Raw genomic sequence first — 56,859 nt, forward strand, 5'->3', positions numbered from 1 at the left:
CGCGACAGAAACCGTCGCCATGCCAAGGCTGAGACTGTCGGACACGCGCTGAAAGCCCTGCACATCGGCTTCCATCGTCTTGGCAATCGCCCAGACGGCGGCATTATCCTGCGAGGTCGCCACCTTCTTGCCGGTCGCGATCTGCATTTGCGTATTCGCCATCGAGGCGTTGATCGCCTTCAGCGTCTGAAGGGCCGCAGTGGCCCCGGGGTTTGAATTGATACTCGACATGAATGTCGCCTTTCGTTCGCAGGTGCGTTTCGCACCAGTGATGCCGGGCAAAAAAATCCGGCACAGTGAACGCCTTCTGACATTGCGGGCAACGCGCACGGCCCGCGCCACGGATTGGTCCGTGCCGGAGTACTCTCGGGCTGCGTTGTTAACTGTCGTTTAAGGATTTGCGGCAATCGCTGGGCCATATTTGGGCATTATTCGGCCGCCACGGTTCCCGCCCGTGTCGCGGGCCTTGCGCTCAGCGCAAGGCGTCGATCAGTCCGACGGCCTCAGCGGCCGGGACAAACCGGTCCGGGCGGTCGATCACGTAGCGGTCGGGATTGCCCTCTGCCACCAGATACCACAGGCCGGCGCTGTCTGTCGGAATGGTGAAATCCGTGCTGGCCACAAGGCCCATGGGCCGCTTGCGGGGCGGCAGGACAATCGTGATCTCGGGGCCGATTGCGGTCCCTTTCAGGACCTCACCGACCTCAAGTATCCCGATTGTCGAGGTGTCATTATCGGACCGTGACCGCAGGGTTGCCACCACGATCAGGTCGGAATGTTCGGCCATTTCGGCCGAAGACAACGTCAGCCAGTCACCCATCGCGATGCGCGGGGCACAGAGCAGGCCAAGGGTGGCCGCCAGAACCCCGCGTCGTGATGTCATGCAAGCGCCGCCGTCCGGCCTTTGCGCGCGCCCAGACGCAATGCGCCCAGACCGAAGGCCAGGAAAACGATGGAGGCCGGCAGCGGGATCGGCGCCGGCGCATCTGCAACCTTGCGCACACCCACCGCACCGATCAACTGGTCGAACTTGGCATAGGTGAATTCCCTCTCCAGCGTTCGCTCGATCGTGGGCATGGCCGTCGCTCCGGACCCCATGACCCCCCATGCAGAAGCGCCCGGATTGCTGTCCTTCGCGCCCGCGTGGAACAGCGACAGCGCATGTCCGATCTCATGCGAGGTGGTACCGGCGATCAAATTGATCAACTGCTGGTCGTTTGTGGCCAGTCCGGCAGCCGTGGCAATGGAATTGGTGAAGATCGATCCAACGATGGACCCGACCGGCAAAGCGAACTTGTTGGCCGCCCCCGAGGCGTCCCGCACACAATCCAGACAGGCTTGCCCGAACAGTGTAGAGGGACCATTCGCGTCCGGCCCGATGCCCATATACCAGAAATCCGTGCCCGCAGGCGGAGAGCCCACCGTTCCAACCGCGAAATCGATATCCAGTTCGTATCCCGGCGCCAGCGGGCTGGACGCATCGACATCCGATGTCACGTATCCCAGAAAGTGGTCTTTTACCGCATTCAGAACGCCTGAAATCACGTCGACTCGCGAAATGCCCGCCGAAAAGCCAAACGCCGTGTGGTCAAAAAAACCAGTAGTTTCACTGAAGATATCTGTCTTTGCCGGCGTGTCGAAATCCAGAATAAATGTCGCAGCCGAGGCAGGTGCCGCGCTGAAACTGAAAAGCCCAAAAGCAAGTGCCGTAGCCGTCGACTTGAAAAAAGACAAAGCAAAGTCCCCCATTCTTTTTGAAATATTAACTCGACAGTAACCTTTCGTTCGATGATCGGGCAACAAGTATTATTGACCTAAGGTCAAGACCGGCCGCCAACGCCCCTTTGGCCCCATGGCGTACAGGCCGAATCTGCCCGATCAGAGGCGCGGGTGGCGTGCCTGTGCAACGCCCTCCAATCCGCATCAATCGTCGCTGTGGGTCAGTTGCGGCACGTCCGAGGCGCCCGCCGATCCGCGCCCGGAAAGGGACGGATTTTCCATGAAAAAGCGGTGGCAGTTGAAGGAGAACTCGCCCTCCGGAACCGGATGCCGGACAAACTGGCCAGAGGGCTCCATGACCCAGCTTTGCGCCGTGTCGGCAAGGTTCGCCGCCATGACCTGGCTGACGATCTGCGCCTTGACCGTGGGGTTCAGGATCTCGACCCCGGTTTCGACGCGGCGGTTCAGATTTCGCCCCATCCAGTCCGCCGATGAAATGAAGACCCGCGCTTTTTTGTGCGGCAACCCGTGGCCATTTCCGAAACAGGCAATGCGCGAATGTTCAAGGAACCGGCCAATGATGCTTTTCACCCGGATATTCTCGGACAGACCCTTAATTCCCGGACGCAATCCACAGATTCCGCGGATCACGCAGTCGACCTTTACCCCGCCTTGCGACGCCCGGTAGAGCGCGTCGATCATGTCCGGTTCGATCAGCGAATTCATCTTGATCCAGATCGACGCCGGGCGGCCCGCCTGCGCGTGCTCGATTTCCTTTTCGATCATCTCGATCATGCCGGATTTCAGATTGTGCGGGGAAATGTGGATGTTCTCCAACCCCTCGGGCATGGCATAGCCCGACAGGTAGTTGAAGATCTTGGCCGCATCGCGCCCCAGCGCCGCATCACAGGTAAAGAAGGACAGGTCGGTGTAGATCTTGGCGGTAATGGGATGGTAGTTGCCGGTCCCCCAATGGGTATAGGTCACCAGCTTGTCGCCCTCCCGGCGCACCACCTGGGAAATCTTGGCGTGGGTCTTCCAGTCGAGAAAGCCGTAAACCACATGCGCGCCCGACCGTTCCAACCGCCGCGACTGGCGGATATTGGCGGCCTCGTCGAACCGCGCCTTCAACTCGACCAGCGCGGTGACGGATTTGCCCTCTTCCGCGGCCTCGCACAGCGCCTCGACAATCGGAGAGTTCTTGGAGGTCCGGTACAGCGTCTGCTTGATCGCCACCACGTTCGGGTCCAGCGCCGCCTGCGCAAGGAACCGCACCACCATGTCGAAGGTCTCGTAGGGGTGGTGCAGCAGCATGTCCTTCTGCTTGATCGCGTCGAACATCTTGCCGTCGTGATCCTGCACCCTCTCCGGCACGCGGGGGGTAAAGCTGGGCCACAGCAGATCGGGCCGCGCGTCGATCACCAGTTCCTTGGTGTCGGCCACGCCGATCATGCCGTCCAGTTCGATCACCTCGTCGCCCTGCACATGCAATTCGCGCATGACGATCTCACGCAGGCCCTTGGGCGCGCCCCTTGTGATGGTCAGGCGCACCACCTCGCCGCGGCGGCGGCGTTTCAGCGCCACCTCGAATTCGCGGACCAGATCCTCGGCCTCTTCCTCCACTTCAAGATCGCTGTCGCGCAGCACCCGGAAGCCGAAGTGATCCTTGATCCGATAGCCGGGGAACAGGCTGTCGATATGCAGCAGCACCACCTCTTCCAGCAGGATGAAGCGGTGCTGTCCGTCATCGGCGGGCAGCGGGATGAACCGGTCGATCTGTGCCGGGATCGGCAACAGCGCCTGCAGCGGGCGCTTGTCCTTCATCCGTTCCAGCTGCAGCGCAAGGCAGTAACCCATGTTGGCGATAAAGGGGAACGGATGCGCGGGGTCGATCGCCAGCGGCGACAGCACCGGAAAGACATTGGACAGGAAGGCCGCGGCCAGAAAGGTCTTGTCCCCGTCGTTCAGGTCCTCGCGCGCGACAATGGAAATCCCCTCTGCGGCCATCAGCCCGCGCAACTCGATCAGCACCTTCTGCTGCTGGGCCATCAGGCGGCGCGCATCATCGTCGATCAGCACCAGCTGTTCGGCGGGCGTCAGCCCGTCGGCGGCCGGGGTGTTGTTGCCGGTATGCGCCAGCTCCCGCAGGCCCGCCACGCGGACGGTATAGAACTCATCGAGGTTGGCCGCCGAAATCGACAGAAAGCGCATCCGCTCCAGCAGCGGCACCCGGGTGTTTTCCGCCTCTTCCAGCACACGCCAGTTGAAGCCCAGCCAGCTGAGTTCACGGTTGAAGAAACGCCCCGGGCCGGTCAGGTCAAGATCCGGCATCTCTGTGGGGGCGGGCAGCGGGGCTTTCAGAAAATCTGCTTGGGTCATGACGCGCTTATGCCTCTTGATCTGCAACAGGTTTATGACGTTGGCGAGCCGGTGGAAAGCTCAGTCGCGGGGCGCGCCCGGATCATGGGGCGAAGAGCCCTGCGCCTCGGCCCCCGGCGGCACGATCTCTGCCAGAACGCGCGCCGCCATCGGCCGCGAGACGCGCCGTTGATGGGCCAGCGCCTCGGCGTCCAGCGCCGCCACCAGTCGCGCGGCGGTGGTATAGCTGCGCGGCATGTGCCGCACGAGGTAGGCGATCACCTCCGGCCCCGGCACCACCTGCCGGTCATTGAACAGCTTCGCCAGCAGCGCCGCCAGCAGCGTATCGTCCGGCTCGCTGATCCGGGCCACCTGCGCGCCCATCATGCGGCTGGCCAGATCCGGCACCTCCAGCTTCCAGCACACCGGTTCGCGCACCGCCGTCACCATCAGCGCACCGCCATTGGCCAGCGCGAGGTTGTGCAGGTGGAACAGCTTTTCCTCCGCCGGACGGTTTCCGGCGATCTGTTCCACATCCTCGACACAGACCGCCCCCGCGGCCAGCGCCGGGATATCCGCCTCATCCAGCTCTGTCGCCTTGATGATCCGCGCCCCTGCCAGCCGCGCCCAGACATGCGCCAGATGCGTCTTGCCCGCCCCCGGCGGCCCCGTCAGCACCAGCTTGCGCGCGGGCCAGTCGCGCCAGCCCTCGATCAGCGCAACGGCCAGAGCATTGGCCGGGCTGACAAAGAAATCCTCGCGCCCCAGCGCCTCTCGCGATGGCAGCGGCAGGGGGATCTGGCTGGTCAGGGTCATCATTCGTTCCCCTCCGGCACCCCGTCCCGCCGCTCATCCTGCGCCGTCAGCCCAAGGAACAGCCGCGACCCGCGATATTGCTGCGTCAGGAACCGCGCCAGCACGCCCAGCGCCGCCGCCAGCGGCACCGCCACCAACAGCCCCACAAAGCCGAACAGCGAGCCGAAAACCGACAGCGCCAGGAGCAGCCAGACCGGGTGCAGCCCCACCGAATTGCCCACAAGGCGCGGCGTCAGGATATTGCCCTCGACGAACTGACCGGTCTGGAAGATGGCGTAGACCGCCACGATCCACCACCATTCGCCCCAGAACTGAAAGAGCGCCAGCCCCACCGCCAGCACGCCGCCGACAATCGCGCCCACGTAGGGGATAAAGGTCAGAACCCCCGCGATCACCCCCACCACCGGGCCGAACTGCAAGCCCACCAGCCACAGCGCCACCGCGTAATAGGTGCCCAGAATCAGCGACACCGACCCCATGCCGCGGATGAACCCCGCCAGCACCAAGTCGACCTCGCCCGCCAGCTTGCGGATCACCGGGCGGTGGTCCAGCGGCACCATCTCGTCCACCTTCGCCACCATCCGGTCCCAGTCCAGCAGCATGTAGACCGCCACCACCGGCACGATCAGGAACAGCGCCACCACGTTCAGCAGCGACCCGACAGATCCCAGCGCCGCATTGACCAACTGCACGCCGCGCTGCTTGATGGTGTCGCCCAGCTCGATCAGCGTCTCGCGCACGATGCTTTCTTCGTTGACCATGTTGGGGAACCGTTCGGTCAGAAAGCTTTGCAGGTCGCGGAACAGCTGCGGCGCGAATTCGAACAGGGCAAGCGCCTGCTGGATCAAGAGCGGGATGATCGCCAGCGTCATGATGACAAAGATCAGGATGGCGCAGACCGTGATCACCGCCGTGGCGGCGGCGCGGGACAGGCCCACGCGCTCCAGCCAGTCGGCCACCGGATCAAGGCAATAGGCGATGGCACTGCCAAGGATGAACGGCACCAGCACGTCGCCCAGAAACCAGAGCACGATGGCAAAGACCGCTGCCGCGACCCCCCAATACTTCATCTGGTCCCTCACGGGCAGAGCCATGCACTATCCTTTCGAATAAGCCTTACATTGCTTTGGTTTGCGCAAGATTCAAGCGTTTAGCGGCAACAGGGGGGCAGATGCCAGCGGAAATGGTGGAATTCCGGACGTTGCAGCAGATTTGCGCCTGTTCAGGGGAAACGCGGCACAGCCGCACCGCGAAATGGGCGGCCCTGACGGCCCCTCAGACGTAGGCTGGATTTCCAAACCCACCACCCCCGACACTCCCCGTAGGGCGGGGTTCACCCCGCCGCTTCCTCCGGTGGAGGCGGAACGGGGTAGTTCTCGGGATCGTCCTGCCACTTGCGCCATTCGTCGTCGAAATTGTGCTCGCCGAAGTCGGGCAATTCCCACGTTGGCCAGTGCTCTGGCCAATCCGGATCACCGGGCAAGACTCCGCCCGGCAGGATCACACTGGCGTCCCCGAACAGTGAATTGACCTGCTCTTGCGACAACGCCACATTGGAATAATCAACCGATCTGACGGCGGCGGATGCGACAACCGCCGCCGTCAGATCGGTTGTCGCAGCCATCCGCGCCCCACTGAGGTCCGCCCCCTCCATACGCGCCTGCCCGAGGTTCGCCCCCTCCATCCGTGCCTGCCCGAGGTTCGCCCCCTCCATCCGTGCCTGCCAGAGGTTCGCCCCCTCCATCCGCGCCTCCCAGAGGTTCGCCCCCTCCATCCGCGCCAACCTTAGGTACGCCCCCTCCATCCGCGCCTGCGTGAGGTCCGCCCCCTCCATCCGTGCATCCACGAGGAACGCCGCCTCCATCCGCGCCTGCGTGAGGTCCGCCCCCTCCATCCGTGCATCCACGAGGAACGCCGCCTCCATCCGCGCCTCGCTGAGGTTCGCCCCCTTCATCCGTGCCTGCCAGAGGTTCGCCCCCTCCATCCGTGCCTGCCCGAGGTTCGCCCCCTCCATCCGCGCCCCGTCAAGGCGCCCGCCGGACAGGGTCAGCTTGCTCAGGTCCACCTTTTGCAGGTTGGTCTTGCGCAGATCTGGGCGATAGCCGCGATAGCCGGAAAGCGTCTTTTTCCAAGCCTCCAGCCGGGCTTTGTGATCTTCGATTGCGCCCTTCGGATGCGATTCACCTTCGGGCGGGTCCGGCAATTCCGGGCAGGGCGTGTCAAAGACCCAGTCCGCCGAGTCCAGCGCCTCATCCCCCCAGCGCGCCTCGGCCTGCAACTGCTCCTTGGTCCGCCGCCCGATGATCCGCAGCGCCAGGGCGATGTCCGCCCGCGGGCCGTCCAGCGATTGCGCCCATTCCCGGGCATTAGAATTAAGCCGAAGTCGAAACCGAGCGTTACGCCAAGCCACATGCGCCTTGCGCTCCTCCTCGCTCGCATCGTCCTTCAACGGCTCCCACGCCATCAACGGAAAATCCACCGCATCCTCTGCCTTGGCATTCTCCCGCACATAGGCGCAGAGGATCTCCATCACCCGCACATGGTCCCGCCCCTTGTCGTACCGGGTGCTGTCCTGCGCGATCCGTTCCAGCGACAACAACCCGCCAATCCGCACCTCGATATTGGGGACGGTGCGCGAAGTGATCTCCCACGGACTGCGCACGACGTTCGTCGCCCCGGCAGGTGGATCAAATCGCTCGTCCCGGCCTTCCAATGCGGAAATGGTTTGTTTCGCGTCGTCCTTGCCAACTTCGTAGGTCACGTTGCGCATCGGGCGTGAAATTTCTTTCTCCGCGCCAAGCTGCTCTACTGCCTTGCTGATCCGGTCGGTGATATGCCCTTCCTTCTGGAACTCCACCGTCCGTTGCTTCAGCACCGTGCCCCAGATCACGAACGGCCCGCCCAGAAAGGCCGCGACAACGGCGCCCATGCCAAAGCCCACATTGTCCAGAAACGAGTCCATCCCCGAGAACAGCAGCCACAGGTGCCACAGCGTCCCGCCCAGCAGCACGAACCAGACCGGCAACAACACCCAGCCCAGCGCGGTCAGCCAGTCGGTCAGCAGGTCTCGCCGCCTGTCGTTTCGGTCCGGCGCGTTCAGCATCAGCCAAACAAGGCCCGCACCCACGGCCAGTCCCATTGAGGCCAGCAGCACCTTTGCGCCTGTCCACGTCAGGGGCAGACTCAGCGTGATCCAATCCTGTGCTGCCGTTTCAATGCCTGCCATGCTCAAAATTCCCGATGCCAATTGGCGTCAGGATGCCCGAACAAAAGCCCTCCGAAAAGGGGGCAAATCCGGGGAGAGTGTTAAGCAACGGTAAAACCGTCCCTGTAACCCCTTGATTCTGCATTCCCCCTAAGCTGTCCACGCGTGGATACCTCTGGCGCTCTTGTCTGGCCCTATCCAACCCGCTAGGAGGATCAAAACCGCTTGCCCAGAGGTCAAAACATGCGCCTGTCCCGCTATTTCCTGCCCGTCCTCAAGGAAACGCCCGCCGAGGCGCAGATCGTCAGCCACCGCTACATGCTCCGCGCCGGCATGATCAAACAGGCCAGCGCCGGGATCTATTCCTGGCTGCCGCTCGGCTTCAAGGTGCTGCGCAAGATCGAGGACATCGTCCACGAGGAACAGGCCCGCGCCGGTCACATCGCGATCCAGATGCCCACCCTGCAAAGCGCCGACCTCTGGCGCGAGAGCGGCCGCTATGATGACTACGGCCAGGAAATGCTCCGCATGAAGGACCGCCACGGCCGCGACATGCTGTTCACCCCCACGGCCGAGGAACTGGTCACGGATATCTTCCGCAGCCACGTGGGCAGCTACAAGGACCTGCCGCTGACCCTGTACCAGATCCAGTGGAAATTCCGCGACGAGATCCGCCCCCGCTTCGGCGTGATGCGTGGCCGCGAATTCTACATGAAGGACGGCTACAACTTCGACCTCACCAAGGAAGACGCGCTGCACGCCTACAACCGCCACCTCGTCAGCTATCTGCGCACCTACGAACGCATGGGCCTGCAGGCGATCCCTATGCGCGCCGACTCTGGCCCCATCGGCGGCGACGACACGCATGAATTCCTCGTGCTGGCCGAAACGGGCGAGAGCGAGGTCTTCTACGACAGCCAGATCACCGACCTGAAATTCGGCGACCGCGAGATCGATTACGACAGCCACGAACAGTGCCAGGCCGTGCTGGAGGAATTCACCTCGCGCTATGCCCGCACCGACGAAACCCACGACGAGGCGCTGTTCAACCAGATCCCCGAAGAGCGCCGCCGCACCGCGCGCGGCATCGAGGTTGGCCAGATCTTCTACTTCGGCACCAAGTATTCCGAACCGATGGGCGCCACGGTGCAGGACGCCGAGGGCAACAAGGTGCCGGTCCACATGGGCTCGCACGGGATCGGCGTGTCACGCCTGCTGGGCGCGATCATCGAGGCCAGCCATGACGACAGGGGCATCATCTGGCCCGAGGGCGTGACGCCCTTCCACGCCGGGATCGTGAACCTCAAGCAGGGCGACGAAGAGGCCGATGCCGCCTGCGAGGCGCTCTATGCTTCGCTCACCGCGCTGGGGCTGGAACCGCTCTACGATGACCGCAATGAACGCGCGGGCGGCAAGTTCGCGACGATGGACCTGATCGGCCTGCCATGGCGGATCACCGTCGGCCCGCGCGGCCTGAAGAACGGCGTGGTCGAACTGACCAGCCGCCGCACGGGTGAGAGCGAGGAACTGCCGCCCGAACAGGCGGTGGCCAAGATCGCGCAGATTTACAAGGTCACACCCGCGGGGGCATAATCGGGCATCCGTTCTGATCGGAGGCCCACCTTGCGCCCTGCCCTTCTCGCCCCGTTGATCGGCCTGTTGCTTGGCCTGAACGCCGGAGTTGCCGATGCCGACATTGTCGGGCGCTACGGCGTGTCCGCCTACGTGCCGCCGGGCTTTTTCGCCGGCCCGCCGCCGGGCAACAGTGATGGCCTGACCTACACCGGCCCCGGCGGCGCGGAACTGCGGGTCTGGGGCGCTTGGCGTATCGAGCCTCTGGCGCAGGATAAGGCCGCGACCCGCGCCTGGCTGCTGAGCGAAGAGGCGCAGGTTACCTATGAAACCGGCGGGCGCAGCTGGTACGTTCTGTCGGGCGATATCGGGTCGGATATCTTCTACCTGCGGGTCGAGGACGGGCTGACCTGCGGCGGTGAAGAGGCGCGTGCGCATTTGCAGTTGCGCTATCCGTTCGTTGCGCGGGGCAGCTATGATCCGCTGGTCGCGCCGATCGCAGACTCGCTGGGGTTTGGCCCATGCTGAGGGCGGTTTGCCTGACGCTGTTGATCTGGGCCTCGCCCGCGCTGGCGCAATCCGAGCGGGTCGCGCTGGAATGGGACCGCTGGCTAAAAGCGCAGGGCAACCCGCCCGGCGCATTGGTCTTTTCCATCTTTGACTCGGAGTTGCTGGCGCGGTCAGACGGGGCCTCTGTGGACGCGGCGCTGAAGCTGGCCAGCAATTCCAAGGCGATCACCGCACTTTGCGCGGCGGCGCTGGTCGACGAGGGAAAGATGACCTGGGACGATCCGGTTGATGACTGGATCAAGGGGGGGCGGACCGGTCACGCTGGCAGAGCTTGTCACGCATACCTCTGGTTATTGGCCGGACAGCACGCAGGGGCCGATGGCAGTCTGGCGCGGGGACAGCACGCGGCGCTGGCAGGAGGTGACTGCGACAGTGATGGACCGGCCAAGGCAGGACGGCACGCGCGGCCTCTATCAGTACAACAACGAAAACTACGCGGTTCTTGGCCAAGTGATCGAGGAAGCCGCGGGCGGCAGGTACGAAGAAGTCTGCCATGCCCGCGTGTTGCAGCCGCTTGAGCTCACCACCGCGCGGCTGTCGCCCGAGTACGGCGGTTTTGGCCCCTGGGGCGGCTGGGAAATGTCAGTGCGCGACTATGCCCGCCTGATGACGCAGGCCTTTGCCAAATCCGATCCGCTGGCCACACCCCATGCCGATATGGGTGATGGCGTGTCCTATGGGTTGGGGATGGTGTTCCGAACGGGGCGCGGGAACGCGAGCCACTGGCATTTCGGCGCGCTGTGTTTTCCCGATGCAGGCCTTGGCGTATACGCCGTGAACTGGTTTGGGAAATAAACCATTGCGGCGGCCTACGACGCCTGTGTCGACTGGGACGCGATGGTGGCGCTGGACTCCGCACTGGTACGGGCGGTTTTCGCCGACTGAGCCGTTCTGCGGCTTTTCCCCTCGTCTGGCGGGGGTCTTTCTGGCACCATGCAGCCCGAGATCGCCAGAGAAGCGACGGGAGACAGGCAGATGTTCCTACGGTTGTTGACGCTTGCGGGCGGGCTGACAGGCGCTGTCGGCCTGTCGCAGTTTCCCGAGTTTTCCCAACAGTACTTGCAGCGTCTGGGCGGTGCGGTGGATGAGCTGGAACGGCAGGTCACCCGATACGAGGGCGACGCCGCGCAACAGGGCATGCCGCTGGACGCCTATCTGGTGGCGCTGGCCAACGAAGGCGAAATGGCCGAGACGCAGGCGGGCAACATGGCCGCCGACATCGCACGGTATGAGCGGCTGTCCGAGGCGCTGAGCACGCTGGAAGGCGCCGGCCCCTTCATGCGCGCAAGGCTGGCCTTTGACGCGGCCCCGGACCGCGACGTGGCGCGGCGCGCGATGGAGGTCTTCAAACCGGCCGTACCCGCCACCTTTGAAGGAGCGGTCTTTGCCGGGACGGGCTTTGTCGCCGGCTGGGCGGTGCTGGCGCTGGGGTTTGCGATCCTGCGGCGATCATGGCGCATGCTGCGCGGCACCCGTGGCGGGCGCGCGCAGAGACCCAACCGGACAGAGGCGTAACGCTCAGCTGACCGCCTCGACCTCGGCCACGATGCCGTCGACCACCTGTGTCAGCAGCGTCTCATCCTCGCACTCGGCCATGACACGGATCAGCGGTTCCGTCCCCGATTTGCGGATCAGCAGGCGGCCCTTGCCAGTCAGCAGCCCCTCGGCATCGGCGATGGCCCTGCGCACGCTGTCGGTGTCCAGCGGCAGTTGTCCCTCGCCGTAGCGCACGTTCTTGAGCAGTTGCGGCACCCGTTCGAAATTCTTGGCCAGTTCAGAGGCGCGTTTGCCCGTGGCGACCATTTCCGAAAGGAATTGCAGACCGGCCATCAGACCGTCGCCGGTGGTGGCGAAATCGGTCATCACGATGTGGCCTGACTGTTCACCGCCAAGGTTCCAACCGCCCTGCCGCATCGCCTCGACCACGTAGCGGTCGCCGACCTGGGTGCGTTCGAGCCGCAGACCCTTGGCGTCAAGGAAGCGTTCCAACCCGAGGTTCGACATGACAGTGGCCACCAGCGTGCCGCCCCGCAGCCGGTCCTGTTCCGCCCAGCGGGCCGCCAGAAGGGCCATGAACTGATCGCCGTCGGCCACCTTGCCCTGTTCGTCGATGAGAATGATCCGGTCGGCATCCCCATCGAGACAAAGGCCGACGTCCGCCCCATGCCGCAGGACCGTGTCCGCAGCGGATTGCGGCTTGGTCGAGCCGCAGTTTTCGTTGATGTTCAGGCCGTTGGGCTCCGTCCCCACGGTCACGACATCGGCGCCCAGCTCCCACAGGACCTCTGGCGCGGTCTTGTAGGCGGCGCCATTGGCGCAATCCACGACCACCTTGATTCCGTCCAGACGCAGGCCGGGCGGCAGCGTGCCCTTGACCCGCTCCTGATAGCGAAAGCGGCCATCGTCGATGCGGCGGGCGCGGCCGATGTTGACCGGCTTGGCGGGCTTGGTGCCCTCTTCGACCAGCGCCTCGATCTCGGCCTCGGCCGCATCCGACAGCTTGAACCCGTCCGGGCCGAAGAACTTGATGCCATTGTCGGCCGCCGGGTTGTGGCTGGCCGAAATCATGATGCCCAGATCGGCGCGCATGGAGGTGGTTAGCAGACCCACGGCAGGTGTCGGCACCGGCCCCAGCAGCAGCACGTTCATGCCGGTCGAGGTCAGGCCCGCCGTCAGCGCGTTTTCGAACATATAGCCCGACAGGCGCGTGTCCTTGCCGATCACCACGCGGTGCACGCCGCCATGTTCGTTGCGGAAATACCGCCCGACTGCCGCACCCAACATCAGCGCCATCTCTGCCGTCATCGGAAAGGTGTTTGCGGTCCCGCGCACGCCATCGGTGCCGAACAACTTGCGTGTCATTGGAAGTCTCCCTTGCAAATGGCGTGACAGACAGACAGCGCCTGAACGGTTTCGCGCACATCGTGCACACGGACGATCTGTACCCCCTGCGAGGCCACCATCAACGCGACGGCGACCGAACCGGACACACGGTTTGCCGCCGGATGCGCGCCGGTGATCGTGCCGATAAAGCCCTTGCGCGACGCGCCGACCAGCACGGCACAGCCCAGCCCGTGAAACAGCGACACCTCGCGCAGCAGGGGCAGATTGTGATCGATGTTCTTGCCAAAGCCGATACCGGGATCGACGATGATGCGGCTGCGCGGAATGCCCATTTCTTCGAGCATGGCAACCTGTTTGGCGAGGAAGTCATAGACATCCAGCAGCACGTTGTCATAGCGCGGGTCTATATGCATGGTTTCCGGATCGCCGCGCGCGTGCATGACGCAGACCGGCAGGTCCTTGTCCACACAGTACCGCGCCAGCATCGGATCGTAGGTAAAACCGGAGATGTCGTTGACCAGAACGGCCCCGGCCCGGACCGCCGCATCCGCCACCACGGATTTACGGGTGTCGATGGAGATCGGCAGCTTGATCTCATGCGCCAGCGCCGTGATCACCGGTTCGACCCGGGCCACCTCTGCCTCGCGCGGCACGGGCAAGGCGCCGGGACGCGTGCTTTCACCGCCAACGTCGATGATGTCCGCGCCTTCCTCTGCCATCAGGCGGGCCTGTTGCAGCGCCGCCGCCGAGGAGGTGTTCTTGCCCCCGTCGGAAAAACTGTCCGGTGTGACGTTCAGGATGCCCATCACATTGGTCCGACCAAAGTCCAGCCCGGCAATCGGCGCGCGGGGGGCGGACAGACGCTCGCGCCAGTCCTCAGGGATCTCGGCGGCGGGAACATAGCGGGGGGCCGCGTCGCGGCTGTGGCACAGGGTTTCGACGAACCAGCCTTTTCCCCCGGCAAGGGGCACGGCGTGATCCGGACGCGGCTGGTCGAAACGGACAATCGGGCGGTAATATTCGGTCATGCCTGTCAGTTACCGATCTGCCCGCTCTTGGCAAGCCATCAGAAGAGCGCGTCGCCCCGGCCAACCGCCCGCACCGGGACCGGAGACTGATCCGGCAATTCCTCGCCTATGACCACGAATTCGCAGGCTTCCATCTCTCCGGCGAACCATGCCGCCAGCACGACAGAGTCGCGCGGCTGCGCCTTGGGTCCCTGCGTGGCATCGAGAACGATCTTGGAGGGTGCCCAGACGCAAATCTGGCCGTTCTTCATCGCCCAGTCCAGTTCGGTGCGCGTGGCAACCACCTTGCAGCGGTCATCCCGTGACGCAAGGCACCAGCCGTTCTGTTCGATGGCCAGCAGGTCGATCCGGCGCTGGGTCATCTTGTGACCGGTCTGCGGCGCGGGTTCATCGGGGCGGCCAACGCAAAGGATCAGCGGCGCGCGGCGCGTTTCCAGCGTGTCCAGCCAGCCGGGCAGATCCGGATCGGCGATGGCCGCGTTCGACAGGTAAACCACCCGGGGATGCGGGCGTTGCTGCGCCACTTCCTCTGCCCGGGCATTCAACTGCCCGGCCAGTTCGCGCCGGGTGCGTACGATTTCCACCCCAAGCGCTCCGGGACCACGGTCCAGCTTTTCGATCCGCACGAAGGCGCGCAGGGCTTGCGGTTCCAGCAGGATCCGTTCCGCAATGCGTTCGGCCAGCGTTTCCAGCAGGTTCAGGCGCTCTGCCTCCAGCTCGTGCCGGACCGCTTCGGTTACACGGTCATAGGACAGGATGCGGTCGACATCGTCCTCGACAGAGCCGGTGAAGGGAATGACCTCAACCACCACGTTGAAACGCAGGCGCTGTTTCTGGCCGCGTTCCGCCTGAAAGGCGCCGATGTCCGCCTCGATCACCAGATCGCGGACAGAAATCCGGTCATGCGGATCGTCGGTGGCGGTGGCGATGCTGCGCTCTGACGGATGGGCAAAGGCGAGGCGGATGTCGCTGGGCATGGGCGGCCCCCTTGGTGTCGGTTCTGGTCGGCAGCGATACGCGAAGGGAGCGCGTCCGGGCAACCCCGGGCGCGCCCCCTTTTGTTCCGAAACCGGCGATTACTTTTCGCGGTAGGTGTGTCGGTAGAAAATATGAACACCATGCGCCAGCGTCTTGGTGTACTTTCGCGACCAGTCCGGGTTGACCCATGTGGCATGGTAATGGGTCGCGCCCTTGGTCAGGCCCGGCGTCTTGCCGTCCAGCACGGCGCGCGCCACCTTGCCGACACGCTCCCACGAGGCGGGTTCATTGATGTGCTCGGGGCGGCCATCGCAGGTATATGTGAACTGGCAGGCGAACTTACGACCGGTGCCCTGATTGACGACGCCGCAGACCGTGTTGGGAAAGCGCTTGGACGCAACGCGGTTCATGATGACTTCGGACACGGCGAACAGACCGCGGATATCCTCGCCGCGCGCTTCGAAATACAGCGCCTCAGCCAGACAGCGCCACTGTGCACCGCCCGATGGTTTGGGCTGCTTGGACAGCCATGACTTGTCGAGCTTCAGATTGCCGCCGCCCTTAACGGGGCCCGCGGCCGCGACAGGCTGGATCGGCGTGACGAGGCCCTTGAGATGCGAATTACCGACGCGTGCCAAAGCACGGCTTTCCAGCGACAATAGCGTCTGCGCGCTGCGCGCAGGGTCAGCTGTGACCGGAGAAGATTGAAAAAATAGCGAAGTGCCAAGAGCCAGAACAAGGCCCGCAACTGCAACCCCGCGGCGAACCGCTGTGGTTAGCATGAACATAATGAGAGTCCCCCGAAAGTTCCCGAACGAACTGCTCGCCGCGTGGTGCCTCACGCCACGCAACCCGTGGACCTTTAGACAAAATCTTTACAGGCGTAAAGCGCGTCAGATCGCCCCGGCGCTTGACTGTTGTCACAGGGCGTAAATCCGGGCAGAAAACCGCCGATCGCGCCTGATTTTCCTAGCGGTACTTAGGACGTGAAAGGCCCTTGTCGCGCAGCGCCAGATGCGCCGCCGCCAGACGTGCGACAGGCACACGGAACGGCGAACAGCTCACGTAATCCATACCCGCTGCACGACAGAAGGCAATCGATTCGGGGTTGCCGCCATGTTCTCCGCAGATCGACAGCATTACCTGCTCATTGGTTGCGCGCCCGCGCGCAACCCCGGTGGCCACCAGTTCGCCCACGCCCTCGATGTCCAGCACATGGAACGGGTCCTCGGTAAACACGCCCTGCATGACGTAGTCGGACATGAACCGCCCCGCATCGTCGCGTGACAGGCCATAGGTCATCTGGGTCAGGTCGTTGGTGCCGAAGGACAGGAAATGACAGTAGGGTGCGATCTCATCCGCGCGCAGGCAGGCGCGTGGCGTCTCGACCATGACGCCAAGCCGATAGGTAAAGTCCCTGCCCCGCTCTGTCCGCACCTCGGCTGCCACGGCCTCGACCCTGCCCCGCACCAGTTCGACCTCGCGCTTGGCCGACACCAGCGGCAGCATAATCTCCGGCACAACGGGGGCGCCTTCCCGGCTTGCGTCCAGCGTCGCCTCGAAAATCGCGCGCGCCTGCATGTCGTAGATTTCCGGCACCGTGATGCCCAGCCGCACACCGCGCAGACCCAGCATGGGGTTGTATTCCCCCATCGCCTCGACCCGGCGGGTCACATCGGAGACCGGCAGGTCCAGCGCCTCGGCCAGATCGCGCAGCCCGGCGCGGTCCGTGGGAAGGAATTCGTGCAGGGGTGGGTCGAACAGGCGGATGCAGACCGGCAGCCCCTCCATGATGCGGAACAGTTCGGTGAAATCCTTGCGCTGCATCGGCAAGAGCAGCGCAAGGGCCGCCTGTCTGTCCTCTGCCGTATCGGCAAAGATCATCTCGCGCATGGGGGTAATGCGGTCAGCCTCGAAGAACATGTGCTCTGTCCGGCAGAGCCCGATTCCCTGCGCCGAAAAATTGCGCGCCGTGGCGGCATCGGCAGGCGTGTCCGCATTTGCGCGCACGCCGATATCGCGCGCCTCATCGGCCCATCCCATCAGCGTGTTGAAGGCCCCGTCCAGCATCGGCTCGATGGTTTCAGGACTGCCCTCCAGAACCTCGCCAGAGGTGCCGTCCAGTGTGACGATCTCCCCCTCGCGGTAGGTGCGGCCGTTCGCGCCCTGCAGGGTCTTGCGTTGCAGGTTGAACCGCATCCGCGCCGCGCCCACCACGCAGGGCAGCCCCAAACCACGGCCGATCACCGCGGCGTGGCTGCTCATCCCGCCGCGTTCGGTCACAACACCAACGGCGGCATGCATGCCGCGAATATCCTCGGGTGAGGTTTCGCGGCGGGCAAGGATGCAGGGTTCACCCCGGGCGGCGCTGGCCTGCGCCTCCGACGATGAAAACACCAGGCGCCCGGTCGCGGCACCCGGGCTGGCGGCAATGCCACGTCCGATCACCCGGCGCTCTGCCTCCGGGGCCACCTGCCGGTGCAACAACTCCGTCACTGCATGCGGATCGATCCGCAAGACAGCGTCCTCTGGCGTGATGATGCCATCCTCGGCTAGGCGCACCGCGATCTTCAGCGCCGCGCGCGGCGCGGCCTTGATCCGCATCCCGTCCAGAATGTGCAGCTTGCCGTTCTGGATGGTGAATTCGATCTGCATCTCGGCCCGCAGCTTGCGCCGCATCAATTCCGTATGGGCCTGCAGATCGGCAAAAGCCTCTGGCGCCAGTTCCTCAAGCGAGGGACCGCGCGGATCGCGGGTCAGATACAGGCTGGAAATGCCCTGTCGCAGCGCCTCGCGGCCCTGCGACTGGCTCAGGTAACGCCCGGTGATCTGACGCTTGCCGGTCTGTGGATCGACCAGTTGCAACACGCCGGATCCGCATTCACCACGGCCCAGCCCCAATGCCATCTCCTGCACCACAAGCCCCAGCCCGGCATCCACCGGCGCGCCCTTCGCCTGCCGCAAGAGCCGCGCCGAGGTCCCTTCCCAGGCCCGGGCCATGCTGCGCAACACCTCTTGCAACTGGAGCGCCGGATCCTGGGGAAAAGGCTCTTCGGCCTCTTCCTCATAGGCGCGCAGGGCTGTCGTCAGACCGGCGCAACCGGTGTCCTCGATCTCGTCGAAACTGTCCGGGTCAAGGCGCGCCACGTGGATTGCATAGGCCTGCACGAACCGCAGATACAGGCCCGCCGCCGCCTCCTTGCCGATCCTGTCGGCCATGTCGACAAAGCGCGCGTCGTTCATGCCGATGTTCAGGATCGCCCCCGGCCCGCCCCAGTCCTGATCCTCGGACGAGGGGCGCACACAGAGCAGCGCACCGGGATCGAAGGCCGCAATCAGCGCCGGCATGTCCGGAAAACTGCCCGCCGCGATGGCATGGACTGCGTCAAAGGACAGCGCGACGGTGCGCGGCACCGGCAGATCCAGCCGCACCAGACGCTGCAGGCATTTGGCCCGCCCGCCATGGGTGGGCGTCGACATGGGCGCATCAGCCGTGATCAGCGTGATGTTCGGGTTCTGGCTATCGGGTTTCTGCACTGCAGCACCTTTCGGATTGGCCGCAGAATAAGCGCTGCACGGCGCTTGGCAAGATGCCAAAGCGTCCTGACCTGCGCAGGGGTCCCGAGGTCAGCGCCCTGCGTATTTCCCAAAGAGACGAAACCGGAAAAGCGCCCCTGGTTTCTTCTCTTCTAAAATACGCATCTGCGCGCCCGAAGGGCGCGTAGGTCGGCGCGCGCAAGCGCGCCGAAATTGCTCAGGCCGCGTCGGCGCGGGCGGCGCGGATCAGGCGCAGGATGTCCTGCGCGGCCTCGGGGATATTGGTGCCCGGGCCAAAGATCGCCTTTACCCCTGCGTTGTAGAGGAATTCGTAATCCTGATGCGGGATCACCCCTCCGCAGATCACGAGGATGTCGCCGGCCCCCTGCTTTTTCAGCTCTTCCACCAGTTGCGGTGCCAGCGTCTTGTGGCCCGCCGCCTGGCTTGAGATGCCGATGACGTGTACGTCGTTGTCGATGGCGTCCTGCGCCGCTTCTTCGGGCGTCTGGAACAGCGGGCCCACATCGACGTCGAAACCGATGTCGGCAAAGGCGGTGGCGATTACCTTGGCCCCCCGGTCGTGGCCGTCCTGCCCCATCTTGACCACCAGCATCCGCGGGCGGCGCCCTTCGGCCTCGGCGAAATCCTCGACCGATTTCTGGATCGCGGCAAAGCCTTCGTCGCCTTCATAGGCCGCACCATAGACACCGGCCAGGGTCTTAACCTCAGCCCGGTGACGGCCGAATTCCTTTTCCATTGCCATGCTGATTTCTCCCACGGATGCGCGTGCGCGCGCCGCTTCGACGGCGGCTTCCAAAAGGTTGCCGCCCTCTTTCGACCGGCGGGTCAATTCGTCCAGCGCCGCCTGGCAGGCGACCTCGTCCCGCGTGGCGCGGATCTTTTCCAGTCGTGCCACCTGACTGTCCCGGACCTTGGCGTTGTCGATATCGAGGATGTCGAGATCATCCTCTTTCTCCAGCTTGTACTTGTTCACGCCGACGATCACGTCGGTGCCCCGGTCGATGGCGGCCTGACGCTGAGCGGCGGCCTCTTCGATGCGCAGCTTTGGCATGCCGCTTTCGACGGCGCGGGTCATGCCGCCCATCTCGTCCACCTCTTCGATCAGCTTCCACGCGGCCTCCGCCAGATCGTGGGTCAGCTTTTCGACGTAGTAGGAACCCGCCAGCGGATCGACCACATTGGTGACGCCGGTTTCTTCCTGGAGGATCAGCTGGGTATTCCGCGCAATCCGCGCGCTGAAATCGGTCGGCAGGGCGATCGCCTCATCCAGCGCGTTTGTGTGCAGCGACTGGGTGCCGCCCAGAACCGCCGACATCGCCTCATAGGCGGTGCGGATGACGTTGTTGTAAGGGTCCTGTTCGGCCAGCGACACGCCGGAGGTCTGGCAATGGGTGCGCAGCATCTTGGACCGGGGGTTCTGCGCGCCAAGGTCGGTCATGATCCGGTGCCAGAGCATCCGGGCCGCGCGCAGCTTGGCCACCTCCATGAAGAAGTTTTTGCCGATGGCGAAGAAAAACGACAGCCGACCGGCGAACTTGTCGATGTCCATCCCGGCTTCCATGGCTGTCTTGGCGTATTCCTTGCCATCCGCCAGCGTGAAGGCCAATTCCTGCACCAGGTTCGCGCCCGCCTCCTGCATGTGGTAGCCGGAGATCGAGATTGAGTTGAATTTCGGCATCTCGTTCGAAGTGTATTCGATGATGTCCGAGATGATCCGCATCGAGGGCGCAGGCGGGTAGATGTAGGTGTTGCGGACCATGAACTCCTTGAGGATGTCGTTCTGGATGGTCCCCGACAGCACAGAGCGGTCATGGCCCTGTTCCTCACCGGTTACGATGAAGGAGGCCAGCACCGGGATCACCGCGCCGTTCATGGTCATCGACACGCTGACCTTGTCCAGCGGGATGCCGTCAAAGAGGATCTTCATGTCCTCGACAGAGTCGATGGCGACACCGGCCTTGCCGACATCGCCGACCACGCGGGGATGGTCACTGTCATAGCCGCGGTGGGTGGCGAGGTCGAACGCGACAGAGACCCCCTGCTGACCGGCGGCCAGCGCCCTTCGGTAAAAGGCGTTGGATTCCTCGGCGGTCGAAAAACCGGCGTATTGGCGGATCGTCCAGGGGCGTCCGGCGTACATGGTCGCCTTGACGCCGCGGGTGAACGGCTCCTGCCCCGGCAGGCTGCCCATATGCGGCAGGTCCGCGGTGTCGGCCTCTGTATAGAGCGGCTTGACCTCGATCCCTTCGAGGGTGTTCCAGGTCAGGTCGTCCAGCGGACGTCCGCGCAGTTCCTTTTCAGCGTCCTTGCGCCAGCTCTCGGGCAGGTCGGTCATCGTTCAGTCCTCTTTTCATGGCGGCCGCGGCGAGGTTCAGCCTCTGTCTCGCGGGCTCCGGGTCCTCTGTCAGGGTGGCCAGACCATCCGCACCAGCAGTCAGCCAGTAGAGATCGTCGGCATAGGTTTCGCGCAGGCGGGCGGCCTGCACCTCATTGAAGGGCATCCAGCGCGCATCGCCGGGCAGCGCTGTAAGAGCGGTGGATGCCTCGCCGCGCGCCTCCAACACGTCCCGCAGGCCCGACACATCGGGCCGCCGGTTGCGCCAGAACGCACCGGGCAGCGCGGCAGGCACCACGTGGCGGCCGGTCATGACCTGCAACAGCAGGTCAGGCCGGTTGGCCAAGTTTTCAAAGGCGGTGACATGGATCTGCGCGCCGGGACAGGCGCAGGCCAGATCCGTGACGACATGGCGCCAACTGCGCGGGCTTTTGGACATCGCCTCCAGCGCGTCGGGGGACGGCATCCCCTCCCCCCGGGGCACCAGATAGCCGATTGCAGAGGACCACCAGTGATCCAGCGACCGGATTTGCAGGAAGACCCGCGTCGCACCGCCAAAGGCGTCGTTCAGGCGGGCCATCCGCTCTCCGACAGCGGGGTAGAGCCTATGGCGTCGTACCGTACTGCGCAGGCTGCCGATCATGTTCTCATCGCTGACGATCAGCGCGTCATGGCCGCGGCGGCGCGCGCCTTCGACATTCAGGGCCACCCGGCCCGCGGCACGCCGCGCGGCCTCTACCGTTTCCGGCCGCTCGGCCACGCTGTGCAACAGACCCTTGCGGGTCCGCCATGGCCCCCAGAAGCCGATGCGCTGCACCTGCAGCGCGTCGCGGTTTTCGCGCAGATAGAACTGAAAACTGGTGGACGCGGAGCGATGCGCCCCGGCGTGAAGGATGATGTCCATGGTCGTGCGGCCCCCGTGGCGCAGGCCCCGGACACGGTGTGCGGCGGGGCAAGGTTTCGGCGCGCAGCCTGCGCGGACGGACCTTGGGATGCCGTTAAAGCTAAAATTTTTTCCGGTGGTGGCAGGGCTTCCCTGTGCAGACCGGGGACCGCGACATATATTCATCCTCATGAATGGTCTCAAAAGAATGTCCGCCGCGCTGCTTCTGAGCGTTTTCGCCAACACTTCCGCCGCGCAGGGGGCAGAAACGGCGGAGCCTTTCGAAATGATCGTGCCAGCCACGGAAACCTCTTTGGAGGATTGGCTGTGGATCAAACGGCCGGTTGTCGTTTTTGCCGACAATGCCGCCGACCCGCGATACGCCGAACAGATGGAATTGCTGACCGAACGGCTGGACGCCCTAGCCGAGCGCGATGTGGTGATCATCACCGACACCGATCCGGCGGCCAAAACCGCGATCCGCCAAAGGCTGCGCCCGAACGGGTTCATGCTGGTGATCATGGCCAAGGACGGCACCATCGTGATCCGCAAACCCGCGCCGTGGTCGGAGCGCGAAATCTCACGCTCGATCGACAAGCTGCCCCTGCGCCAGCAGGAGTTGCGCGCCCGCTGAGAGGCTAGACGTTGCCGCGCAGGAAAAAGGCGATCTGCGATGGCCGGTGCAACAGCAGAAGCGCGTTGCTGGACGGATCGTAGATCATCACGGAATCGGGTGACATCAGCGTCAGCCAGATGTCCTGCTGGAACGGCTCGCTCATGCAGTTGCGTGATGGCCCCACGAAACTGGACACAAGGCCCAGCCCGCCGGACAGATCCAGCGACATCAGCCCCTCTGACACCTCGTTGGGGGTCAGGCCCGGCACCTCGAAGGCGACGGCCTGCCCCTTGGCCAGCAACTGCGCGCCGTCCCGCAGCGTCGAGACGCTGCGCACCGGGCCGCTGCGCAAACTGGAAGAGATCGTGTCGAAGATCGCCGAAGTGCAGGTGGGGCGTGATGTGAAATCCCGCGTCTGGGCAAGGAAAACCCAGTCGCGGATCAGGCGGCGCACCTCTTCCTCCGTATCGAGCTTGAAACAGGACGACAGCGCCGAGATCAGCGTCAGGCATGCCAGGGCCTTGCCCAGTCCACGGATCATCGCGCCCTGCCCTTTCCTGAAGCCGTCGCGCAGGCAGGCTAGGACAAAGCCGTTTACGATATGTTTCCGGGAGAAGGATCATTCCGCCTCCTGCCCGATTTCCGGGCTTCCTTCGGGCGCCATGCCAAAGGTCAGGGCCGATCCGCCGCCAAGATACATCAGAACATAGCCCAATAGGCTGCCCTTCCCCACGGTCAGCAGCCCAAGGTACACCGCAAGGAAAACGACCCCCATGATCGCCAGCACCGCGATCGGGCCCAAGAGGTAGAACCCCCAGCCCGGCGCGAACTCCAACAGGGCCGCGATGATGGCCAGGTACAGCGCATAACCGGTGCCGACGGAGACGATGGAAACGCCCAGGGCGGTGCCCATCAACAGGGCGTTGCCGCCATGCGTCGGCACAAGAAACCAGAGCCCGACCGCCACGACCCCCGACACCACCAGTCCGGCCACAAAGGCCAGACTGTGAAGCAGCCAGATGCGGAGGGCGCGGCGGACCATGGGGTTATTCGAACTCCATGATCACATCGTCAACGGCAAGGCTGTCGCCTGGACCGGCATTGATCTTGGCCACCTTGCCCTTTTTCTCGGCGCGCAGGATGTTTTCCATCTTCATCGCCTCGACGGTGCACAGCGCCTGCCCCTCCTGCACGTCCTGCCCCTCTTCGACATCGACCTTCACGATCAGGCCGGGCATCGGGCAGAGCAGCAGTTTGGAGGTATCGGGCGGCAGTTTCTCGATCATCAGCTTGCCCAGTTCCGCCTGACGCGGCGTGCGGACATGGACCTTCAGATCCGCACCGCGCGACCGCAGGCGGAAGCCATGGGTGATCTTGTCGACCTTCAGCACCAGGGCCGCGCCGTTCACGGTCATCCATGCCAGCGTGTCGCCAGGGGTCCAGTCACCTTCGACGCGCAGTTTTGCCCCATCCTCGAAGGTGACCGTCGATCCGTCGTGGTCGGCGGCAATGGTCACATCGAACCGGGTGCCCTGCAGGGTAACCGCCCATTCCTCACCCACCCGGCGTTCGTGGTTGTCGAGCCGCCCGGACACGCGGGTGCGCCGGATTTCCGCGACGCGGTTCATGGCCGCTGCGGCTGCCGCGATGCGCTTCAGCTCATCCTCGGCCAGCGTCACACCTTCGAAGCCGTCGGGGTATTCCTCGGCGATAAAGGCAGTGGTCATGTCGCCGGAGATGAATTTCGGGTGATCCATCACGGCGGCGACGAACGGCAGATTGTGCCCGATACCCTCGACTTCGAAGCTGTCCAGCGCGTTGCGCATCGTCTCGATCGCCTTGTCGCGCGTGGGCGCCCATGTGCACAGCTTGGCGATCATCGGGTCATAGTACATGCTGATCTCGCCGCCTTCGTAGACGCCGGTATCATTGCGCACGACGCCTTCGCCCAGCGGGCCTTCGGCGGGTGGGCGGTAGCGGGTCAGGCGCCCGATGGACGGCAGGAAGCCGCGATAGGGATCCTCGGCGTAGAGGCGGTTCTCGATGGCCCAGCCGTTGATCTTCAGGTCCTCCTGCTTGATCGACAGTTCCTCGCCATTGGCGACGCGGATCATTTGTTCGACAAGGTCGACACCGGTGATCAGTTCCGTCACCGGGTGTTCCACCTGCAGGCGGGTGTTCATTTCAAGGAAGTAGAAATTCTTGTCACCGTCGACGATGAATTCCACGGTGCCCGCGCTGGCGTAGCCCACGGCCTTGGACAGCGCCACGGCCTGTTCGCCCATCGCCTTGCGCGTCTCCTCGTCAAGGAAGGGGCTGGGCGCCTCTTCGACGACTTTCTGGTTGCGGCGCTGGATCGAACATTCACGTTCGTGCAGGTAGACGCCGTTGCCATGGGTGTCGCACAGAACCTGAATCTCGATATGGCGCGGCTGGGTGACAAATTTCTCGATAAAGATCCGGTCGTCGCCAAAGCTGTTGGCGGCCTCGTTCTTGGAGGACTGGAAACCTTCGCGCGTTTCTTCGTCGTTCCAGGCGATGCGCATGCCCTTGCCACCGCCGCCCGCGCTGGCCTTGATCATGACCGGATAGCCGATCTCATTTGAGATCTTGACCGCCTCGTCGGCGTCTTCGATCAGCCCCATGTAGCCGGGAACGGTGCTGACTCCCGCCTCCTGAGCGATCTTCTTCGAGGTGATCTTATCCCCCATCGCCTCGATCGCCTTGACAGGCGGTCCGACAAAGGCGACGCCTGCCGCCTCCAGCGCCTTTGCGAATTTCGGGTTTTCGGACAGGAAGCCATAGCCGGGGTGCACAGCCTGCGCGCCGGATTGCTTGATAGCGTCCATCACCTTGTCGATCACGATATAGGACTGGTTGGCGGGCGGCGGGCCGATGTGCACGGCCTCATCGGCCATTTCCACGTGCAGCGCGTTCTTGTCGGCGTCCGAATAGATCGCCACCGTCTTGATGCCCATCTTGCGGGCGGTCTTGATGACCCGGCAGGCGATTTCGCCCCGGTTTGCGATCAGGATCTTGTCGAACATGTCTGTCCCTTCTTCTTGGCCCCTGCGCGGGGCGCGTCTGCACATGCAAACGCCGCCCGGAGCGACGGCTCCGGACGGCGTTCAACTGAATTGCGGGTGGCGTGCGTCAGGCGCGCGCCGGGATGATGGATGGTGTCAGCGGCAAAGATCGGGCGTGACGTCGTCACACAGGACGCCTGCCGCACCGCCAATTGCGGCACCGCCCGCCACGTTACGCCCCGTTGCCGCAGCGCCGGCAGCACCGATGCCCGCACCAATGACGCCGCGCTCGAAATCGGTGCCTTCGCAGGCAGCCAATCCGAGGGTTGCGACGAGTGCGGCAGAAATCGTGAAAATACGCATGAGAGAGCCTCCTTGCCCCGTGTCAGAACGTGTTGTCTTGATACCAGAGACAACGCCGCAAGGAAGCTGAGGTTCCCGGCCGGGAGCGGGGATGCGGCGGAATTTGGCGCAGTCTGAGCGGCGCCTTGCGCACCGGCCGCCCGGTCAGCAACGTGACGGGAATCGGCTGCAGTTCGAGATGTCCGAAACCGGACCGGTGACGACATTCCGGTCAAGCGTGACTGCAGGCGCCCCGGCACGTTTCCCGCCCAGGTTGTCGCCACAACCCGCCATGAGAGCCAGCGCCAAGAGCCCGCAAAGGAGCCGTGACCGCATTTTTTCCGTGTTTTCCATGTGAGGTTCTCCTCATCTTTGTCCAACTGCCCGGACATCAGAGAACACCATCCCAGGGGGAATAGCCAGTAAAGTTTCCCCGCCACCTGCCGCAGCGTCAAGAAATCGGCAAACCCTTGCCAATTCGTGGTTTTTTCGGAGATGCAGGGAAAAAGGGGCGATCCGGCCGGGGACTGGCCGGATCGCCCCGAGGGGGGTTGGGTTACGCGGGGACGAGGGGACGAAAAGATACCCGGGCCGCGGCCCGTTTTCACGCTTGCAGAATCTTGCGCCGGTGCAAAGCGCGCATTCCCGCCATAGGCAACGCCCCGCGCAATCGGAGCCTGTATTGGCAAGAACACGCCCACGCTCATTCCCAGTCCTCCGATTCCTCGAAGGCCTCTGGAAAACTCACACGCGCGGCGGCCTCGTCGATGACCAGAAGCGCGTCATAGCTTTCCGGATCGAACGGATCGTCATGGGGCAGGACCTCGCGCCCCAGAAGCCAGGACAGGCGGCCCGCGTCCAGATTGCCGCGCTCAAAAGGTTCGTCGCCAAAATGCTGCCAGAGCGCCGCCATGAAGGCCGCGTCGGCCCGGCGATCCGCTGGTCGGCGGTCACGGTAACGCTCGCGCCGCGTGAGCGGTGTCGCGCCCTTGGGATTTGCGCGCCGGATCGTGAACTGGAAATCGGTGCCGGTGAGTCGGCCCGGAAAGCCGCGATGCTTGATCATGCGCCCACCTCCGGCGCATGGCACCCCGCCCCGGCAGGGCGGAAAGCATGTTGTCGTGTCAGATCGCGCCCTGCTGCCTCACAGTGGCGGGAAAGCGGGACGGACGCACAGGTCCGCCCCGATAGGTTCTTACTTGTACTTGCCCGTGTACACCGGCTCGACCGAGATGGGCTCGGGATCGACGACGATGTATTCTTCTTCCTGTTGCGCACATGCGGAAACACCCGCGATGATTGCAAACATGGCAAGCAGCTTGATGCTCTTGGACATCTTCCACTCCAGTTTGTTTCAACGAAACACACAGTGCGCACGCGCCCTGCCTGTCCCCGTTTCGAGGTTAAGATTGCTTGGGGGCAATCACCGACCAACGTAACCGAGCCGTGTGGAAAAAGATATGCACTTGCACAGTGCGAATCGCGCTGTGGCTCAGAAGCCGCAGAAACTTGTCCACATGAGAGTCGGGTCGCAAGATATTGTGGAGTCATTAAAAAGACTCCCAGATGCAGAGCCCGTCCTGCACGGCGTAGCTCTCAAAGAACTGGCGGATACCCGGCGACATTGCGCCGAATTCGACCGGTTCGGCCATTAAGGTGACAACGATCCGCTCCGGCGCCGCCCCCTGCTCGACGAGACGCGGCAGGGCATCTTGCGCACACAGATGCTCCATGTCCTCGGCCACATCCACGTAGGAAACAGCGGTATCCGCCAGCCCCGGCGCAAGATAGCGCACGCGGTAGACCGGCGGTTCCGAAACGATATCGAAGGCGGTGAAATCCAGCGAGGTGGCCGGCAGGACCTGCCCCTCTGCCGCGGCAAAGGTGGGCACTGCGATCAGTGATATCAGCCCTACCAGAATTGGAGGGCAGCTCTGGCACCAGCGGGCATAACCCGCGGCTCCTCCCACCAGAGCTGCCAAGCCGCCGAGCGCGCCCGGGGCGATAAACTTAAATGCGCCGCTCATGAGCGCAGCCCCGCCCAACGCACCCATCGGGCACGAAGTGCCGGATCGTCGAGCAGGTTCTGGATCAGAAGCTCTGTCCCGTTCGGCGCCCGCCCCATTAAGCGGCCACCTGCACGGACTTTAAGCCCTTCTTCCGTTGGGGCAATCTGTACCACGGGGGAAAAACCACGCAAGCCCTGTAATTTCCGCCAAAGGTCTTGACGAATCTGATTCGCCAGCTTTCCGGGGCGGACCGGCGGAAATTCGCTTGTCGCGGAAACGTCCCAGCGCGGCGGCCAGTGGCGCGCCAGCACGTAGCCCCCCTCTTCCGCCAAGGCGTACCACCCGCCGCGCGACTTGCGCGGCGGGGTGCGCCCCGTGATTTTCTGGCCATCGCCCATATCAGACCTCAGAGCGGGATGTTGTCGTGTTTCTTCCACGGCATGCTCTGCTGCTTGTTCCGCAGCATGGCAAAGGCCCGCGCCACCCGCCGCCGGGTCGAGCGCGGCTGGATCACCTCATCGATGAACCCGCGTTCGGCGGCCACAAAGGGATTGGCAAAGCGGTCTTCGTATTGCGCCGCGTGCGCCGCGATCTTGTCCGGATCGCCCAGATCGGCGCGGTGGATGATCTCTGCCGCGCCCTTCGCCCCCATGACGGCGATCTGCGCCGTCGGCCAGGCATAGTTCACGTCTGCCTTCATGTGCTTGGAGGCCATCACGTCATAGGCACCGCCATAGGCCTTGCGGGTGATGACCGTGACCATCGGCACGGTGGCCTCGCCATAGGCGAACAGAAGCTTGGCGCCGTGCTTGATGACGCCGTTGTATTCCTGCGCGGTGCCGGGCAGGAAGCCGGGCACGTCGACAAAGGTCAGGATCGGGATCTCGAAACAGTCGCAGAAGCGGACGAAACGCGCGGCCTTGCGGCTGCTGTCAATGTCCAGCACGCCCGCCAGCACCATTGGCTGGTTGGCGACAATGCCCACGGTCTGCCCTTCGAGACGGATGAACCCGGTGATGATGTTGCCCGCGAAATCCTGCTGGATCTCGTAGAAATCACCCTCATCCGCGACCTTGGTGATCAACTCCTTCATGTCGTAGGGCATGTTGGGGTTGCTGGGGATCAGGGTATCAAGGCTGGCCTCGACGCGGTCGACCTTATCGAAGAAGGGGCGCACCGGGGGCTTTTCGCGGTTGTTCAGCGGCAGGAAGTCGACAAGGCGGCGGACCTCGGCCAGCGCCTCGACATCGTTTTCAAACGCGCCGTCTGCGACGGAGGATTTCTTGGTGTGGGTGGACGCACCGCCCAGTTCCTCGGCGGTGACAATCTCGTTGGTCACCGTCTTCACTACGTCGGGGCCGGTGACGAACATGTAGGACGTGTCCTTCACCATGAAGATGAAGTCGGTCATGGCAGGCGAATAGACCGCGCCACCCGCGCAGGGGCCCATGATCACGGAGATCTGCGGGATCACGCCCGAGGCCTCGATATTCTTTTGGAAGATGTCCGCATAGCCCGCCAGCGCATCGACGCCTTCCTGAATACGCGCACCACCGGAGTCGTTCAGACCGATGACAGGCGCACCGTTCTGCATCGCCATATCCATGATCTTGCAGATCTTTTGCGCATGAGTGGCAGAAACAGATCCACCCAGCACCGTGAAGTCCTGACTGAAGACATAGACCATGCGGCCGTTGATGGTGCCCCAGCCGGTGACGACACCGTCACCATAGGGCCGGTTGTTTTCCATCCCGAAGTCGGCGCAGCGGTGCGCAACAAAGGTGTCGTATTCCTCGAAACTGCCCTCATCGAGCAGCAGTTCGATGCGTTCGCGCGCGGTCAGCTTGCCCTTGGCATGCTGCGCATCGATCCGTTTCTGCCCCCCGCCCAGACGGGCGTTCTCACGGCGGTCGTGCAATTCCTGGATAATATCTTTCATCTGCGGCCCCTTCCGATTTGCCGCGAAAATACAGGGGAAAGCCGGGGCCTCAAGGATTTACTCGCAAATTTGCAAAGCAAGAATAGAGCCGCGAGTGAAAAATGAAAAACTGCAAATTAGATGCTATCGGCACGTAATGCATGGACATTTCGTATGCTGAGGCCTACCGATCGGACATGAGCCCGCATTCTCCGGCTCGGTTTCTGGACCGCAGCACACCGCCTCATATTGTCACACTGGTTCTGCTGGCAGGCATGTCGGCGCTGGTGATGAACATCTTCGTTCCCAGTCTGCAACTCATGGCGGACTGGTTCCGGACGGATTATGCGCTGATGCAAGCCTCTGTGTCGGGCTACCTGCTGGGCAACGCGATACTGCAGCTCTTTATCGGGCCGATCTCGGACAAGCTGGGGCGCAGACCGGTGATCCTTGGCGGGATCGTGATTTTCATCCTCGCCACCATCGGCTGCCTGCTATCGACGAATATCGCAGTCTTCCTGTTCTTCCGAATGCTGCAGGCCACCATCGTGGTCGCCATGGTGCTCAGTCGCGCCGTGGTGCGCGATCTTTTCCCGCCGGATGAGGCCGCCTCGATGATCGGCTATGTCACGATGGGCATGTCGATCGTTCCGATGCTGGCCCCGGTCCTGGGTGGCTGGATGGCGGAAACCTTTGGCTGGCACTCGAACTTCTGGTTCATGCTGGTGCTTGGGGTGGCAATGTACTGGCTCTGCCACCGCGATCTGGGAGAGACAAAGGCCCGCAGCGGCCTGACACTGGCGCAGCAGTTCCGCGAATATCCTGAACTGTTCCTCAGCCCGCGTTTCTGGGGCTATTCGCTGGCCTGCGCCTTTTCCTCCGGCGCGTTCTTTTCTTATGTCGGCGGCGCATCCTACGTCGGGATGGAGGTCTTTGGCCTCTCTCCCACAGTACTGGGGTTCCTCTTTGGCGCGCCCGCCGTAGGCTATGCGCTAGGCAACTACATCTCGGGCCGCTACTCGGCACGCGTCGGCATCAACCGCATGGTTCTGTGGGGCGGGCTGATCGTGACCGGCGGCATGGCGCTGTCGGTGCTGATCTTCGCCGCCGGATACGGCAGCGCGCTGACCTTTTTCGGCTTCATGACCTTTGTCGGGCTGGGCAACGGGCTGACCATCCCGAACGCCACCGCGGGCGCCCTGTCGGTCCGGCCACATCTGGCGGGCACGGCCTCCGGCCTGTCGGGCGCCATCATGCTGGGCGGCGGTGCTGCACTGTCGCAATTGGCCGGGATGCTGCTGACCGACGGCGCGGGGGCCTGGCCGCTTCTATGGATGATGTTTGGCTCCGGCGCGGCCTCAGTCGTTGCGATCCTCGTGGTCATCCGGCGCGCCCAGCAATTGAAGGGGCTGGACGCGGCCTGACAAAGTTTGCATCTTTGCGCGACATCTTAGCAAGGCGCAAACCATGGCCACCCAGAAACTCTACGCCGGCGCCAAGCTGCGCGACATCCGCACCCGTCTAAGCCTGACGCAAAAGGATTTCGCCGCCAAGCTGGGCATTTCCCTGCCCTATCTGAACCAGATGGAGAACAACAACCGCCCGGTCAGCACCACGGTCGTGCTGGCACTGGCGCAGGAGTTCGGCTTCGACGTCACCGAATTGGGCCAGGGCGATGCAGAGCGGCTGGTCACCGACATGCGCGAGGCGCTGGCCGACCCGGTCTTTGGGGAAAGCAACCCGCAACTGGCGGATCTGCGGCTGACGGCCTCCAATGCGCCGGTTCTGGCGCGCGCCTTCCTTGCCCTGCATCGCGCCTATCGCCAGACCCACGAACGCCTTGCCTCTCTGGACGAGGCTCTGGGACGCGAAGGCGCACAGCTACAGCCCAGCCCCTGGGAAGAGGTGCGCGACTTCTTTCATTACTGCGACAACTACATCGACGCGGTGGACCGGGCCGCCGAACATTTCGCCCGGCTGGAAGAGAGCGAAAATGGAATCCGGGGGGCAGCCATCGACCGGCTGGAGGCCCGCGGCATCACCGTCCGCTTCTCACAGGCCGCGCCCATGCGCTCCTATGATGATGAGCGTCAGGAACTTGTCCTCTCTTCCCTGCTGCCCCTGGAAACTCAGACATTTCAATTGCTTGTTCAGGTGGCCTTGCTGCGCCAGAACCAACTGCTGGACGCCACGCTGGATCTTGCCCGCTTTCAGAGCGAAGAAGCCCGCGCCATCGCAAAACTGGGCCTTGCCAACTATTTCGCAGGTGCGGCCATGATGCCCTACAAGGCGTTCCTTGCCGCCGCACAGGACACCCGGCACGATCTGGAGCTGCTGGCCGCGCGGTTCGGCGCCTCCATCGAACAGGTCGCGCACCGGTTGTCGACGCTGCAACGGCCCGGCGCCAAGGGTGTGCCCTTCTTCTTTGTCCGTGTCGATCAGGCCGGCACGATCACCAAACGCCATTCCGCCACGCGCCTGCAATTCGCCCGCTTCGGCGGCGCCTGCCCGCTGTGGAACGTGCACCGCGCCTTTGAAACGCCGGGCCGCTTCCTGCGCCAACTGGCGGAAACGCCCGACGGCGTGCGCTACATCAGCCTCGCCATCGACGTGTCGAAAACCGGCGGCCATTTCGGCGCGCCGGTGCGCCGTTACGCCATCTCCATCGGCTGCGAGGTGCGCCACGCCGCGGCCCTCGTCTATGCCGACGACCTCGATTTCACCCGCGCCAGCGCCTTTGAACCTATCGGCATCAGCTGCCGCATCTGCGAGCGGACCAATTGCCACCAACGCTCGGTTCCGCCGCTGGAAAAACGCCTGACCACCACCCCCAACCGCCGCGACGTGCTGCCCTACCAACTGGAGTGACCCTCCAGATCGCCAGACTTTCGTTCCGGAGCCATCCCTCGCTTGATGCCGAAAAGAGGCGATCCCGTGCCGCCTGCAAGGGTGCGGCACGCACCGCGCGCCAGCGCGGCTTGCCCTTGCAGGGGGGGCGGGATTGGCTCAGGCAGCAAGAAAGCGAGGGAGGGGGCCGGAACGAAGGTCTTCGTTCCGGTGAAGACCGAAGCGACCTAATCCCGCGCGCCACAGCGCACCGCCAAACATGGACCGTCGCGTAGCCACGGGCGGAAATCAGCGCGCGGCAGCGCTCCGCTGGATCAGACCTCCGCCACACGGCAGGGGTGACGGGCCGCGAGGCACGCCATGATCCCGCAATCCACCGCGTCCAATGCGCCAGAGGCCCATGGGCGAAACCGCAACCGGACCGCGTTCAGCACCAGATCGGCGGTCTCTTCACACCACTCATAGCCGAACAGGCCGCAATCGCGGGCGAAACACGCCGCGTCCACTTCCCTTGCTTCCCCCTCCGGCCAGACCGCCAGACCACGCCGCGCCAAACGCCGCCAGTCAAATCGCCCGCCCGGGTCGGTTTTCCGGCCCAGGGCCGTGTCCGAATGGCCAACCACCCGCTCCGGCGGGATCGACCAGCGCGCCAGCAGCCCCGCCAGCAGGTGTTCCAACACCCGCATCTGCGGCTCCGGAAACGGGTGGAAACCGGTATTCGCCAGTTCGATACCAATGGAATGGGAATTGACGTCCCGAACCGCGCCCCAGCACCCGCGGCCCGCGTGCCAGGCCCGGTCTTCGTCGCGCACCAACTGCCACAGCCGCCCGTCTTCGGCGATCACGTAGTGGCAGGACACCTCGCTTTCGGGGGTGCACAGCCAGTCCCGTGCGGCTTCGGCGCTTTGCATCGCGGTATAGTGCAAAACCACCATATCCGGCGCGGAAACACCGCGCCGGTCACCAAAGTTCGGAGAGGGATGCCAAATGGCGTCAGACATCAGCTGTCAGACGGGCCGTCTCAGCCGCGGATCGCGCGGAACGGCGCGGGGTTCCAAGTGCAGGCAAAACCGTCGCCGTCCGGGTCCATGCCCTTGCGGTCCTTTTCCGGGCCGCCCAGCGCAAGGAACTCTTCCTGCGCAAGATCCGCCGAACTGAAAGCCGCACAAGCCCGCTCATACCGCGCCTGCGCGTTCAGGCCAGACCGTTTGTAGAGCGCAGTGCCCACCGGGTTGGTCGTCCGCAGGGCATATTCCACGATGTTCGGACGGTCCGATCCCTCACGCGCGGGCAGCGCCTCGGGGGTGACAACCGTGTATTGCGCGCGATTCTGCTCCAGCAGGGCGGCATCCGCGGCGATGTCACGGGTGCGCGACACGGCGGAAAAGTCGTTTTCGCCCGAAATGCCACGCGCGTTGGCGACGATCTGCGGAGACGGGTTGCTGGGATCGGCATCCACCGGCGAAGCGCCGGAATTGGCCGCCGCAGCGGCAGCAGCAGCGCGCGCCTCACGCCCGTCTATCGGGCCGGACTGTACGTCCGGCGCGACCGGGATCGCGCCCGCCTGCCCGTTCAACTGCGCCTCACGCCGGGAGGCGTAATCGTCGTAGTTGCCAAAGCCCACGCCCTGCCCCGGATCGGGCACGTTTGCCCCGCTGTCGGGAACAGCGGGGGCACAGGCCGCCACGGTCAGGGCGGCCATCACCAGGAAATAGGGTCTCATAGAGTGTCCTGCTTTGTCTTTTGCAGGTGCCTCTACCACCATTTCGCCGGTTTGGCCACAAATCCCGCGGCCTGTTCCAGCGCGTAGGCGCAATTCAGCAGATCGCCTTCTTCCCACGGACGCCCGATCAGCTGCAGGCCCAGCGGCAGCCCCTGCTTGTCCAGCCCGGCAGGCACCGAAATGCCCGGCAGTCCAGCAAGGTTCACCGTCACGGTGAAGACGTCGTTAAGGTACATCTGCACCGGATCGGCGTCCTTCATCTCGCCCAGGCCAAAGGCGGCAGAGGGCGTCGCAGGCGTCAGGATCGCGTCCACGCCCTGCGCGAACACATCCTCGAAGTCTTTCTTGATCAGCGTCCGCACCTTGCGCGCGCGGTTGTAGTAGGCGTCGTAAAAGCCCGCCGACAGCACGTAGGTGCCCACCATGACGCGGCGCTTGACCTCATCGCCGAACCCTTCGGCGCGGGTCTTTTCGTACATCTCGACGATGCCGTCTCCCTGCGCCAGCTTGGCACGGTGGCCATAGCGCACGCCGTCATAGCGCGCGAGGTTCGACGACGCCTCCGCCGGAGCGATCACGTAATAGGCCGGCAGCGCGTATTTGGTGTGCGGCAGGCTGATGTCGACGATCTTTGCGCCCGCATCCTGCAACATTTTGCGCCCTTCGGCCCAAAGCGCGTCGATCTCTGCGGGCATGCCGTCCATGTGGTATTCGCGCGGAATGCCGATGGTCTTGCCCTTGATATCGCCGGTCAGCATCGCCTCGAAATCCGGCACGGCGAGGTCGGCGCTGGTCGAATCCTTGGGGTCATGGCCGCACATCGCCTGCAACATGATCGCGGCGTCGCGCACGTCCTTGGCCATCGGCCCGGCCTGATCGAGGCTCGACGCAAAGGCGACGATTCCCCAGCGCGAACAGCGCCCGTAGGTCGGCTTGATGCCCGTGATGCCGGTAAAGGCAGCGGGCTGGCGGATCGAGCCGCCGGTGTCGGTGCCCGTCGCGCCAAGGCAGAGGTCCGCCGCCACGGCCGAGGCCGAGCCGCCAGAAGATCCGCCCGGCGTCAATTCAGCATCGTCATTGCCGCGCCGCCAGGGATTCACCGCGTTGCCATAGCAGGAGGTTTCGTTGGACGAGCCCATGGCGAATTCGTCCATGTTCAGCTTGCCCAGCATGACCGCGCCTGCGTCGAAGAGCTGCGTCGTCACCGTCGATTCATACTCGGGCGTGAACCCGTTCAGAATGTTCGACGCCGCCTGAGAAGCCACGCCCTTGGTGCAGAACAGGTCCTTGATGCCCAAGGGAATACCGCACAGAGACGGCGCATCGCCCGCCTTGATCCGCGCGTCGGCGGCAGCCGCCTGTTCGCGCGCAATCTCGGGGGTCTTGTGCACAAAGGCGTTCAGCGCATCCGCGCCCTCGATGGCCGTCAGGCAGGCCTCGGTCAGTTCCGCCGAGGTCACGTCACCCTTGCGCAGCGCATCGCGCGCCTCGGCGATCTTCAATTTCGTGAGATCCGTCATTCCACCACCTTCGGCACAGCAAAGAACCCTTCGCGCGCGTCGGGCGCGTTCGACAGGATCTTGTCCTGCATGCCGCCATCGGTGACGCCATCCTTACGTCGTTTCAGGCGCATCGGCGTGACCGAAACCATGGGCTCCACTCCCTCGACGTCCACCTCGTTCAACTGCTCGATAAAGCCGAGGATATCGTTGAAGGATTGGGCCAGCGCAGGCAGATCATCCGCCTCCACCTTGATACGGGCCAGATGCGCCACGCGCGCCGCGGTCTCGATGTCGATCGACATGGGGGCCTCTTGTCTCTTGTTCTCAGGCGCAGGCTTTACCGCCCTGCCCCGCGCGCCGCAAGCACATGCCGCGTCCAGACGTGGATCATCCAGCCCAACATCGCAGCATTCAGCAGATGCCACAGGAAATGTGTGCCCATCGGGATCACAGTGCACATGGGTTCATCGATTGCGCGCGCGGTCATCGACAGCAGAAGGATCGCAACGCCAATGCCCAGCCCCCTTGCCGTTTCCGGCGCGCGATGGCGCAACAAAATGGCATAGATCGCGATCAGCAGCGGCACCGGCGCATAGCCGGCGGTCCCGCCCAACCCCGGAATCAGCCCGAACAACGGCACAGTCGCAGCGGCATAGGGAAAGAAAAGCGCCGTCAGGCCCAGCGATGACCACCGCCCCAAGCCCCAGAAATCGCGGTTCGCCGCGTAGATATAGACCAGCACATAAATCAGGATCGGCACCACGTCCGCCACCCCGGCCCAAGGCTGAGCAAAGGTGTGAAACAGGAATGACCCGCCGCCGATCACAACAAGGATCGCGCACAACACCCGTCCCAACCCGAAGGTTCCTCGCCAAAGGAACAGCGCCACCAACACGAACCCGGCATTTGTCAACGCATTCACCGGCTCGGACCAGAACTCCGGCCCCAGCCTTTCGCAATAGCCGTCGACGGCGCGTGTCCAGTCCATGTGCCTGCCAGATCCCAGTTTTCGGTTGCGACGCGGCGCGCTGGCCACGCCGCGCCTTATGGCCTTGGCAAATCATCATGCTAGGCTCTCCGCAATGCAAATCAGGGAGGACGACATGCAAATCATCTGGCTCGGCCATGGCTCATTCCGAATCGAAATCGGCGGCGAGGTGCTGCTGATCGACCCGTGGATCAATGGCAACCCGATGATGGAGGGGCAGGACAGCGCGGCCGCCATCGCGGGCGCCACCCAGATCCTCGTCACCCACGGCCATTTCGACCACACCAACGACATCGTCGACATCAGCCAGAAAACCGGCGCGCCGGTCTCGGGCATGTACGAACTGGCGGCGGCTCTGGTGGGCATGGGCGCCAAGGAAGGCCACAGCTTTAACAAGGGCGGCACGATCTCCTTTGGCGAGGTCTCTGTCACCATGGTGCCCGCCTCGCACAGCTCTTCCATGGCCGTCGACGGCACGCCTCGCTACATGGGCATGGAAACCGGCTTCGTGATAAAGGGTGAGGGCCACACAATCTATCACTCTGGCGACACCGCCATCATGGCCGACATGGCCTGGATCGGGGCCTATTTCAAACCCGATATCGGCATCCTCTCGGCGGGCGGTTATTACACCATGGACATGAAACAGGCGGCTTGGGCGGCCTGTCAGTACTTCGACTTCAAGACCGTGATTCCCGGCCACTACCGGACCTTCCCGGGGCTGGAACAATCCGCGACAACCCTTGCCGCCGCCCTGCCCGGCGTCACTGTGATCGAACCGCAGGTCCTGCAGCCGATCACGGTCTGAGGCCCAAACCTGTTCCCCGGAGCCGCCCTCGCTGATGCCGTCAGGCGTCGGGCACCGGGGGGAGGCAAGGGGGCGCAGCCCCGCGCGTCCGCGCGGCTTGCCCTTGCCGCCCACCGGGGCCTGTCGCAGGCATCCTTCAGCGAAGGGCGGGTTCGGGGAACAGGTGCAGGCTTGTTTCCGGGTGGGACCCAAAGCCTGAAACGCGCCAACGGCGCGTCGTCAAAGGGTCGGTGGGCGGGCGATGCGGCCCAGATGGGCGCGAGTCCCGTCCCCGACCTCTCTCCGTCATGGGATCAGTGCCCCCTGCCGGTTGAAGCTGACCCTTTCAGTGGTCAGATCGTCATATACCAGTTCCACCGTGACGGTCTCGATCGACTTCAGCGGAAAGGCCCGGTACGGCAGCCCGTCGTCCGGCAACATGGCGTTCGGCGCATTGGTCTCTTCGTGGCAGTCGGGCAGCGGCCAGGGCTCCGGTTCGGCCCCGTTGATCCCCACATGCATCGCCACCAGCCCGCATCGCCAGCTCCAGATATGGGTGACGTAGACCAGATCCTGCCCGTCGAATTCACGCACGGCGATCCAGTTGGCGCGGGTCGCCGCAAGGATCGGCTTGACCTCCAGCGCGGTCAGAAATCGGCCCGTGGCGACCTGTTGTTCCGCCTCGTAGGGCGATGCCGGCTCCGGTTCGGGGTCCGGAACCGACCCGGGCGGCAAATCCTCGGCCGAGGTAAAACTGCGCGCCTCACCGCTTTCCGAGGCCGGTGGCAGCGGGGCGGCCGCGCGCTCTGACGTCTCCGCCCCGGGCGCACCGGTGGCGATGGCAATGACAAGAAGAACAAGGTCGAGCATCCGCGGCTCCCAAGAAAAAAGGTCCCGGCGCATCGCCGCTTTCGGCCCCGCGCCCGCCCGCTTATAGTGCCGCCAAGGGCAACACGGGCAGAACCACAATGGCACGCGAGGGCGACGCGGCTCAAACTGTAAATATCCTCATCGTGGCGCAGGCCGGGCGGCTGACCTATGAGGGCGTGCTCTTTGCCGCCTCGCTGGCGGCGCAGGGCGGCCCCGGGTTCCGACTGATCGTGGCGGAACCGCAGGCCGGTCCGCTCTGGCCCTCGGATCCGGCCATCCGGGACGCGGACGCGCGGGCGCTGCTGAAGGATCTCGGTGCCGAAATCCGCCCCTTCGAGAACCGCGATTTCGGTGCCAGCTATCCGCAGGGCAACAAGATCGAGGCGCTGGAGGTGCTGCCTGCAGGCGAACCCTTTGTCTTTTTCGACACCGACACGCTGATCCTCGACAGCCTGTCCCGCGTGCCCTTCGATTTCAATCGTCCCACCGCCTCCTTGCGCCGCGAGGGCACATGGCCGCAGATCGAACTCTACGGCCCCGGCTACACGCAGACCTGGAAATCGCTGTATGATCGGTTCGGACTGGATTTTGCGTCCAGCCTCGATCCGGACTGGCCCGACGAGCACTGGCGCCGCTATCTCTATTTCAATGCCGGCTTCTTCTACTACCGCTGCCCCAAGGTCTTTGGCGATCTCTTCCGGCAATACGCGGTCGAGGTGCGGGACAACCCGCCCGAGGAATTGATCTGCCAGACCCTTGATCCCTGGTTGGACCAGGTGGTGTTACCCTTGGTTATTCACGGCCTTGGCGGCGGGCGCGACGCCCTGCCCGAGGGCCTGCTGGACGGAGAGGTAACCTGCCACTACCGCCTGTTGCCCCTGCTCTATGCGCGGGAAAGCGACCGCGCGGTCGAGGTCTTGGAGGAGGTCACTGCCCCCCACAAGATCAAGAAGGTGCTGAAAGGCCACGATGCCTTTCTGCGCATGGTCTATCAGGGGCGGGGACAGAAGGTGCGCGCGCTTTTTGACCGGGACGACCTGCCGCGCAAGGAACAGGCCCTGCGCAACCAGATCAAGCGCGCAGGCTTCTGGATGCGCTGACGCATTTCCCTGCTTTTCCGGGCCGAAGCCGTGGTATGATTGGCCCGCGATCAGGACATACAGGGGCGCATCATGGACAAGGGCATCACGGTACTCGTGGGGACGACGAAGGGGCTGTTCCTGCTTCGCGCCTCCGATGGCGACCGCGAGAGGTGGCAGGTCAAGGGCCCGCTCTGTGATGGCTGGTCGATCAACCATGCCATCGGCGACGCGGGCAACGGCCACCTCTGGGCGGGCGGCGGCGGTGAATGGCACGGCGCTGGCGTCTGGCGGTCCACCGATGGCGGCGAAAGCTGGACCATGGCCAAGCTTTCAGACGGCAGCATGGATGAATGGATCCGCAATGACCCCGAAACGGCGGCGTTCTTCGGAACGGAACCCAAGCCGCCCGCCGAGTTTTCGGGCCGGGTCGAGGCGATCTGGTCGCTGGGCCGCGTGGGTGACAAGCTCTACGCCGGGGGCAAACCTGCGATCCTCTTTGTCAGCGAGGATGAGGGCGAGACATGGCGCGCGGTGGACAGCCTGACCGATCACCCCTCCGCCGACAGCTGGCAGCCCGGAGCGGCGGGGCTGACGCTGCACACCATCGTGGCGAACCCGCAGGCACCGGACAAGCTGTGGCTGGGGATTTCGGCGGCGGGGGTCTTTGCCTCCGAGGATGGCGGCGGCAGCTGGGAGCGGCGCAATCGCCTGTCCAATGCCGAGGCCTGCGCCCATCATCACCATCCCGCCGCGCCGAAGGATGGCGAGACCGGGCATTGCGTCCACAATATGGTGCGGGCCTCGGGCGATGGGGATCTGTTGTACCAGCAGAACCATCACGGGGTCTGGCGGTCATCGGACGGGGGGCGCAGCTGGGATGATATCACGGCGGGGCTGCCGTCGACCTTTGGCTTTCCCATCGCGGTGCATCCGGACAAGCCGCGCACCTTGTGGACCCTGCCTTTGAATGGCGACTCGGCCGGGCGGTATCCGCCCGAGGCCTCGGCGGCGGTCTGGCGGTCACGGGACGGGGGCGACAGCTGGGAGGCGTGCCGCGAGGGGTTGCCGCAGGAGAGCTGTTTTTTCACCGTGCTGAGGCAGGCGATGGCGGTGGATCGGGCCGAGGCACCGGGGCTGTATTTCGGGACGAATTCGGGCTCTGTCTTTGCCTCTTTCGATGAGGGGGACAGCTGGTCCGAGATTGCCCGCCACCTGCCCACGGTGCTGTGTGTGGAGACGGTGACGAGCCAGTGATCAGCCCCTCTGTCCACGCGTGGACAGGTTAGGGGGAATGCAGGATCAAGGGGTTACAAGGACGGTTTTACCTTTGGGTAACGAATACCCGGTCCGGGCGCAGTGTCAGGACCGGGTTATTCCGCCTCACTTCAGGGTATAGCAGGCCGGATCCGAGGCGCAGCGCCCGATGGCCCCACGCAAGGCGGGCGTCTTGCCGTCCTTGAACCAGTCGAAGTTCACCGGGATAAGGTCCTTGGACCGCAGATGTTCGACGTAGAGCATGTAGACATCCTGATCAAAGGCCAGATTGTACAAGTCCACATCCGAAAGCCTGTCGTAATCCGCCAGCCAGACCTGTTCAGCCTCGGCCATCCGGCCAAGCCCGGCGAGGGAAAGGCCAAGGTAGAATTCGGCAAAGGGGTCATTGTTCTTCTGGAGTCTTGGAATATAGAAAAGCGCCTCCTCATGCTCGTCAGCCATCAACAGAAGCAGGACATACCATCTGCCGGCGTCAGAGAGCGAATAGCCGGAAAACCGCAAATACGCTCGATAGTCTTCCAGCGCTTGTCGCGGATTGTCCAGGTAGTAGTACCCATTGGAGCGCTTTTCGTATGCCTTTGCAGCTTCATGATTGAGGAGCCAACCCGTTGAGATCGCCCGGGTGCAAGCCACGAGTTCCAAATCATGATCCCAGGTCCCGCTGCATTCGTCCAGAGCGGCCTTGGCGCTGTCGCGGCGGGCCTTGTCGAAATAGAGCGGACCTTTGGGAGGTGGAGGGTGGGTCCTGTAGGAGAAGCCAGGAATTTCGGAAAACGAATAGTAGTCGAAGCTTCCGGAAAGCACGCAATCCCCGGCTGTGGCGCAGTCGGTCAAGGCTTGGCGCGACTCCGGACCGAATTTGCCGTCGAAACCGCCGGTGTAATGACCCGCAGACTTAAGAAACCTCTGCAAGTCGCTGGCGATGGCGGCGCGGATTTGCGAATTTTCGTCAGCGTTTTCGTCAGCGAAGGCAATGTACCAGACCTCTGCGGCCTCTTCCGCCCGGCCAAGTCGTGCAAGCGTATTGCCGCGCGAAATTTCGCTTTGAACCCTGATAAAATTGGACCCCCAATTTTTTCTCAATGCGGAAACGGCCTCGAAATCCACAAGCGCCCCTGCGAAATCGCCTTTGCGGTAACGCACCACTGCCCGATTCACGAACAGGCTGGAATCGGGCGGAACCAGCGCGATGGCGCGGGTCATGGCAGCGTCGGCCTCGTCGAAGTCGCCAATATCCAGGTATTGCCGCGCAAGCAGGTTTTCGATTTCCGAACGCTCGGCACTGTCGAAATCACCCTCTTGCAACATGGCAAGGCAGAGGTGGATATTCATCTCGGGCTGACCCTGATTGCAAGGACCCTCTCCATCCGGCTCGCCCAGCGTCATCAGCAGGCTGGTGGCAGCGGCACCCCGGCTGAGATCCAGCGGCACATCCGCCACCGGCACCGGCAGCAGGCGCGGCGGGGCGTCTGCGCCGGGCGGCAGGCACTCGGCGTCATAGCTGCATTGCTGCACGGCGATGCGGGTCAACGCGGTATAGCGCCCGTCGATGGCCTGTTGAAAATGGCCCTGCCGTGCCAGCGCCTCTTGCCAGAGGCGGATGCGGGCCGCATCGGCGGCATCGTCCGACAGCAGGTCATCCCAGACCTGGAAAGCCGTGTTCACCTTGCCCGCACCACGGTCGGCCATGCCCAGACGGACGATCAGCCGTTCGGGCGGCGCGGATGTGGCGGCGATGGCGGCGCGCAGCAGGTCGGCCGCCGCCTCATGCTGGTCCAGCGCGATCAGCGCCAGCGCGCGGTTTTCCACAAAGGCCGGCGTGTCCGGCATCTGGGTCAGCGCCTCCTGAAAGGCCTCATCCGCGGCAAAAGCATCGCCGGTTTCAAGAAAACCCGCGCCGATGGCGTTTTGCAGGGCCGCCTCCTGTGTCGTGTCCCAACCACCCGCGGCCAGCGCTGCCCGGCAGACGCGCAGGATCTGGTCCCAGCCTTCGGCTTCGGTGCAGGGGCGCGCGGCTTCTTGCGCCACGGGTGTGACCGGCGTCGGGTTCTTGTCCTTGGCGGCATTGGCGGTGAGCGCCGCAAGCTGGCTGTCGGCCCGCTGGACGGTAGCGCAATCGGCATAGGCCCGCAGGTGCAGGCGCAGCGCCCCGGCGTCGGTCGCACCGATCCGCGCCAGATGCGGCTCTGCCCCGGCGCAAGGGGTCGCCCGGTTAAGGCCAAGGTCCGTCATTTCGCCGCTGTCAAAGACATACATGCTGTTGGCCGGGGTCAGCAGCATCTTGTTCACCACCGCGCCGTTGACGCCGAAATCGTCAAATGCGCTCATTATGTCGGCAAGTGCAACCTGCCCAGCGCGCAGGCTGTCGCTGTTCGAGGCCAGCTGATGGACACCCAGTTCGCCCTGTGCCGACCTGTCGACCCCGGCCAGAAACAGGTAGGAACAGGCGGAATGACAGACCGCTCCATCTGGGATCACGGTGCGCAGCCCGGCCTCGCGCACCGCATAGGCCATGGTCAGCGCCGAATGGACCTAGCCGCCGCGGCTGGACAGGTGGATTTCGGTGATCTGCGGAAAGCGTTTCAGCGCCCGGTCCAACATGACCGGCGTGCGGATGGTGATGTCGCCGTCGAGGCTAAGCACTTGCGGCCTGTCGGTGTCATGGACTAGCGGGTGGAAGTCGTCGATGCGTTCGGCGGCGGCCAGCGTCGGGACAAACATCAGGCCAAAACAGGCGACGCGGATCGCTGATTGAAATGCGGTCATCGGAACAATCTCCTCTGAAACGCCCACGCTGCGGCATGAGCGACGTCAGGTCAAGTCTGTGACCGGCCAAGGGCCAAGGCCTCAGATCCGCATGCGGGGCACGTCATTCGGGTCCAGCCGGAGGTCGATCAGCACGGGTTTGGTCCGCGTGTCCAGCGCGGAGAGCGCCAGTTCCAGCTCGTCAGAGGAGCGCACCTCTATCCCCTGCCCGCCTAGCGCGGTGGCGACCTCTGCAAAGGAGGGCCAGTCGAATTCCGTCAGGCTGGGGTCCATCTTGCGGTCGAGAAACTGGATGTGTTCGGCGCCATAGGCAGAGTCGTTGGCGACGATCACGATCAGGTCCAGCCCCAGCCGCACGGCGGTGTTGAATTCATTGATGCCGCCCATCATGAAACCGCCGTCGCCGGTGAACATGACCACCGGGCGGTCGGGGGCGGCAAGGCCCGCGCCAATGGCCTCTTGCAGACCCAGACCGATGGAACCGAAATTCGCGGTGACGACGAAAGAGCGCGGATCGGGGGCAGAGATGCGGCACCACACCTCTGTCATGAAGCGGCCGCCGTCGGTCACCAGCACGCGGTCCTGAGGCAGCGCCTGTTCCAGCCGGTCAAGCGCGTGCACATAGTTGACGCAGCCGATTGCGGTGCGGTCGCTGCCAAGCGGATGCGCGGTCAGGGCCACGCCGTCCAGTTCACGCGTAAAGCCGCTGCCGGGGATTTCCGCCTCATCCAGCCAGTAGAGGATGGTTTCGGCGGTCAGGCCCGCGTCTGCCACAAGGGCCGCGTCGGGGTGAATGCTGCCGCCGATGGCGGTGGCCTCGATATCGACCTGAACGATGCGCTTGTCCTTCATCAGCTTGCCGCGATCGGAGGTGAAATCATGCAGGCCGGTGCCGAAACAGACGATGCAGTCGGACTGCGCGATCAGGTCATAGGCGGCGGGGGTCGAGAGCGTGCCGAAAATGTCCATGTTGTAGGGGTGGTCGCGGAACAGGCCCTTGGCCTTGAGCGTGGTGGCAAGCGGCGCCTCCAGCCGGTCGGCGAGGCGGATCAGGGCGTCGCGGGCGTTCACCGCGCCGCCCCCGGCAAGGATGATCGGACGGCGGGCCGAGGCGATCATGCCGATGGCCTGATCCAGCGTGTCGCCCTCTGCCACGCCGCCCGGCGCGGTGAAGACATCCAGCGGGCGGCAGTCGTGTTCCACCTCCTGCCACATGAAATCGGCGGGCATGTTCAACACGATGGGGCGGCGTTCGACCTGTGCGCGGTAAAAGGCGCGGGCCACGTCGGCCCCGACGGTGCCCGGCGCGCGGACCTGCACGAATCCCGCGCCGGTGGATTTCACCAGTTCGCGCTGGTCGATGCCCTGCAGGTGGCGCGGGTTGGCGACCGGCGTGTCGCCCGCCATCAGCACCATCGGAATGTGGCCGCGCACGCCCTCTGTCAGGGCGGTGGTGCAGTTTGTCAGCGCGGGCCCGTGGGTGACGGTGGCCACGCCGACCTTGCCCGCCACATGGGCGTAGGCCAGGGCCATCAGGACCGAGCTGCCCTCATGCGCGGCCGGGACAAAGCGCCCGCCGCAGTCGCGCACGAAACTGTCCACCATGAAGAGATTGGCATCCCCCATCAGGCCGAACATCGTGTCGGTCCCGTGGTCGTGTACGGCGCGGGCAAGGGATTGGTAGACGTGAAACGGGCTGGGCATGCGGGGCTCCTGTGGCGGCGTTGCGTCATGCATAGCCGATCCGGGATGCGATTTTTGCGCAAATATGGAGAGACTTCAGGATTTGACGCGCAGGATTTGCGGGATTTGCCGTGATGATGCGGGGATCACGCGCATAGGTGCTGTAACCGCATCGCGCCTGACCGGATTACCTTCGGTAAACTGAATGTCACGCGCGCCGCCTGCCCGCTCTGGCCCCTGTTGCGCCAATCGCCTACTCCTATGGCCAGAACAACCCAGGGAGACCCGACCATGAACCAGGAAGAGCCCAGCTACGGCTTTGACACCCTCCAGATCCACGCAGGCGCGCGGCCCGACCCGGCCACCGGCGCGCGGCAGGTGCCGATCTACCAGACCACGGCCTATGTGTTCCGCGATGCCGAACATGCGGCGGCTTTGTTCAACCTTCAGGAAGTGGGTTACATCTATTCGCGCCTGACCAACCCCACGGTTGCCGCCCTGCAGGAACGGGTTGCGGTGCTGGAAGGCGGCGTTGGCGCGGTCTGCTGTTCCTCAGGGCACGCGGCGCAGATCATGGCGCTGTTCCCGCTGATGGCGCCGGGCCGCAACGTGGTGGTGTCGACGCGGCTGTACGGCGGGTCGATCACCCAGTTCAGCCAGACGATCAAGCGCTTTGGCTGGTCCGCGAAATTCGTCGACACCGATGATCTGGCGGCGGTCGAGGCGGCGATTGACGACGACACCCGTGCGCTGTTCTGCGAGAGCGTGGCCAACCCGGGCGGCTATGTCAGCGACATTCAGGCGCTGGCGGCGATTGCCGACAAGGCGGGCCTGCCGCTGATCGTCGACAACACCTCGGCCACGCCCTATCTGTGCCGCCCGATCGAACATGGCGCGACGCTGGTGGTGCATTCGATGACCAAGTACCTGACCGGCAACGGCACCGTGACCGGCGGCGTGGTGGTGGATTCGGGCAAGTTCGACTGGTCCGCCAGCGACAAGTTCCCCTCCCTGTCGGAGCCGGAACCGGCCTATCACGGGCTGAAATTCCACGAGACGTTCGGCCCGCTGGCGTTCACGTTCCACGGCATCGCCATCGGTCTGCGTGACCTTGGCATGACGCTGAACCCGCAGGCGGCGCATTACACGCTGATGGGGATCGAGACGCTGAGCCTGCGGATGCAGCGCCACGTCGAGAACGCGACCAAGATCGCCGAGTGGCTGGAAACCCATGACGCGGTTGAGGCGGTGACCTATGCCGGGCTGAAGTCGTCCCCCTACCGGGAACGGGCCGAGCGGATCTGCCCCAAAGGCACCGGCGGGCTGTTCACCGTGGCGCTGAAGGGCGGCTATGACGCCTGCATCCGCTTTGTGGACTCGCTGGAGATCTTTTCCCACGTGGCGAACCTTGGCGATACGCGCAGCCTGGTGATCCACTCGGCCTCGACCACGCACCGCCAGCTGACCGAGGAACAGCAGGTCGCGGCGGGCGCGGCGCCGAACGTGGTGCGGATTTCCATCGGGATCGAGGATGCGGACGACCTGATCGCCGATCTGAACCAGGCGCTGAACAAGGCCGGGTCGTAACACCGGCCCCCGCAAGAACCAGACGGCGCGGCGAGCCAATCGCCGCGCCGTTTTGCTTTCGTGGGGTCAGTCGCCGATGGCAAAAACCATCGTGACCTCGGCCCGCACCTCGATTTCCCCGGCGGCGACGGGAACGTCGCGGGCGGCGGGGGACTCTTCGACGACAATCATCGGTTCGGCCTGAACGATGGAGCGCACCAGCGGTTCCGCCGAATCCTTGATCGACAGGATCGCGCCCAGCGGCATGCCTGCCGCCTCGGCATAGAGCGCGGCCTTGGCCTGTGCGTCGGCCACCGCGCGGCGGCGGGCCTCATCCTCGACCTCACGCGGGTGTTGCAGACCGAAGGAGAGGTCCTGCAAATCGTTGGCCCCGTCATCCAGCACGGCAGAGAGCAATTCACCGATCCGGTCCAGATCGCGGACCCGCACGCTGACGGAATTGGTGGCATAGTAGCCGATGAAGATCTCCTGCTCCGTGTCGCGGTCCCAGCGGGTCTGTTCGTTGACGCGCAGCTGCCTTGTCTGGATATCGCGCGCCTCGACGTTCAGCGATGCCAGCCGGGCGAGAATCGCATCCACCGCTTCGGAGGTGGCGTTCATCGCCTCGATGGCGGTGTCGCCGCGCCCACTGGCCCCCAGAGAGAGCGTTGCGAGGTCGGGAACGGCAGCCACACGCGCCTCACCCGAGACGGTCAGCCGGCCTTCGGCCAAGGCCGCAAGGGGCAGCGCGCAGAGAGTCGCGATCAAAAATATCAAAATCCGCATGAAAGGCCTCACAAAATTTCAGTTTTCCATCTTGACTGTCCACTGAAGCGGGCCAATCGGCAAGTCTGCAACGCAGCTTTCTTTTCTTCGGCAAAGAGTTGCCTTATAATATTGACAGACTGCGTAAGGACTCCCGCAGACCCGGCAGGACTGATAAGAACCGCCCCATGATACCTAATTTTGCGCTTGCACTGTCGTTTGAAGGCATCTCTCTGCTCCGGCGGATGGGCCCCAACTGGGCCCGGCTGGACGAGGTTTCGCTGGACCACGCGGATTTCGATTCCGCCGTCATCGCCCTGCGGGACTTTGCCGAGAGTCTGGATCCGACCGGCGCACAAGTCGCGCTGATCATTCCCAACGAACAGATCCGTTATCTGGATCAGCCCGATCTGGGAGGCGAGGACAGCGCCCGCGACGTGGCGATCCGTGCCTCTTTGGACGGGGCGACGCCCTACCGCGTGGATGAGTTGCACTGGGATCACGTGGTGTCCGGCGGGCGGCTGATGATCGCCGCCGTGGCGCAGGAAACGCTGGACGAGGCGCGCAGCTTTGCCGTGGAACACGGGTTCAAGCCGGTCTGCTATCTGGCGCGGGCGGCTGATGGTGCCTTTGACGGGGCGGTGTTCTTTGGCAAGGCCGAAGGGTGGACCCGTGCCGTGTCGCGCCCCGCGCGGGCGATCGAGATCGTGGCTGCCAACAAGGCGGCGCTGGCCCCGCTGCCGAAACCCGAAGTGCAGGAACCGGAATACACCCCGGAGCCGGAACCGGAGGCGGTGACGCCGCCAGCGGAAGAGCCCACCGAAGCGAAAGCCGAACCTGCGCCCGATGAGGCACCGGAGGAGACACGCCCCGCCGCCGAAGCGGTCGAGGCACCTGCGGCGCAAGAGCCAGAGCCGCCGGTCGCGGCCCCCGTGGCCGAGACACCGCCAGAGCCCGAACCGAAACCGGACGCGCGGCCCACTGTGGCAGAGCAGTCGGCGGATACGCCAAAGGCGGAGCCTGTGACGCCTGCGCCCTCTGCGCCTGCGGCTACGGTTGCGCCGACAGAGGCGCCGAAATCAGAGACTCCGAAATCCCCCATCGAAGCGGCGATTGCCGCGCGCAAACCGGTCGCCCCGACACCCGAGGCGCCCAAGGTCGCGGCGCCTAAGCTCGAGGCCCCAACGACAGCCGTGCCCCCCGCACCTGCCCCGCTGGCCGCGCCTGCCGCCGCTCCTTTGGCCTTCTCTTCGATCCGCGCCGCCCGTGGCGCGCCACAACATTCTGACGCGCCCGCGCTTGGCTCTGCCCTGCCGGAAGATATCGCGCCGCGCTTTACCCCCGTGGCCCCGGCCACCGCGCCCGAACCGGAACAGACCGCAGAGCCGAAGCAGGAAGGGACGGGCTTTTTCGCGCGGCCTACCGCCTCGGCCCTGCTGGCCGAAGCTGCCGCTGCGGCGGATGCCGCCGAAGGCAAGGCTGCGGCAAAGCCGGCTGCAAAACCCGATGCCAAGACGAAGCCGGCTGCATCGAAGGCACCGCTGAAAGCCTCGGCGAAATCCGACGCCGCGCCAAAGCCGCTGACCGCGAACGCGCCGAAACTGCCGCCCAAATCCCGCAAGGCCCCGGCCCCGGAAAAGGGCGCGGCCGCGGTGCTGCCGCCCAAGCTGGCCAGCAAGCTGAAAGCCAAGCCCGGTGTGAAATCCATTCCCAAGGCGCCGACGCGGGCAGCCGCCCTTGCAGCGGCCCCTGCTCTGGATCGCGCCGACGTGCCGGACAGTCCGGTTGCGGCCCGCAGCGCGCCGAAAAAGGCCAAAACCGGCGCGGGCGGCCCCAACCCGCTGGCCAAGCTGGCAGCCCTGCGCGGACCGCGCACGGCCCTGCCCGCCGGACAGGTTGCGGCGGCGGGTGCAGCGGCCCTGCCCGCAGGCGGAACGGCTTTCAACAACAATGCGGAACGCGACCGCATGACGATCTTCGGCGCGCGGGATCGCGAGGTGGTCGGCGGCAAGCCGCGCTTCCTCGGTCTGATGCTTGTGACGCTGCTGCTGTTGTTCCTTGCCGGTGTCGCGGCATGGGCCTCGGTCTTTCTGGATGACAAGCTGGCGCGCCTGTTCCGGGGCGGCGATCCGTCGCCTGTGGTCGCCTCCTTGCCCGCCGGGGATCCAGCGCCCGAGCCCGCCGGATCCGAAGGCGTGGTTCTGGAAAGCGCAACGCCGGACGCCGGGCTGACGGTGACGACCGGCACCGCCGGGGCCGCCCCCGATGGCACAACCCGCCCGGTGGCGCGGCCCGGGTCCGGGGTGCAGCTCGCCACTTTCGAGGCCCAGGATGACCAGCTGGACAATGGCCCGGCGCCGCTGGCCGTGCCGCTGGCGCCGCGCACCTTGTCACCCGAGGAGGCCTCTGTCAGCTATGCTGCCACGGGCATCTGGCAACGCTCGCCCGGTGCGCCGATGACCCCGCCCGAAGACGGCGTTCAGGACATCTATGTCGCCTCCATCGATCCCAATATCCAGATTTTCGACGCGGTGGCGCTGCCGGATTCGGCGCGGCTCTCGCCCGGGTTCTCGGTGGAAGATCCCGGATTGCCGCCGCCCCCGGACCTGTCGTTCGATTTCGACGAGCGCAACCTGATCCGCGCCACGCCCGAAGGCGCGCTAAGCCCGGACGGGTTGCGGATCTTTACCGGGCGCCCGCCGGTCATCCCGCCATTGCGCGGCGATTCCGGCGCGGGCCCTGCGCCCGATCCCGTGGCGCAACCGGACAGCGTTCAACTGGCGGCGCTGGCGCGGGTGCGGCCCAATGCCCGGCCCGAAGACGTCATCGAACAACGAGAGCGGGTGCAACTGGGCGGGATATCCCGCGCGGAACTGGCCCGTTTCCGCCCGGCGATGCGCCCGCAGACCGTGCAGGAGCGCGCCGAGATCGAGTCGCCCGAGGCCACGGAACAGGCGGTCAAGGCGTCGCTGGTGCCGGTGGGCCGCCCGCGCAACATGGCCGCCATCGTGGAACAGGCGGACAAGCGGCCCGATCCGCAGCCGGTGCAGACCGCCGCCATCGCGCCGCGCACGGTCCAGCCCAACCTGCCCTCCAGCGCAAGCGTCGCCCGCTCGGCGACGCTGGAGAATGCGATCAACCTGAACCGGATCAACCTGATCGGCGTCTACGGCACACCCAACAACCGCCGCGCGCTGGTGCGTTTGCCGAACGGCAAGTATCAGAAGGTCAAGGTCGGGGACCGGCTGGACGGCGGACGGGTCTCTGCCATCGGGGATGGCGACCTGCGCTACAAGAAGGGCAGCCGGGACGTGGTGCTGAAGATGCCGCGCAGCTGAGCGCAAAAGACCCCGACTCTATCACTTTCTGTAAGCCCCGCTCTCTGGCGGGGCTTTTTGCGTCAATGACCTCCGGCGGACAGACGGGTTTTGCGGATCCCCTGCGAACATGCGATGTTTCGTGCAAATTCCACGCACAAAGGCGCCAAATCATGCCGGACCGACGCACATCCCTCGACGCCACCGACAGTGCCCTTTTGGACGCTGTGCAACGTGACGGTCAGGCCACGGCGCAAAACCTTGGCGAGGCGCTGAACCTGTCTCCCAGTCAGGCGGGCCGCCGCCGTCAGCGGCTGGAAGACGCCGGGATCATCCGGGGCTACAGCGCGCGTCTGGATCCGGAAAAGCTGGGCCTTGATGTGCAGGCCTTTGTGCAGGTGCAACTGGCACGGCATGGGGCCGAGGAAGGCCGCGAATTCGCCCGCCTGCTGCGCACCCGCCGCGAGATCGTCTCGGCCTGGACGATGACGGGGGAAGCCGACTACCTGCTGCGGATCTATTGCCCCGACCTGCCCGCGCTCAACCGTCTGATCCAGGAGGTGCTGCTGGCGCACCCCGTGGTGGCCCGCGTGCACAGCCAGATCGTCATGGACCAACCCAAGGCCGACGCGCCTTTGCCGGTGGGGTAAGGGGCGCTGCCCGCCTTTTTCTGCGCCTGTCGAGCGCACGGCCCGAAGTCGATCAGCAAGCCCGGGTGGCGTGCTCAGAATGGCACATCGTCCGCCGTATGGATGAACCGCGCGACGACCTTTTTGGTCCCCGCCTTTTCAAAGGCGATTTCCAGCTTGTCGCCTTCGATGCCGATGATCGCGCCATAGCCGAATTTCTGGTGGAATACGCGATCGCCAACCGTATGGGCCGACACGGCCTCTAGGTCGATCACTTGCGTCCGGCTTTCGCTCGGTTGGCTGACCGGGCGGTGGCCCTGTCGTTCCTGCAAGCGTTTCCAACCGGGCGAGTTGTAGACATTGGCCTCTGCCGCGCGGGTTTCCAGCGTGGATTTCACGCCGCCCATGCCCGCGCTGGCCGAGGCCCCGTAACCGCCGCCATAGAGCCCCGGGGGCGTCAGGACCTCGACGTGATCCTCTGGCAGTTCATCGACGAAACGGGAGGGCATCTGCGACTGCCACTGGCCGAACACCCGCCGGTTGCCCGCAAAACTGATGGTGCAGACCTCTTCGGCGCGGGTGATGCCGACGTAGGCCAGCCGCCGTTCTTCTTCCAATCCCTTGACGCCGCTTTCGTCCATCGAGCGTTGCGAGGGGAACAGCCCGTCCTCCCAGCCCGGCAGGAAGACCACGGGGAATTCCAGCCCCTTGGCCGCGTGCAGCGTCATGATCGAGACCTTGGCGCCGCTGTCGTCGGATTCGTTGTCCATGACGAGTGCGACATGTTCCAGGAACCCCTGCAGGTTTTCAAAGCTTTCCAGTGCCTTGACCAGTTCCTTGAGGTTTTCCAGACGGCCCGGCGCCTCTGGCGTCTTGTCGTTCTGCCACATCCCGGTGTAGCCGGAATCGTCAAGGATGAGCTGAGCGAACAAAACATGATTGCCATTGAGAACCTCGATTCTCGTCTTGCAGACATCAATCTGCGACTCGAAAGGGGCACGGAGATCTGGGTCGACAACCCCGACCATCTCGGATTTCAAGTCAGCTATTCTGCCATGGATGCGGTTAATCTCGTCCTTGTTTCCCACATTTCTTGATAGAAACGACCAATCATTCATACGAGCGACAAAGTGCGCCAATTGCTTAAGGCCTTTGGCACCGATTGCGCGCTGTTCAACCGTCCGCGCCGCGCCATCCAAGAGGCTGACGCCGTTTTCGCGGGCGATGCGCTGGATGGTCTGCTGCGCCTTGTCGCCAAGGCCACGTTTGGGCGTGTTGACGACCCGCTCGAAGGCCAGATCGTCCTCAGGCGAGACCACGAGGCGGAAATAGGCCATGGCATCGCGGATCTCCATCCGCTCATAGAAACGCGGGCCGCCGATCACGCGATAGGGCAGACCGATGGTCAGGAACCGATCCTCGAAGGCGCGCATCTGGTGCGAGGCGCGCACGAGGATCGCCATCTCATCAAGGCTGTAGGGCCGCATTCCGCGCGTGCCGCCCTGCATCGATTCGATTTCCTCACCGATCCAGCGCGCCTCTTCCTCACCGTCCCAGTGGCCGATCAGACGGACCTTTTCGCCCGCCTCCGCCTCTGTCCACAACTCCTTGCCCAGTCGGCCGGTGTTGCCACGGATCACGTTGGAGGCGGCGGCGAGGATATGCGGGGTGGAGCGGTAGTTCTGTTCCAGCCGCACCACCTGCGCGCCGGGAAAGTCCTTTTCGAACCGCAGGATATTGCCCACCTCGGCGCCGCGCCAGCCATAGATGGACTGATCGTCGTCGCCCACGCAGCAGATATTCTTGTGCGCGGAGGCCAGCAGGCGCAGCCAGAGATACTGCGCCACGTTGGTATCCTGATATTCGTCCACAAGGATGTAGCGGAACCAGCGCTGATATTGCTCAAGCACATCCGGATGCGTCTGAAAGATCGTCACCATGTGTAGCAAGAGGTCGCCGAAGTCGGTGGCGTTCAGTTCTTTCAGCCGCTGTTGGTACTGGGCATAAAGCTCCGGCCCGCGATTGTTGTAGGCGCTGCCGTCCGAGGCGGGCACCTTGTCCGGGGTCAGGGCACGGTTCTTCCAGCCGTCGATGATGTTGGCCAGTTGCCGCGCGGGCCAGCGTTTGTCGTCGATCCCCGCCGCCTGAACCAGTTGCTTGAGCAGGCGCAGCTGATCGTCGGTGTCGAGAATCGTGAAGTTCGATTTCAGGCCGACCAGTTCGGCATGGCGGCGCAGCAGTTTTGCCGACAAAGAATGGAATGTTCCCATCCATCTAACAGGTTCGCGAATTTCAAAGGGTGTCTTTTCCAGGCGGTTCTTCATCTGGCGCGCGGCTTTGTTGGTGAAGGTCACCGCAAGAATATGATGCGCTGATGCCCTCCCCATTGTTATCAAATGGGCAATTCGCGCCATCAGCGCTTTGGTCTTGCCCGTCCCGGCCCCGGCCAGCATCAGCACCGGGCCATCCAGCGCCTCGACCGCCTGCCGCTGGGCCGGGTTCAATTCGTCCAGATAGGGAGCGGGACGCGCCGCCATGGCGCGCGCCGACAGGGAGGACGCCTCGAAGGCGTCGAATTCATCGAAACTGCTCATGGTGGCAATCTAGCGCCATCGGCCTGTCAGGGAAAGACGTGTTCGCCTTGTGTTCGCAAAATGGCCCAGACCATTTGCGGGAATCTTCAAGGTTTGACACCCGCTATGCGGGCATTTGTGATATCCTGCCCGTGGCCGGAAAATTTTAGCGGCCGTCTGCCTTATTTGCTGGAGACCTTGAACAATGACCAAAGCACTTTCCGAAATCTATGAATACGGGCGCAGGCTGGACACGGCTGAGCGCGGGGATGATCGCCTTGGCCCGCTGATGCGGCTGCCCGGCACCTGGATCAACAAGCGGGACGATGGCCGTCCCACCGGTGTTGAGGGGCGCGGCTGGAACATGATCGCCCTGCCCTTCGTTCACGATGGCCCGGGACCGAATTACCGGATGCTGGTGAACCAGTACAACGAGACGCTGTCGTTCGATCAGATCGACGGTCCGGTGCCCAACCGGGGGATCGACCTGCAAGTTCCCGAGAACACGGATCAGTCCATCTTTGCGCTGGATTACACCCAGGCCATTTCACAGATTGCCGTGGATGATTTCCCGCAAACCGACGAGACGATCCAGGGCCCGGTGGGCGGCGGCATCCATCACGAACCGGGGTTCCTGATGTATATCCACGACCGGCGCACCGACGATCTGGACATCGTGCGCCTGTCGACAATTCCGCATGGCGATTCGGTCACGGCGATGGGCCGCTCGTGCAGTTTCGACGGTCCGCCCACGGTCCCCGCTCTGGACGCATTGCCGATCGGCGCGACGCAGGATCTGACCAGCCCCTATCTGACGCCCTATGCCAAATTCGCCGGGCCGAACAAGTTCCTTGGTCTTTTCGACGTCGTGAAACCGCATGAGTTGTTGCAGGCGGGGGTGAATGCGCTGGACGTCAAGCGCACCACCGAGTTGCACTTTGACACCGCGCTTTCCACCGGCGGGATCGTGAACATTCCCTTCGTGGTCAAGCAGGCCAATGCGACGGAACTGAAGGCAACCTTCTGGATCATGGAGCTCAATTCGCACCCGCACGGGGCGAAGTGGGCGATGAGCTATGCCCAGGTCGTGTTCCTGGAGTTCTTTCCGCGTTTCGGCAATCAGCCGGGGCTGATCATCTGGCCCCACGTCAGCATCAACACGATGATTCTGGACGAGGATGTGCCGCGCGACATCTACCGGCTCGAAGGGATGCCCGGGGTCTGAGGAGGACGCCTGCCGCCTTGAAGGGCGGCAGGCCAGTCATTGCCGACAAGAGGCGCGCCTCAGGCCAGCACGGCCTCGACCGCCGGAAGCGCGGGTTTGCGCCGCGTGGAGGTGAAGACCGGCAGGGGCAAGCGCGGCTCCTTTGGTTTGGCAGCGTGGTCGGCGGTGACCGGCGTCAGACGGCAGGCCGCGCGCCCGGCCAGTGAGGCCTGCGCCATGCGTGCCACGATGCGCGGCGACACGCAGTCCCCGAGGACACAATGCAACGAGGTCACGGCGTCACAGTAGAGATCCGTGGTGACGTCCAGATCGCGCGCCATCATGAGCGTCACAAGGCGGGGGTTACGGCGTTCGGCAAGCGCTGTCAGGTGTACGATCTGTTCCGGGCCGCATTCGGCATCCAGTACCAGCAGATCCACCACCGCGCGTTTCAGGCAGGTTTCGGCGACCGCCATGCTGCCGGAGCCGGTGACATGTATCCCCGCTTCCAGAAAGGCGATCTGAATCCGCTCAAGGCGTCCGGCATCAAGGTCGACGATCATCGCGTGCATGGGCTGTCCTTTCATCTCGACTGCCGCCAAGCTGCGCCAAGGCATTTAAAATATGCTGAAGATTTGAGGAGAAAGCGCGACAAGGCCGTGAGGGGCCGGAATGGGCGCGGGCGAATCCGAAATAGGCTTACGAGTCATCCGCCCGCTCCAGATGATGTCCCAGCTGATGGTGTAGCTCACGACGGGCCTCGCGCTCACCGGCGAGCCGAGCTTGTCAGTCGCGCTGCGCCGCAGGCAGGCTGACCACGACATGGTCGCACACTGGCGCGAGGGTTTCCAGCGTCAGGTATCGACCACGCAGCACCGTCCACTCCTCTGTCTGCTCCATCAGGATCGGGCCAACGAGACGGCGGATGGATGCCTCGTTCGGAAAGATGCCCACGACGTCGGTGCGCCGCTTGATTTCGCCGTTCAGGCGCTCGATGGGGTTCGTGCTGTGTAGCTTGGTGCGGTGTTGCTGGGGAAAGGTCATGTAGGCGAGGACGTCTTCTTCCGCCCCGTCCATCAATGTGGCGAGCTTGGGCAGCTTCGGGCGCATCTGATCTGCGACCTGGCGCCATTGCGCTTTGGCCGCCGCGTGGTCGGGCTGGGCAAAGGCTGTTGCGATGAAGGCAGACACCACCCGACGGCTGCTCTTGCCTGCATGGGCCAGGGCGTTGCGCTGGAAGTGAACCCGGCACCGCTGCCAGGTCGTCGACAGGACGCGGGCGGTGGCGGCCTTGATGCCTTCGTGCGCGTCCGAGATGACCAGCTTCACGCCCGTGAGGCCGCGCCGGACGAGGTCGCGCAGGAACTCGGTCCAGAAGGGCTCGGCTTCCGATGCGCCAATGGCCATGCCAAGCACCTCTCGCCTGCCGTCCATGTTGACGCCGACGGCGATCGTGACCGCGACACTGACGATGCGACCGCCCTGGCGCACCTTCAGGTAGGTCG

At 64.3% G+C, this 56,859-nt stretch carries 49 protein-coding genes and 1 pseudogene (1 of these 50 cut by a window edge); 14 read left to right on the forward strand and 36 right to left on the reverse strand.

From position 1 onward, the window contains the following. The 7 genes from ACTXGA_RS02430 to ACTXGA_RS02460 all read right to left on the reverse strand — a co-directional run. Positions 1-231, reverse strand: the start of a protein-coding gene (locus tag ACTXGA_RS02430; protein ID WP_443391522.1) for a flagellin N-terminal helical domain-containing protein. Its footprint begins 1,068 nt before the window's first position; only the first 231 of its 1,299 coding nucleotides appear in the window; the start codon lies at positions 229-231; its stop codon lies off the left edge, out of view. Positions 232-472: 241 nt separating this feature from the next. Then, positions 473-883, reverse strand: a complete 411-nt coding sequence (locus ACTXGA_RS02435) for a hypothetical protein (RefSeq protein ID WP_443391523.1) — start codon at positions 881-883, stop codon at positions 473-475. Further along, positions 880-1,803 carry a hypothetical protein gene (locus tag ACTXGA_RS02440; RefSeq protein ID WP_443391524.1) on the reverse strand — a complete coding sequence of 308 codons (924 nt, stop codon included), beginning with the start codon at positions 1,801-1,803 and terminating at the stop codon, positions 880-882. Before ACTXGA_RS02440 ends, ACTXGA_RS02435 begins: the two co-directional genes overlap by 4 nt. 120 nt (positions 1,804-1,923) lie before the next feature. Then, positions 1,924-4,098 carry an RNA degradosome polyphosphate kinase gene (locus ACTXGA_RS02445; protein ID WP_443391525.1) on the reverse strand — a complete coding sequence of 725 codons (2,175 nt, stop codon included), beginning with the start codon at positions 4,096-4,098 and terminating at the stop codon, positions 1,924-1,926. Between the two features lie 60 nt (positions 4,099-4,158). Further along, complete coding sequence (locus ACTXGA_RS02450) at positions 4,159-4,893, reverse strand: P-loop NTPase family protein (RefSeq protein WP_443391582.1); 735 nt, start codon at positions 4,891-4,893, stop codon at positions 4,159-4,161. Continuing rightward, positions 4,893-5,987 (reverse strand): AI-2E family transporter, encoded by a 1,095-nt coding sequence (locus ACTXGA_RS02455; protein ID WP_443391526.1) that lies wholly within the window; start codon positions 5,985-5,987, stop codon positions 4,893-4,895. Before ACTXGA_RS02455 ends, ACTXGA_RS02450 begins: the two co-directional genes overlap by 1 nt. A 239-nt stretch (positions 5,988-6,226) precedes the next feature. Beyond that, positions 6,227-8,119 carry a pentapeptide repeat-containing protein gene (locus ACTXGA_RS02460; RefSeq protein ID WP_443391527.1) on the reverse strand — a complete coding sequence of 631 codons (1,893 nt, stop codon included), beginning with the start codon at positions 8,117-8,119 and terminating at the stop codon, positions 6,227-6,229. A 222-nt stretch (positions 8,120-8,341) separates the two neighbouring features. Here ACTXGA_RS02460 and proS point away from each other — a divergent pair, with 222 nt between their 5' ends. The 4 genes and pseudogenes from proS (at position 8,342) to ACTXGA_RS02480 (ending at position 11,755) form a co-directional block, all read left to right on the forward strand. After that, positions 8,342-9,691: a proline--tRNA ligase gene (gene proS / locus ACTXGA_RS02465; RefSeq protein WP_443391528.1), complete on the forward strand. Its 1,350-nt coding sequence runs from the start codon at positions 8,342-8,344 to the stop codon at positions 9,689-9,691. A 30-nt stretch (positions 9,692-9,721) separates the two neighbouring features. Next, on the forward strand, positions 9,722-10,198 hold the full coding sequence (locus tag ACTXGA_RS02470; protein ID WP_443391529.1) for a hypothetical protein: 477 nt from the start codon (positions 9,722-9,724) through the stop codon (positions 10,196-10,198). Further along, a pseudogene (locus ACTXGA_RS02475) lies at positions 10,192-11,035 on the forward strand (serine hydrolase domain-containing protein). The gene ACTXGA_RS02470 and the pseudogene ACTXGA_RS02475 overlap by 7 nt, the downstream one beginning before the upstream one ends. A gap of 180 nt (positions 11,036-11,215) precedes the next feature. Then, the gene (locus ACTXGA_RS02480) at positions 11,216-11,755 is read left to right on the forward strand and encodes a DUF2937 family protein (protein WP_443391530.1); all 540 of its coding nucleotides are present in this window, start codon (positions 11,216-11,218) and stop codon (positions 11,753-11,755) included. Between the two features lie 3 nt (positions 11,756-11,758). On the opposite strand, the gene glmM is transcribed toward ACTXGA_RS02480, so the two are convergent. From glmM to ACTXGA_RS02515, 7 genes are all read right to left on the reverse strand, one after another. After that, entirely contained in the window at positions 11,759-13,102 is a 1,344-nt protein-coding gene (gene glmM / locus ACTXGA_RS02485) for a phosphoglucosamine mutase (protein ID WP_443391531.1), read from the reverse strand. After that, complete coding sequence (gene folP, locus ACTXGA_RS02490; RefSeq protein ID WP_443391532.1) at positions 13,099-14,112, reverse strand: dihydropteroate synthase; 1,014 nt, start codon at positions 14,110-14,112, stop codon at positions 13,099-13,101. Before folP ends, glmM begins: the two co-directional genes overlap by 4 nt. 38 nt (positions 14,113-14,150) lie before the next feature. Continuing rightward, a complete protein-coding gene (locus tag ACTXGA_RS02495; protein WP_443391533.1) occupies positions 14,151-15,089 on the reverse strand; it encodes a dihydroneopterin aldolase in 939 nt (312 codons plus the stop codon). A 99-nt stretch (positions 15,090-15,188) separates the two neighbouring features. Further along, positions 15,189-15,728, reverse strand: a complete 540-nt coding sequence (locus ACTXGA_RS02500) for a cell wall hydrolase (protein ID WP_443391535.1) — start codon at positions 15,726-15,728, stop codon at positions 15,189-15,191. Positions 15,729-16,059: 331 nt separating this feature from the next. Then, positions 16,060-18,570 carry a putative PEP-binding protein gene (locus tag ACTXGA_RS02505; RefSeq protein ID WP_443391583.1) on the reverse strand — a complete coding sequence of 837 codons (2,511 nt, stop codon included), beginning with the start codon at positions 18,568-18,570 and terminating at the stop codon, positions 16,060-16,062. A 274-nt stretch (positions 18,571-18,844) separates the two neighbouring features. Beyond that, positions 18,845-20,983, reverse strand: coding sequence for a methylmalonyl-CoA mutase (gene scpA, locus ACTXGA_RS02510; RefSeq protein WP_443391536.1), 2,139 nt, complete (start codon positions 20,981-20,983; stop codon positions 18,845-18,847). Continuing rightward, a complete protein-coding gene (locus ACTXGA_RS02515) occupies positions 20,946-21,887 on the reverse strand; it encodes a hypothetical protein (protein WP_443391537.1) in 942 nt (313 codons plus the stop codon). The genes scpA and ACTXGA_RS02515 overlap by 38 nt, the downstream gene beginning before the upstream one ends. Positions 21,888-22,074: 187 nt before the next feature. On the opposite strand from ACTXGA_RS02515, the gene ACTXGA_RS02520 reads away from it, so the two are divergent. Continuing rightward, positions 22,075-22,500: a DUF4174 domain-containing protein gene (locus ACTXGA_RS02520; protein WP_443391538.1), complete on the forward strand. Its 426-nt coding sequence runs from the start codon at positions 22,075-22,077 to the stop codon at positions 22,498-22,500. Between the two features lie 4 nt (positions 22,501-22,504). On the opposite strand, the gene ACTXGA_RS02525 is transcribed toward ACTXGA_RS02520, so the two are convergent. From ACTXGA_RS02525 to ACTXGA_RS02565, 9 genes are all read right to left on the reverse strand, one after another. After that, positions 22,505-23,023: a hypothetical protein gene (locus tag ACTXGA_RS02525; protein WP_443391539.1), complete on the reverse strand. Its 519-nt coding sequence runs from the start codon at positions 23,021-23,023 to the stop codon at positions 22,505-22,507. Positions 23,024-23,101: 78 nt separating this feature from the next. Continuing rightward, entirely contained in the window at positions 23,102-23,524 is a 423-nt protein-coding gene (locus tag ACTXGA_RS02530; protein WP_443391540.1) for a hypothetical protein, read from the reverse strand. Between the two features lie 4 nt (positions 23,525-23,528). Continuing rightward, positions 23,529-25,529, reverse strand: coding sequence for an acetyl-CoA carboxylase biotin carboxylase subunit (locus ACTXGA_RS02535; protein WP_443391541.1), 2,001 nt, complete (start codon positions 25,527-25,529; stop codon positions 23,529-23,531). 135 nt (positions 25,530-25,664) lie between these two features. Beyond that, positions 25,665-25,871: a hypothetical protein gene (locus tag ACTXGA_RS02540; RefSeq protein ID WP_443391542.1), complete on the reverse strand. Its 207-nt coding sequence runs from the start codon at positions 25,869-25,871 to the stop codon at positions 25,665-25,667. 682 nt (positions 25,872-26,553) lie between these two features. After that, a complete protein-coding gene (locus ACTXGA_RS02545; protein ID WP_443391543.1) occupies positions 26,554-26,916 on the reverse strand; it encodes a hypothetical protein in 363 nt (120 codons plus the stop codon). A gap of 129 nt (positions 26,917-27,045) precedes the next feature. Further along, on the reverse strand, positions 27,046-27,186 hold the full coding sequence (locus tag ACTXGA_RS02550) for a hypothetical protein (RefSeq protein ID WP_443391544.1): 141 nt from the start codon (positions 27,184-27,186) through the stop codon (positions 27,046-27,048). A 214-nt stretch (positions 27,187-27,400) separates the two neighbouring features. Then, positions 27,401-27,877 carry a DUF6497 family protein gene (locus ACTXGA_RS02555; RefSeq protein WP_443391545.1) on the reverse strand — a complete coding sequence of 159 codons (477 nt, stop codon included), beginning with the start codon at positions 27,875-27,877 and terminating at the stop codon, positions 27,401-27,403. Next, positions 27,874-28,257, reverse strand: a complete 384-nt coding sequence (locus ACTXGA_RS02560) for a hypothetical protein (RefSeq protein ID WP_443391546.1) — start codon at positions 28,255-28,257, stop codon at positions 27,874-27,876. The genes ACTXGA_RS02555 and ACTXGA_RS02560 overlap by 4 nt, the downstream gene beginning before the upstream one ends. A gap of 8 nt (positions 28,258-28,265) precedes the next feature. Further along, positions 28,266-29,798, reverse strand: coding sequence for an acyl-CoA carboxylase subunit beta (locus ACTXGA_RS02565; protein WP_443391547.1), 1,533 nt, complete (start codon positions 29,796-29,798; stop codon positions 28,266-28,268). Between the two features lie 140 nt (positions 29,799-29,938). Between ACTXGA_RS02565 and ACTXGA_RS02570 the strand changes: the two genes are divergently transcribed. Both ACTXGA_RS02570 and ACTXGA_RS02575 read left to right on the forward strand, forming a co-directional pair. Beyond that, positions 29,939-31,201, forward strand: a complete 1,263-nt coding sequence (locus tag ACTXGA_RS02570) for a multidrug effflux MFS transporter (protein ID WP_443391548.1) — start codon at positions 29,939-29,941, stop codon at positions 31,199-31,201. A gap of 43 nt (positions 31,202-31,244) precedes the next feature. Then, entirely contained in the window at positions 31,245-32,645 is a 1,401-nt protein-coding gene (locus ACTXGA_RS02575; protein WP_443391549.1) for a helix-turn-helix domain-containing protein, read from the forward strand. A gap of 293 nt (positions 32,646-32,938) precedes the next feature. Here ACTXGA_RS02575 and ACTXGA_RS02580 read toward each other — a convergent pair whose 3' ends face one another. From ACTXGA_RS02580 to ACTXGA_RS02600, 5 genes are read right to left on the reverse strand one after another with little or no spacing between them, the layout of a single operon-like run. Further along, a complete protein-coding gene (locus tag ACTXGA_RS02580; protein ID WP_443391550.1) occupies positions 32,939-33,625 on the reverse strand; it encodes an N-acetylmuramoyl-L-alanine amidase in 687 nt (228 codons plus the stop codon). A 20-nt stretch (positions 33,626-33,645) separates the two neighbouring features. Beyond that, positions 33,646-34,347: a hypothetical protein gene (locus ACTXGA_RS02585; RefSeq protein ID WP_443391551.1), complete on the reverse strand. Its 702-nt coding sequence runs from the start codon at positions 34,345-34,347 to the stop codon at positions 33,646-33,648. 32 nt (positions 34,348-34,379) lie between these two features. After that, a complete protein-coding gene (gene gatA / locus ACTXGA_RS02590) occupies positions 34,380-35,867 on the reverse strand; it encodes an Asp-tRNA(Asn)/Glu-tRNA(Gln) amidotransferase subunit GatA (RefSeq protein WP_443391552.1) in 1,488 nt (495 codons plus the stop codon). Beyond that, the gene (gene gatC / locus ACTXGA_RS02595; RefSeq protein ID WP_443391553.1) at positions 35,864-36,151 is read right to left on the reverse strand and encodes an Asp-tRNA(Asn)/Glu-tRNA(Gln) amidotransferase subunit GatC; all 288 of its coding nucleotides are present in this window, start codon (positions 36,149-36,151) and stop codon (positions 35,864-35,866) included. The genes gatA and gatC overlap by 4 nt, the downstream gene beginning before the upstream one ends. A 35-nt stretch (positions 36,152-36,186) precedes the next feature. Next, positions 36,187-36,837: a hypothetical protein gene (locus ACTXGA_RS02600; RefSeq protein ID WP_443391554.1), complete on the reverse strand. Its 651-nt coding sequence runs from the start codon at positions 36,835-36,837 to the stop codon at positions 36,187-36,189. Positions 36,838-36,952: 115 nt separating this feature from the next. On the opposite strand from ACTXGA_RS02600, the gene ACTXGA_RS02605 reads away from it, so the two are divergent. Next, positions 36,953-37,645 (forward strand): metal-dependent hydrolase, encoded by a 693-nt coding sequence (locus ACTXGA_RS02605; protein ID WP_443391555.1) that lies wholly within the window; start codon positions 36,953-36,955, stop codon positions 37,643-37,645. Positions 37,646-37,930: 285 nt separating this feature from the next. Here ACTXGA_RS02605 and ACTXGA_RS02610 read toward each other — a convergent pair whose 3' ends face one another. Next, on the reverse strand, positions 37,931-38,494 hold the full coding sequence (locus ACTXGA_RS02610) for a hypothetical protein (protein ID WP_443391556.1): 564 nt from the start codon (positions 38,492-38,494) through the stop codon (positions 37,931-37,933). A 98-nt stretch (positions 38,495-38,592) separates the two neighbouring features. Here ACTXGA_RS02610 and ACTXGA_RS02615 point away from each other — a divergent pair, with 98 nt between their 5' ends. Further along, on the forward strand, positions 38,593-39,594 hold the full coding sequence (locus ACTXGA_RS02615) for a GT-B fold glycosyltransferase domain-containing protein (protein ID WP_443391557.1): 1,002 nt from the start codon (positions 38,593-38,595) through the stop codon (positions 39,592-39,594). Positions 39,595-39,666: 72 nt separating this feature from the next. Continuing rightward, positions 39,667-40,830 (forward strand): beta propeller repeat protein, encoded by a 1,164-nt coding sequence (locus ACTXGA_RS02620; RefSeq protein ID WP_443391558.1) that lies wholly within the window; start codon positions 39,667-39,669, stop codon positions 40,828-40,830. 126 nt (positions 40,831-40,956) lie between these two features. Here the strand turns inward: ACTXGA_RS02620 and ACTXGA_RS02625 are convergent, their stop codons facing one another. The 3 genes from ACTXGA_RS02625 to ACTXGA_RS02635 all read right to left on the reverse strand — a co-directional run bounded on the left by ACTXGA_RS02625 (position 40,957) and on the right by ACTXGA_RS02635 (position 45,321). Further along, a complete protein-coding gene (locus ACTXGA_RS02625; protein WP_443391559.1) occupies positions 40,957-43,365 on the reverse strand; it encodes a hypothetical protein in 2,409 nt (802 codons plus the stop codon). 18 nt (positions 43,366-43,383) lie between these two features. Next, positions 43,384-43,617: a hypothetical protein gene (locus ACTXGA_RS02630; RefSeq protein ID WP_443391560.1), complete on the reverse strand. Its 234-nt coding sequence runs from the start codon at positions 43,615-43,617 to the stop codon at positions 43,384-43,386. An 81-nt stretch (positions 43,618-43,698) separates the two neighbouring features. Next, complete coding sequence (locus ACTXGA_RS02635; RefSeq protein WP_443391561.1) at positions 43,699-45,321, reverse strand: thiamine pyrophosphate-binding protein; 1,623 nt, start codon at positions 45,319-45,321, stop codon at positions 43,699-43,701. 270 nt (positions 45,322-45,591) lie between these two features. On the opposite strand from ACTXGA_RS02635, the gene ACTXGA_RS02640 reads away from it, so the two are divergent. Further along, entirely contained in the window at positions 45,592-46,887 is a 1,296-nt protein-coding gene (locus tag ACTXGA_RS02640; protein WP_443391562.1) for an O-acetylhomoserine aminocarboxypropyltransferase/cysteine synthase family protein, read from the forward strand. Between the two features lie 66 nt (positions 46,888-46,953). On the opposite strand, the gene ACTXGA_RS02645 is transcribed toward ACTXGA_RS02640, so the two are convergent. Continuing rightward, positions 46,954-47,652: an SIMPL domain-containing protein gene (locus ACTXGA_RS02645; RefSeq protein ID WP_443391563.1), complete on the reverse strand. Its 699-nt coding sequence runs from the start codon at positions 47,650-47,652 to the stop codon at positions 46,954-46,956. Between the two features lie 167 nt (positions 47,653-47,819). Between ACTXGA_RS02645 and ACTXGA_RS02650 the strand changes: the two genes are divergently transcribed. Further along, positions 47,820-50,969: a hypothetical protein gene (locus ACTXGA_RS02650; protein WP_443391564.1), complete on the forward strand. Its 3,150-nt coding sequence runs from the start codon at positions 47,820-47,822 to the stop codon at positions 50,967-50,969. A 152-nt stretch (positions 50,970-51,121) separates the two neighbouring features. Next, positions 51,122-51,598, forward strand: coding sequence for an Lrp/AsnC family transcriptional regulator (locus tag ACTXGA_RS02655; protein WP_443391565.1), 477 nt, complete (start codon positions 51,122-51,124; stop codon positions 51,596-51,598). Between the two features lie 74 nt (positions 51,599-51,672). Here the strand turns inward: ACTXGA_RS02655 and ACTXGA_RS02660 are convergent, their stop codons facing one another. After that, positions 51,673-54,171 (reverse strand): ATP-dependent helicase, encoded by a 2,499-nt coding sequence (locus tag ACTXGA_RS02660; RefSeq protein ID WP_443391566.1) that lies wholly within the window; start codon positions 54,169-54,171, stop codon positions 51,673-51,675. Between the two features lie 184 nt (positions 54,172-54,355). Between ACTXGA_RS02660 and ACTXGA_RS02665 the strand changes: the two genes are divergently transcribed. Next, positions 54,356-55,375 (forward strand): heme-binding protein, encoded by a 1,020-nt coding sequence (locus tag ACTXGA_RS02665; RefSeq protein WP_443391567.1) that lies wholly within the window; start codon positions 54,356-54,358, stop codon positions 55,373-55,375. Positions 55,376-55,434: 59 nt separating this feature from the next. On the opposite strand, the gene ACTXGA_RS02670 is transcribed toward ACTXGA_RS02665, so the two are convergent. Together ACTXGA_RS02670 and ACTXGA_RS02675 are read right to left on the reverse strand one after the other, a co-directional pair. After that, positions 55,435-55,971 carry a hypothetical protein gene (locus tag ACTXGA_RS02670; RefSeq protein ID WP_443391568.1) on the reverse strand — a complete coding sequence of 179 codons (537 nt, stop codon included), beginning with the start codon at positions 55,969-55,971 and terminating at the stop codon, positions 55,435-55,437. Positions 55,972-56,140: 169 nt separating this feature from the next. After that, a partial coding sequence (locus tag ACTXGA_RS02675; RefSeq protein WP_443391569.1) for an IS256 family transposase occupies positions 56,141-56,859 on the reverse strand: 719 nt, incomplete at its 5' end.

The organism is Antarctobacter jejuensis, from assembly GCF_052266595.1.
Taxonomy (GTDB): domain Bacteria; phylum Pseudomonadota; class Alphaproteobacteria; order Rhodobacterales; family Rhodobacteraceae; genus Antarctobacter; species Antarctobacter jejuensis.

Bases quoted from the DNA above. Each gene is read 5' to 3' on its own strand.
- ACTXGA_RS02435 (WP_443391523.1), bottom strand. From the start codon at position 883: ATGACATCACGACGCGGGGTTCTGGCGGCCACCCTTGGCCTGCTCTGT.
- ACTXGA_RS02445 (WP_443391525.1), bottom strand. From the start codon at position 4,098: ATGACCCAAGCAGATTTTCTGAAAGCCCCGCTGCCCGCCCCCACAGAG.
- ACTXGA_RS02450 (WP_443391582.1), bottom strand. From the start codon at position 4,893: ATGACCCTGACCAGCCAGATCCCCCTGCCGCTGCCATCGCGAGAGGCG.
- ACTXGA_RS02455 (WP_443391526.1), bottom strand. From the start codon at position 5,987: ATGGCTCTGCCCGTGAGGGACCAGATGAAGTATTGGGGGGTCGCGGCA.
- ACTXGA_RS02460 (WP_443391527.1), bottom strand. From the start codon at position 8,119: ATGGCAGGCATTGAAACGGCAGCACAGGATTGGATCACGCTGAGTCTG.
- proS (WP_443391528.1), top strand. From the start codon at position 8,342: ATGCGCCTGTCCCGCTATTTCCTGCCCGTCCTCAAGGAAACGCCCGCC.
- ACTXGA_RS02480 (WP_443391530.1), top strand. From the start codon at position 11,216: ATGTTCCTACGGTTGTTGACGCTTGCGGGCGGGCTGACAGGCGCTGTC.
- glmM (WP_443391531.1), bottom strand. From the start codon at position 13,102: ATGACACGCAAGTTGTTCGGCACCGATGGCGTGCGCGGGACCGCAAAC.
- folP (WP_443391532.1), bottom strand. From the start codon at position 14,112: ATGACCGAATATTACCGCCCGATTGTCCGTTTCGACCAGCCGCGTCCG.
- ACTXGA_RS02495 (WP_443391533.1), bottom strand. From the start codon at position 15,089: ATGCCCAGCGACATCCGCCTCGCCTTTGCCCATCCGTCAGAGCGCAGC.
- ACTXGA_RS02505 (WP_443391583.1), bottom strand. From the start codon at position 18,570: ATGTCGACGCCCACCCATGGCGGGCGGGCCAAATGCCTGCAGCGTCTG.
- scpA (WP_443391536.1), bottom strand. From the start codon at position 20,983: ATGACCGACCTGCCCGAGAGCTGGCGCAAGGACGCTGAAAAGGAACTG.
- ACTXGA_RS02515 (WP_443391537.1), bottom strand. From the start codon at position 21,887: ATGGACATCATCCTTCACGCCGGGGCGCATCGCTCCGCGTCCACCAGT.
- ACTXGA_RS02520 (WP_443391538.1), top strand. From the start codon at position 22,075: ATGTCCGCCGCGCTGCTTCTGAGCGTTTTCGCCAACACTTCCGCCGCG.
- ACTXGA_RS02525 (WP_443391539.1), bottom strand. From the start codon at position 23,023: ATGATCCGTGGACTGGGCAAGGCCCTGGCATGCCTGACGCTGATCTCG.
- ACTXGA_RS02530 (WP_443391540.1), bottom strand. From the start codon at position 23,524: ATGGTCCGCCGCGCCCTCCGCATCTGGCTGCTTCACAGTCTGGCCTTT.
- ACTXGA_RS02535 (WP_443391541.1), bottom strand. From the start codon at position 25,529: ATGTTCGACAAGATCCTGATCGCAAACCGGGGCGAAATCGCCTGCCGG.
- ACTXGA_RS02540 (WP_443391542.1), bottom strand. From the start codon at position 25,871: ATGCGTATTTTCACGATTTCTGCCGCACTCGTCGCAACCCTCGGATTG.
- ACTXGA_RS02545 (WP_443391543.1), bottom strand. From the start codon at position 26,916: ATGATCAAGCATCGCGGCTTTCCGGGCCGACTCACCGGCACCGATTTC.
- ACTXGA_RS02550 (WP_443391544.1), bottom strand. From the start codon at position 27,186: ATGTCCAAGAGCATCAAGCTGCTTGCCATGTTTGCAATCATCGCGGGT.
- ACTXGA_RS02555 (WP_443391545.1), bottom strand. From the start codon at position 27,877: ATGAGCGGCGCATTTAAGTTTATCGCCCCGGGCGCGCTCGGCGGCTTG.
- ACTXGA_RS02560 (WP_443391546.1), bottom strand. From the start codon at position 28,257: ATGGGCGATGGCCAGAAAATCACGGGGCGCACCCCGCCGCGCAAGTCG.
- ACTXGA_RS02565 (WP_443391547.1), bottom strand. From the start codon at position 29,798: ATGAAAGATATTATCCAGGAATTGCACGACCGCCGTGAGAACGCCCGT.
- ACTXGA_RS02570 (WP_443391548.1), top strand. From the start codon at position 29,939: ATGGACATTTCGTATGCTGAGGCCTACCGATCGGACATGAGCCCGCAT.
- ACTXGA_RS02575 (WP_443391549.1), top strand. From the start codon at position 31,245: ATGGCCACCCAGAAACTCTACGCCGGCGCCAAGCTGCGCGACATCCGC.
- ACTXGA_RS02580 (WP_443391550.1), bottom strand. From the start codon at position 33,625: ATGTCTGACGCCATTTGGCATCCCTCTCCGAACTTTGGTGACCGGCGC.
- ACTXGA_RS02585 (WP_443391551.1), bottom strand. From the start codon at position 34,347: ATGAGACCCTATTTCCTGGTGATGGCCGCCCTGACCGTGGCGGCCTGT.
- gatA (WP_443391552.1), bottom strand. From the start codon at position 35,867: ATGACGGATCTCACGAAATTGAAGATCGCCGAGGCGCGCGATGCGCTG.
- gatC (WP_443391553.1), bottom strand. From the start codon at position 36,151: ATGTCGATCGACATCGAGACCGCGGCGCGCGTGGCGCATCTGGCCCGT.
- ACTXGA_RS02600 (WP_443391554.1), bottom strand. From the start codon at position 36,837: ATGGACTGGACACGCGCCGTCGACGGCTATTGCGAAAGGCTGGGGCCG.
- ACTXGA_RS02605 (WP_443391555.1), top strand. From the start codon at position 36,953: ATGCAAATCATCTGGCTCGGCCATGGCTCATTCCGAATCGAAATCGGC.
- ACTXGA_RS02610 (WP_443391556.1), bottom strand. From the start codon at position 38,494: ATGCTCGACCTTGTTCTTCTTGTCATTGCCATCGCCACCGGTGCGCCC.
- ACTXGA_RS02615 (WP_443391557.1), top strand. From the start codon at position 38,593: ATGGCACGCGAGGGCGACGCGGCTCAAACTGTAAATATCCTCATCGTG.
- ACTXGA_RS02620 (WP_443391558.1), top strand. From the start codon at position 39,667: ATGGACAAGGGCATCACGGTACTCGTGGGGACGACGAAGGGGCTGTTC.
- ACTXGA_RS02625 (WP_443391559.1), bottom strand. From the start codon at position 43,365: ATGGCCTATGCGGTGCGCGAGGCCGGGCTGCGCACCGTGATCCCAGAT.
- ACTXGA_RS02630 (WP_443391560.1), bottom strand. From the start codon at position 43,617: ATGACCGCATTTCAATCAGCGATCCGCGTCGCCTGTTTTGGCCTGATG.
- ACTXGA_RS02635 (WP_443391561.1), bottom strand. From the start codon at position 45,321: ATGCCCAGCCCGTTTCACGTCTACCAATCCCTTGCCCGCGCCGTACAC.
- ACTXGA_RS02640 (WP_443391562.1), top strand. From the start codon at position 45,592: ATGAACCAGGAAGAGCCCAGCTACGGCTTTGACACCCTCCAGATCCAC.
- ACTXGA_RS02645 (WP_443391563.1), bottom strand. From the start codon at position 47,652: ATGCGGATTTTGATATTTTTGATCGCGACTCTCTGCGCGCTGCCCCTT.
- ACTXGA_RS02650 (WP_443391564.1), top strand. From the start codon at position 47,820: ATGATACCTAATTTTGCGCTTGCACTGTCGTTTGAAGGCATCTCTCTG.
- ACTXGA_RS02655 (WP_443391565.1), top strand. From the start codon at position 51,122: ATGCCGGACCGACGCACATCCCTCGACGCCACCGACAGTGCCCTTTTG.
- ACTXGA_RS02660 (WP_443391566.1), bottom strand. From the start codon at position 54,171: ATGAGCAGTTTCGATGAATTCGACGCCTTCGAGGCGTCCTCCCTGTCG.
- ACTXGA_RS02665 (WP_443391567.1), top strand. From the start codon at position 54,356: ATGACCAAAGCACTTTCCGAAATCTATGAATACGGGCGCAGGCTGGAC.
- ACTXGA_RS02670 (WP_443391568.1), bottom strand. From the start codon at position 55,971: ATGCCTTGGCGCAGCTTGGCGGCAGTCGAGATGAAAGGACAGCCCATG.